The following is a 56,829-nucleotide window of genomic DNA, read 5'->3' as shown; positions in this document are numbered from 1 at the left end:
ATTTTATAAAATGTTCTCAATAAAGAATATCCATGCGGAAATTTGAGTAAAATCTAGATAATGAGAGAAAAGATACTATTTACCCGCCAAAAACTTTAATTATTCAGTTTCCATATCTAATTTCCTAATAGTATAATGAATTTATATTCTATATAAAGAACAAATTAGACTTTTAATAATGAATACTAAAGGAGGTTACTGTGATGGAACCGAGAGGGGTGAGAATTAAAAGAATGAGAAGGAAAAAAAGAAAACAAATCGCAAAGGCCGCTGCATCAAGCTTAGCACTTTCATCCTCCATTGTTGTTGGAGCACACTTTATTTCACCTACATATGCCCAGTTTAATAGCACGGATGAAGCGAACACGACAATCGAAGCATGCTTTATTTTCCCTAGAACAATTGAGCAGGATTTTGTAACCAAGTCAGAAGAGATCTTCAAAAAATTGGATGAGGAAATACAACAGGCACTATCTATAAAAAGCAGTATTACGGAAATAGATGTTGATGCCAAATTAAAGAAAATAAAGCCTTATTCCAACGGGCATACCAATCCCTCCACACCAGCAGCTGATAGCAATGCCTCCATAAAAGGGCTAACAGCTATCCGTTCTTCGTTAAAATCACATATTACCAGTCTAGAAAATAACCTATCTAAGGCTAAACAAGACTTGAATGCGATTAAAACCTTAAGCAGTCAATTATCTGCTTCAATCAATGATCTGGAGAATTACAATACTGCTCTTGAAACAGCAATATCAAATTCACAAACTGGTACTGAAGAATTAACAGACCTTTTAGATACAATAAAGGGATTTAAAGATCAAGCTATCACAGAGTGTACTTATGATGAGGCTTACTTTAAAGAGCAAATTTCTAAAATGGATAGTTTTTCAGAGGATGCTAAAACACTTATAACCCAAGTAAAAGAGGAGCAAACTACTGTCCTTGAAAGAGTCAAAAGCTATAAAGTTAAACTAACTCAGGTAAAAAATATGGAAAGTAATATTCAGGACGCTGTTTCCAAGTTTGAAAGCAGCATTAATCATCTGAATGACCGTATTTCAAATATTGATGCACAAATTAGCAAGCTTGAAACACAACAAAAAGAGGCGGAACAAAAGAAAAAGACTGAGAAGGAAGCTGCTGAAAAGAATAAGAATGAAAATAAGACTCCCGAAGAAAAGCCAGCAACAACGCCTGCAGATGAAAAACAGAATGAAAAACAAACCGATCCAGCAGAAGATCAGAAAGCAGAACAACCTCAAGGTGAAGAAAACAGCATATCTGAGAGTGCCAGTGAAACAACACAACAAAATGACTCTCCTTCTGAAGATGCAGAAACCACCTCAGAAGAATCTAAATGAAAAATTCCTGAAAGTTAAGTGTGATCACACTTGGCTTTCTTTTTTGCTCATCATTCAAGCGCCCTTTTTACTCCACCTTAGACAAACGCCCGTCCCCCATCCAAGAATTTGTACATATCCTTTACTATATGGGTTTCCAGAAGGGACGAATCCTGATGATCAACTTCTTAAGATTTCTATTATATTTAGCCATCATCATCACAGCTATCATTCTATCAATATAAGAAGCCAGACCTTTATAGCCTGGCTTTCCCCTTTACTTACTCAAGCTAACAGCAATCTTCGAGCCTACTTCGGCATTATGCTTCACCAAAGCAATGTTCGCTGTCAAGCTTCTGCCGTCTGTCAATTCCTTCACTTTCCCCAGAAGGAATGGAGTTACTTTTTTCCCTGAGATATTGTTTTCACTTGCCTCTTTTAAGGCTGTTTCAATAACCCCCGTAATAAATGCTTCTTCCAGGGCATCCTTTTCAGGTATCGGGTTGGCAATGACTACACCGCCTTTTAAACCGAGCTCCCATTTAGTGCGGATCATTTCGGCTGCTTCCTCCGCATTGTCCACTCTGTAGTTTACATAAAATGGACTAGTACGAGTATAGAAGGCAGGCAATACATCTGTTTCAAACCCAACGACAGGAACGCCATAGGTTTCTAAGTATTCAAGCGTCAAACCGATATCCAGGATGGATTTCGCTCCTGCACAGATAACGGCCACATTGGTCATCGAAAGCTCCTGTAAGTCCGCTGAGATGTCCATGGTCGTTTCCGCTTCCCGGTGAACGCCGCCGATTCCGCCAGTAACAAACACTTCAATGCCGGCAAGCTCAGCACAGATCATGGTGGCTGCTACCGTTGTGGCGCCATTTTTCTTTTTTGCAATCAAATACGGCAGATCGCGGCGGCTTGCTTTTTCGACGTCCCTGCTTTGCGCCAGGAATTCCAATTCCTCGTCTGATAAGCCAATTTTAATTTTCCCATTTAATATAGCAATAGTTGCAGGAACAGCACCATTTTTGCGGATGACTTCCTCCACTTCTTTTGCTGTCTGAACGTTTTGCGGGTAGGGCATTCCATGTGAAATGATGGTGGATTCGAGGGCCACAATCGGTTTATTTGCTTTCTTTGCTTCTAGCACTTCTTCTGAGTATTCAAGCCATTTTTCTAACATGGTGTCATATCTCCCTTAGTCGAAATATTGTTTGAATGTTTCCTGCAGGCGTTTGTTGTTCAGGTTCGGATTTACTGTTTCCATGGACTGGAGGGCAAGCATCGAGCAGGACATGCCAATTTTGCAGGCATCTTCTGTGTTCAGGCCTTTTAAATGGGCATAAATAATACCCGATACAAGTGAGTCACCTGCGCCTGTCACATCAGAGATTTTCACCTTTGGCGGCAGCTGCACACCTGCATCACCCGTGCTTGTGAAGTAAATCAGCCCTTTATCTCCACGGCTGATCACCACTTTTTCCACTCCTTTGGCGATCAGTTCCTGTGCTGCTTTAAAGAAGTCGCCCTCCTTGCTGATTTCCATCCCAGTCAGGGCTTCTGCCTCTTCTTTATTGGCAATCAGCCAGGTAACACCCTGCAGATTTTTCGGCAGATTCTTTACTTTTGGTGCTGAAACCGGCGTGATGCAGAGCGGAATACTCTCTTCGTTACACCTGGTGATGATTTGCTTTAAAATTCCTGCCGGAAAGTTGGTATCCAAAATCACCATCTCAGATGATGCCAGGTAGCCCCACTTTTTCTCGATAAACTCTGCGGTAACGCTTTCATAAATGGACATATCTGCTAAAGCCACAGCCATTTCCCCTTCCAGATCAAGCACTGCTGTATAGGTTCCGGTGGTGGACCCTCCCAGGGAATGTGAAGGTGTTACGTCCGCAAAGGCTTTTGTATATTCCAGAAGCCATTCTCCTTCCGGATCACCTCCCACAACTGTCAATAACCCAACATCACAGCCCAGCCTGCCAAGGTTTTCAGCAATGTTGCGGGCTACTCCTCCGCAGGATTGAGAGCTCTCGGCGGGATTTGATGTTCCGAATTGGAGCTGTCCGGTTGTCTGGATTTTTCTGTCTATATTGGCCCCTCCCACACAAAGCACTTCTTTCTTTTCCGGCAGGACATAAGCTCTGCCAAGAATTTTCCCCTGCTTCGTCAGTGAAGAGATATAGCCGGCTACAGCCGATCTTGAGAGTCCCGTTTTTTCAGCCAGCTCGTTTTGGGCAATGAATGGATCTTCTTTAATCAGCTGCAAAATCAATAATTCTTTATCATTCATAATGGATCAGCCCTGTCTTTTTTAACTTTTGTTTAAATTATAAACTTCTGTTTATTTATCTCACAAGTGTTATTACTCTGAAAATTTTATAAAATATAAAAAAGGTCTCCCGGCAATAGCAGGAGACCCATTTTTACGCCACTTTATCGTCTTTTTTAATATCCTTTAAATAATATTTTTCTGAAGTAAAGAACTCGTTTTTCAGCTGTTTGACCTCTTTGCTCAGAAGCAGAACCGCCACGATATTTGGTATCAATATCATCGCCAGCGCCAGATCAAGGAACTGCCAGATGGTTTGCGCTGCACCCACTGAGCCAAGAACAATGGCAGCAATATAAACGACTTTGATGGCTTTTCCGGCAAAAGAGCCAAATAGGAACTCAGCCATTTTAGAACCATAAAAGACAACGACAATGATCGTGGAAACCACAAAGAATACGAGTGATACAGCGACAAGAATACCTCCGAAGGAGCCGAAATACTCCGTAAATGCCGCTGCTGTCAGGGCTGAAGGATCCTTCATTGCCCCTTCCCTTGTCCATACACCTGATGAAAGAACCACAAATGCAGTCGCAGTACAGACAATCAGCGTATCCACCACGATGCCGACAATCGCCCAAAAGCCCTGGCGTACCGGGTGGTCAGTCGTCGCAGCCGCATGGGCAATCGGTGCCGTTCCAAGTCCTGCTTCATTGGAATATAATCCTCGAGCAAATCCCCAGCGAATGATTTCCCCAATGGCCGCACCAGCAAATCCGCCTATTGCAGACATCGGCTGAAACGCATAAGTGAAGATTAATTCCAACACTTCAGGAAGCTTGCCCAGATTCATAAATAACACCACTAAGGCTGCACCTACATAGATAAGTGCCATGAACGGAACGAAGATTTCAGTCACCTTTCCAATTCTCTGAATTCCGCCAAAAACAACTAATGATACTACTAGAGCTACCACAATTCCAGTGTAAAGGCCATTAATCTTAAAGGTCTCGCCAACCGCAGATGCTACGGCATTTCCCTGAACCATAATGCTTGGAATTAATTCAATCATCAGTGCGAAGGCAAAAATGACACCAAGCCACTTCATATTAAGCCCTTTCGTCATGTAATACATAGGGCCGCCCACATATTCTCCTTCTTCATTTTTCTCTCTGTATTTTATGGCCAGGACACTTTCCGAGAACTTAATGGACATGCCAATGAAGGCAATGACCCACATCCAGAAAACTGCTCCCGGGCCACCAAACATGATAGCAGCAGGCACACCTACGATGTTTGCCGCTCCAATGGTTGAAGCCAGTGCAGAGGTGAGTGCCTGCAGCGGAGTAATGTTTCCTTTCCCCTTCGGCTTTTTAAAAACACTCCCGAATGTCTGCTTAAATATATATACCGGATAGCGGAACTGAAAGAAACCCAGCAAAAAGGATAGATACAGCCCTGTTCCGGCCAATAATAGGATGATGGGATATCCCCACAGCCATCCTGAAAGATCTCCTACGACTTCTAATAGCTTATCCAAAAATATTTCCCCCTTATTGATATGCACAGTTGCCCATAATACTCCATTCCCTTATATTTGGCAGTTAAACACTTAGTTAGCAAAAGAAAGATGTAAGGTAGACATATTTTTATATTTCATGTATAGTTAGCTAGGTAACTATTTTAAGCAGGTGAAACAATGCACCCTAATCAAAGTGAATTTTTTCATTCCATAAATCAATTTACCCGCCATTTTTCCAAAGTCCTTAACGAAAGTCTGGTGCCGCTTGGTTTATATGCTGCCCAATGGACGATTATCTACCGTCTGAAAACAGGCGGTGCAAGCACACAGAAAGATATTTCGTCTTATTTGGGCGTTGAGGCTCCGACCATGACCAGAACATTGGCGCGCCTCGAGAAATCCGGCTGGATCACCAGAACAGCAGGCAAGGACAAACGAGAAAAATTGATTTCACTGACTGATGCAGCTATTCTGGAATATGACAATTGGCTTGCTGCAGTAAGGTCAAGCGAAAGCAACATCCTGCAAAACATAACCGAAGAAGAAATCAGCACGATGATCAGACTTATGGCAAAAATGAGAGAAAATATGGTACCAGGCACCTAGACCAGTTAACAAAATTGGTATAGGTGCCTGGTACTTCATTGTTAGGAGGACAACATGAAGAAACAGCCTTTATGGACGAAGGATTTTTTGAGTATTTCTATTACGAGTTTTTTCTTATTTATGGGGTTTTATGTGCTGCTGACTACGCTTCCCCTTTATATTTTGGATGATTTAAAAGGGGACGAAACACAGGTTGGCCTGATAATTTCCGTCTTTTTGATTGCGGCCGTGATCAGCAGACCATTTACAGGGAAATGGATTGACGAAGTTGGACGCCGGAAGATTCTCCTGGCTTCCCTGATTGTGTTTGCTGTCTCCTCCCTGCTTTATTTCTGGGCTGACTCTACGCCTGCCCTATTGGCCCTAAGATTCCTGCACGGTGTTGGATTTGGCATGGCCACCACAGCGACTGGTGCGATTGTTGCTGAAATTGTGCCCAACGAGCGCAGGGGCGAAGGACTGGGCTATTATGCCATGTTCATGAATCTGGCCATGGTCATTGGACCATTTGCCGGTTTGACGATTGTTCAATACTCAAGCTTTTCATGGATTTTCGCGTTATGTACTGTTTTGTCATTTATCGCTATAGTGCTGGGTGCCTTTGTAAAAATACCGCAAAAAGCAGAAAGCTCTGTGAAGCATCCGAAATTTACCCTTTCAAGCTTATTCGAAAAAAATGCGGTTCCTGTTGCGATTTCAGCAGGCATCCTTGCTTTCGCGTACTCAGGAATTCTTTCCTTTATTTCGGTTTATGCGAAAGAGCTTGATTTGCTTGAAGCCGCCAGCTTCTTCTTCGTGGTATATGCAGCGTTCATTATTATGTCCCGCCCGTTTACAGGCCGCTGGTTTGATACTTACGGAGAAAATAAGGTAATCTATCCAGCCTTTGTTCTGTTTGCGGCAGGATTGTTTCTGCTCAGCCAGGCCAATAGCACCTTTGTATTTCTGCTGTCAGGTGCGATTATCGGATTGGGGTATGGCACGATTGTTCCAAGTCTTCAGACCGTCGCCATCAAGCAGGCTGATCCAGACAAGCGCGGACTTGCTACTTCAACCTTTTTCACTCTTTTTGATACAGGGATTGGATTAGGGTCCTATGTTCTCGGAATACTTGCAGTCAAAACTGGCTTCGCTTCGCTGTACTTTATGCTTGCCGGGGTAGCACTGTTTGGCTTGCTCGTATACTACCTGCTTCACGGCAAAAAGACAGAGCCAAAGAGAATACCTTCAGAAGCAAATCTTCCATTATAAAGAGCCATTTACGGCTCTTTTTCTTTTACCCCAAATTAATTGAGTGTTTTTTCTGAATATTCATTGTGAAAATTTACATATAATAGACATAAAAACTTATGGGAGGTTCGCTAATGACCATTGTTCATCTATTAAACTTTTCCATTCCCATCGCCTGTGTTTTTTTATTTGGTGTAATGGTCGACCGCATGTGCAAGCCGGATGGCACGGACAGGGAATCAAATGAATAAAATGACTTGCAGTGCCGCCGGATTACAGCATTTTTATGTTCAAAAATAAAAAAGAAACCAGCCTTCTAAGGCTGATTCCCCGTTCTTGGCAATATTAGAATCTCTACCCGCCTGTTCTTCGCTCTGCCTTCTTTCGTATCATTTCCGGCAACCGGCTGGAATTCTCCAAAGCCTTTGGCACTGAACCATTTCGGGTCGAGCTGGTCATTCTTGAGGATGATTTTCATAAAGTTGACAGCCCGCATCACACTGAGTTCCCAGTTGGATTCGAAGTTAGAGGTGCTGATCGGAATATTGTCTGTATGGCCGCTGATGATGATATTTCTTGGCGGGTCCATGATGAGTAACCCGGCAATTTCACCAGCTATTTTTAAATCCTGCTCACGAACCTCTGCACTACCTGAGCTGAACAGGACATTGTCTCTGATAGACACAAGCAGTCCTTCCGTGGTTAATGAGGTTTCAAGTTTGTCAGCCAGGTTCTGATTTTCAATAAAGGCGTTAACTCTTTTCTGCAGCTCTGCGAGTTCTTCCTGGTCGGCAGCCTGCTTCAATTTTTCTTTTTCCAATTCATCAAGCGCTGCCATTTCCTCAAAGTCTTTGTTTGGTTCCTCAGACACTGCATCAGTGGATTGCATCTGTCCTTCAGGCATTGGACTCGGGAATTCGAAAACGCCCGTTCCCCCTGAGAAGACATCATTGAAGGCCTTTGACAGCTTTTGAAATTTCTCGGCATCCACAGAACTCATTGCGAAGAGGACAATGAACAGGGCAAGAAGAAGTGTTAATAAATCTGCATACGGCAAAAGCCAGGATTCATCTACATGTTCTTCATCATGCCCCTTCTTTTTCCGCCTACTCATCCTTTTCCACGCTGCTTTCTTCGAGGAATTTACGGCGTTCTCCTGCAGGAAGGTAGGAAGCAAGCTTTTGCTCGATAACGCGGGGTGCCTCCCCTTCTAAAATAGAAAGAATCCCTTCGATCATCATGCTTTTAATTCTCGCTTCCTGCTTGGATTTTCGCTTTAGCTTATTAGCAAACGGATGCCAGAATACATAACCAGTGAATATCCCCAATAAGGTCGCTACGAATGCGGCACTGATGGCATGACCAAGGCTGGTTGTATCATCCATGTTCCCGAGTGCTGCAATCAGCCCAATAACGGCTCCTAATACGCCAAGGGATGGGGCATATGTGCCTGCCTGGCTGAAAATTTGCGCTCCGGCCTGGTGCCTTTCTTCCATCGCTTCGATTTCTTCACTTAAAACATCCCGTATATAATCGGCACTCTGCCCATCAACAGCCAGAGATAAGCCATTTCTTAAAAAGGAATCTTCCACCTCGCCCGTCTTGACTTCCAGGGCAAGCAATCCTTCTTTTCTTGCCAGCTGCGCCCAATCCGAAAATGTTTTAATCATTTCAGATGGGTTCATCAGCTTCTCTTCTTTAAATAAGATGCCAAAAAGCTTTGGGACCCGTTTGATTTCATTTGTTGGGAATGCAATTGCCACTGCTGCTGCAGTTCCCAGGATAATGATCATAATAGCGGCAGGATTAATTAGTACAGACGGGGAAACCCCTTTAAAAACCATTCCTACTCCCACTGCTATGATTCCTAATATGACTCCTATTATCGTAGTTTTATCCATGCAAGCCACACCTTCTATGTAGTCTGAAAATCTCTAAAACCTTCTATTAGTAATTTCGGATGATTTTTACAGTTCTTTAGGAAAATTTTCATATATAAAAGGCAGAGGTGCTTCCCCTGCCTTCGTTTTCATTATTTTTAGATCCAGCGGCAGCCGCAGAAACCTCTTCTTCTGCGGTCGTCGTCATCCCGGCGGCGTCTGCATCCTCTTCCAGATCCAGCCAGATCTCTGTTGTACCATAGGTCGCCAGCACCCGCTACTTCATCACGGTGATGTCTTCTGCGATCCTCTTCTTCTCCGCCAACACGATCTCTTCCACAGCCGCAATGTCTTCTGCGGTTGTCTTCAATTCCACCTACATCGTCATCCCGGCGGTGCTTTCTGCGGCGGTCTTCCGCTCCACGCACGTCATCGCGGCGGCGATCATCATCTTCTTTTACAATAACTCTATCGGCTCTGATTTCTACTTCATCTGCATTGATCTCAAATCTTCTTCTCCAATCTTTTGACATAGTTCTGCCTCCTTTCTCATGGATACTATAGAATATGTGCTGAGAGAGGTTTTCGCATGGACAAATCCCCAATCAGAAAGAAAATGTGCCTGTATAGTAAAAAAACCCTATCCTATTCAGGAGAGGGTTTTAAGAATTTTTTGAGGATGTGATTTTCAATCAGCAAAGATCAGCCTTTTTGAAAGACTAAGCTGTTTATTTTCATTAAATGCTTTAAAGCAGCCTGGAAGTTAGCATGTGTTTCAGCATTTAATTCAATGCCGGACAATACGATTTCCTTTATAAGCTGCGGGGTCATTCCTACAAAGTAAGGCTTAACTCCCATGAGGTTAATCGAATCAGTCAGATTGCGGATTTGTTCTCCAAGTTCGGAAAGGTTCATCTGCTCGATCCGGTCGGTCGTTATATCGGTGAAATCGATGATGGCAAATTGTATATCATGTTCTTTAATATGATTCAGTATTTTAGCAGTGATTTTTTCGAGTCTTTCCGCCATAAGCAGGCCAGTAATCGGCACTAAAATCGTCTGGGGAATGATCGATGGAATAATCGGTGCGGTCATATCTGCTATGGCTGCCTCGTATTCCTCCACTCTTTTTTCAAGTAACTTTATATAGTCATCTTTATTCATGTGTTCTCCTCAATTCCAATCATCTAATTCATTAGAATAATTTATTGTTAATTTTTTCTTCGTAGTTTTTGAAAAAGGATGAGTTAGTGTTTTGCCTTCTTTTGGACATCATGCTGTTGTAGCGGAGCAGCTTTTCGTTTAATTTTTTCTGCAGGTTCTTTTTTTCATCCTGGTCATCACATTTCTTCATTAAATCTTCGATCGTCAGCATTTCCTTTTTCACTTGGCTTTCTTCATCAGTGAATCCGGCATTCTTCATGATGCGATAGGCCATGCGCAAGTTCTCAGGGACAGAAGACAATTCATCTGGCGGCAGAGGTTTCCCATATCCCGGCAGATTATCAAATTCGCCGTCTTTATAAGCCTTTTTGATCCGATCTTCAGAAAGTATAGAAAAAAAGTCCACTCAAGCTCCCCCTTCACTTCATTTGTACCTATTATTATATATATTAGTTGCTGCTTATTAAAGTAATTATGTATATGAAGGAGAAAGCCCGCGCCTCCTCCTTTAGATTTTCCCTATCAGGTTCGGGTCCATATTAATCCCTTGCTGGCCGGGCTGCCAGTTTGCCGGCACTCCCTTCCCAGTCTGCTGTGCATATTGGATGCCCTGCATGATTCTGACATGTTCATGCAGATTTCTGCCAACTTCCCCGGGGTAAATGAGCTTTGCCGCGATGATGCCATTGGGGTCGATAAAAACGGATGCCCTGATGGCCGCTCCAGACTTTTCATCCAATACTCTGTAAGCTCTGCTGATTTGATGTGTCCGGTCGCTAACCATTGGATAATTGACATTTTTTAATGACGGAGATGTTTCCTTAAAGACTTTATGTGCATAGACACTGTCCGTACTGATGGACATGACTTCACAGTTTAAGGCTTTTAAATATGGGGTCACAGCGGCGACCGCCGCCAATTCAGTCGGTCAGACAAATGTAAAATCACTCGGATAAAAAAACAGCAGCACCCATTTTCCAATATAGTTCTCCAGATTAACTTTTTTTATTTGCTGATCAATGACAGCATCTGCAGCGAAAACTGGCGCACGGTCTCCCCGTCCCGCACAAAACACGGAAGCATATGGATCATTCACGGCTGACTCCCTCCTTTTCTCTTTCATCTTTGCTCTATATACTTATGCGAACAAAGGAAAAGTTGAACGGAAAATATTGAGTGAACCAGCCATACATAGTCCTGATGCCGGAGGGGAAAAATAGTGAAAGAATGCAAATTCAAGAATGAAAGGAGCCTGATTATGTCACGCGGAGTCCACTTTAATCATAAAAGGAAGAATCACCCGGGGGAATTTCCGGAACACACATTGGTTGAGCGTCATACCACTGAGGCACAGGAAGACGAGGAATTAATTGTGACTCAGGAAGCTTTTAAAAACCGTTTTGAAGAAGATGAAGCAAAGGAACTTGAGGAAAGAGCTAAAGATTAAAAAGCAAGGGGCCTGAATACCATTCAGACCCCTGCCGTTTATATTGCGTCTATTTCCACTTTTTTCAGCCAGGCTGCGCATGCTTCAATATCCTTTGAAAACACCCGGTCTTTTGTGATGGAAGGCACCACTTTTCTAGCTTCTTCGTAAAATCTCTTTGTTTTATCAGCCATTTTATCAGAGCCGCGGAATTCTGCTGCCTGCAGTGCGCAAATCAGCTCAATCGCCAGCACCTTATTCACATTCTGTATAATCTGGTATGCATGCCTTGATCCGATGGTTCCCATGCTCACATGGTCTTCCTGGTTTCCTGATGATGGAATTGAATCCACACTTGCCGGATGGGCGAGTGTCTTATTTTCCGAAACAAGGGATGCTGCAACATATTGGAGAATCATTGCACCAGACTGCAGTCCAGGCTCAGGGCTTAAAAATGGCGGCAGGTCACTCAGCTGCGGGTTAACCAGCCTTTCAATCCGGCGCTCTGAAATATTAGCCAGCTCTGCTACAGCAATTTTCATAAAGTCCATTGCAAGTGCAATTGGCTGTCCATGGAAGTTTCCGCCGGAAATGACGCTCTCTCCGTTTTCAAAAATAAGCGGGTTATCTGTAGCTGCATTCATTTCAATTTCAAGCTTTTCCTTTACATAGTCAAGAGCCTGCCAGGATGCTCCATGCACCTGAGGGATGCAGCGGATGGAATAGGCGTCCTGCACCCGGATTTCCCCCTGTCTTGTAATCAGGCTGCTCCCTGACAGATACTCCCTTATTCTTCTGGCTGTATCCACCTGCTGCTGATACCCTCTTGCCTGATGGATGTTCTCATCAAATGCATCAATGATGCCGTTTAAGCCTTCCATGGTAACTGCTGCGATCAGCTCACTTTGATAAGCGAGATTCTCCGCTTCCAGATAGCCAATGACTCCCATTGCTGTCATCGCCTGGGTGCCGTTAATGAGGGCAAGCCCTTCCTTTGCCTGCAAGGTTACAGGTTCTATTCCTTCCTGAACAAGCACTTGAAGGGCAGGCTTTCTTTCCCCCTTATAAAACACTTCCCCTTCTCCCATTAATACTAATGCCAGGTGGGATAGAGGCGCCAAATCCCCGCTTGCCCCAAGAGAGCCCTGCTGCGGGATAACAGGATGGATACGTTTATTCACAAGCGCTAAAAGAGTTTCGATCACGACCGGGCGAACTCCTGAGAATCCTTTCAATAAGGCATTTGCTCTTAAAAGGAGCATCGCTCTCGAAACAGATTCAGGGAACGGTTCCCCCACTCCGCAGGCATGTGAACGGATTAAATTCAGCTGAAGATCCTCGACATCTCCCTGATCAATTCTTACATCACTGAATTTCCCAAAGCCCGTGTTTATTCCGTATATAACTTTTTCTTCGCTTACAATTCTCTTAACGGCTTCATGGCTGTTTTTTACACGAAGCATGCTTTCCTCTGATGCGGCAGCCTTTGCTCCTTTAAAAAGAACTTGTTTGACTTCCGGCAAAGTAAGGGTATTTCCATTTAAAATAACCACCATTTTCTCCTCCCCATAAGTTGCAGTCATCATTGATTCTGTCAATTTTTCCATTTTATATCCTCCCCGGTACGTTAGCGAGATAAAGAAAAGGCTGTATCTCAAACACAGGTTTGAAATACAGCCTTTTTTAGAAGATTATGTGCAGTTTCTGTTGTCAGATGTCTCATCTTTATCACAGCCTATTTTCGTTATATTTTCTGAATATAATTAATTCTATGTTCTCCCATAAAGTATGTCAATGATATTTTCCCATTTTTTAACAAGTTAGATTGTTAGAATGGTAACACAGTAAAGCGTTTTTTATTATTTCCATATAAAAAGCCGGCAGTTCAGCCGGCAGTTCAAGTTTTGTTTCTATTCTATGTTTTCACCTTGTCTTTTTAAAGCATGTTTTAATTTTCCATGCGTTTCAATACCCGTAAAATCCAAGCCGAGCTGAATGGAAGTCTGAGCTACCTCAGGGCTGATTCCGGAGATGGTGGATTTGACCCCTAACAGCTTTAAAGCTGTCGTTAAAGAGAATATTTGATGGGCGACCATTGTATCAATAATGGCTACACCAGATAAATCAATAAACAAGTGCTCAATATTTTCTTTTGCACATTTTTTCGGAATTTCTTCCATCAGGATTTGCGCACGCTCCGTATCAATATTGCCAATAAGCGGCAGGACAGCCGTACCATCCATAACTGGAATGACTGGCGTTCCTAGTTCATTGATCAGAGTTTGCTGGGCAGCAAGCCGGTTAGTCGTTAATTCATAATACTTCTCTGTGAATTTATTGATGAGTTTATCAAAAGCCCTGTTAATGATGGTACTCCATTTCAATACATCGTCTGCTGTGATTTCAGACTTGTTTTCGCTGATGAACTTTTCAACAAAATGCCAATAAGTTTCCCGGACATGACTTAATGCCTCAAGCACTTGATAAATGGGTGTATTCGAATTCACCCTGCTCTCCGCTACTGTAATGGCCCACTCTTCCATATTTTCGTTAAAAGTGTCCTCATCCAGCAAAGCTGCTGAAACAGTGCTGTTCGTAAACGTATTCTGTTCTCTCAGGAGTTTTTCATAAGCAGGTTCTGCATCTGCAGAATAAATGGAGCCTTTCTGCTTTTCCCTTAAGGACAGCCACATATCTGTGATTTTTTTTGAATTCTCCTGAATGTAATCATAAAGTAGCCGATTTTTTGAATTCATTTATTTCACCTTGTTTCTTTCTATTTGTAAACAAACTGGTATGTTCATTGTAGAATGAATTGTGGCTGATGAAAAGCAATACAACTTAGGCAGTTATTTACTTCACTGCCTATCAAAGTTTATCCCATTCCAAATTTCAGCTATACTTAGTTTGTACAGAAATGCCTGATTGTAATTTGAAAGGAGTACTTATGAAATCACTTGTTCTTGCTGAAAAGCCCAGTGTTGCCCGTGAGATCGCCCGGGTGCTGGGATGCCGGCAATCTCATAAAAGCTATATGGAAGGCGATAAATATATCGTCACTTGGGCTCTTGGACACTTAATCGAATTAAAGATGCCGGAGCATTATGACAGCAAATACAAAAACTGGAACCTGGAAGATCTGCCGATTATTCCTGACCAAATGGGCCTGAAGGTGATGAAGCAGACCAGCCACCAGTATAAAGCCATTGAGAACCTGGCTAAGCGGAAGGATATTAAGGAAATTATCATTGCAACAGATGCTGGCCGCGAAGGAGAGCTAGTCGCACGCTGGATACTTGAAAAAATCCGCTGGCGCAAAACAATCAAACGATTATGGATTTCCTCTGTAACCGACCGTGCCATCCGGGACGGCTTTCAAAACCTTAAGCCTGGAAAACAATTTGAAGACCTGTATGAATCCGCCGTGTGCCGGGCTGAAGCGGATTGGCTCATTGGCCTGAATGTCACAAGGGCCCTGACGACTAAATACAAGGATCCCCTTTCCGCGGGCCGTGTGCAGACGCCGACTCTGGCACTCGTGATGGAAAGGGAAAAGCTCATTCAAAAGTTTGTTCCAAAAGAGTACTGGACGATTCGAGCCCACATCGGCCCCCTGCAGGCTGACTGGGAGAAAAATGGGGAGAAGCGCCTCTTTTCCAAAGATGCAGCAGAGGGCGTTCTTTCCAAAGTAAAAGGACAAAAAGCGGTTATCCAGTCCATTAACCGTAAGGAAAAAACAGAGCCGCAGCCGCTTCCCTATGATTTAACGGAGCTGCAGCGTGATGCCAATAAACGTTTTGGCTTCTCTGCAAAGAAAACATCCAATGTGCTCCAGAAACTTTACGAGCAGCATAAACTTGTCACCTATCCGCGCACAGACTCACGCTATTTGACAAAGGATATGGAGGCAACCATGATGGATCGCCTCCATGGCATTGCTGCTTCCTATAAAGATGAAGTGAAGCCCATCCTAGCGAATCAGGGCAGGGTCCTGGCTAAGCGAGTCTTTAATAATGAAAAGGTAACCGACCACCATGCGATTATTCCAACGGAAGAACGTGTGCATCTCGGGGATTTGTCCCCTGATGAGCGTAAGCTGTACGAGTTGATCATGCGCAGATTTTTGGCCATTTTCCATAATCCTTATAAGTATGAAACCGTCCATGCTGTTATCGATGTAAATGGGGAGACATTCACAGCCAGGGAAACGGCCGTTATCGACCCGGGTTATCGCAAGGCTGAACGGAATAGTGAAGAGGAAACAGGAAAACAGAGCCTGAAGAACATTTCGAAAGGGCAGAGCTTTACGATACAAAGTGCCGAGTCCTCTGCGAAGCTTACTGAGCCGCCTCTTCGCTACTCTGAAGCCGACATTTTGACACAGATGGAAAAATACAGCCTCGGAACACCTGCGACAAGAGCGGAAATCATTGAACGGCTTCTTGAGACCGAAGCTCTAGAAAGGCAAAATGGCAGGCTGTTACCGACTAAAAAGGGCAAACAGCTTATGGACCTGGTGAATGAAGATCTGAAATCACCGGAACTGACGGCCAAATGGGAACAGGAGTTAGAAAAAATCGCACGCGGAAAAGCAGATCCCAAAGAGTTTCTGCAGAACATCCGCAAACAGACTCAAACCCTGGTTTCTGAAATTAAAAAGAGCGATAAATCGTACCGTGCCCATAATCTCACCGGCTCAAAATGTCCGGAATGTGATTCCTTCCTGAAAGAAAGGAATACAAAGGATGGGAAAATACTTGTCTGCTCAAGTCTTGATTGTAATTTCCGAAAGCGCAAGGATCCAAAGCTTTCAAACCGCCGCTGCCCTCAGTGCCGCAAAAAAATGGAGATCCATCAGGGCAAAGCAGGAACCTACTTCCAGTGCCGCCCATGCAATGTGGTGGAGAAAGCCCAGGACAAAAAAAAAGCCGTCAACAAACGCGAAGAACGAAAACTTGTTCAGAAATATACCCAAAAGGAAGATTCCTTTGGAACAAGCCTTGGCGATTTGCTGAAGGCTGCCATGGAAGATAAGGATTAATATAGAGCCCCGGCTGACGCCAGGGCTCTTTCTTTTGCACATGCATACACAGCCTGTCCTCTCCATAGCATGTACTAATACTCAAAAGGAGAGTGATAGGATGTTAACCCGAATGGCAGACCGTTTCGCAAAGCTTGTGGAAAGATATCTCCCTGATGCCTTTGTCATTGCTGTACTAATGACTCTGTTTGTATTCATAGCCGGATTTTTCATGAAGCCTTCTGAACCGGTTGAGCTATTTAAATCATTTGGTGACGGATTCTGGGTATATCTGGCTTTTACCATGCAAATGGTGCTCCTCTTAATGACAGGCATGACACTTGCTTCTGTTCCTTCTGTACAGCGTTTACTTGAGAAGCTTTCCTCCAAAGCGAAGACAGCCAACCAGGCCTACGTAATGACTTTTCTCGTATCTTCTGCTGCTTATTATATTAACTGGGGCCTTGCTGTTGTAGTTGGCGCCATTATTGCCCGTGAAGTCGGGAAACGAAATCAGAAAGCACACTTCCCGCTGCTAGTGGCTGCAGCCTATGCACCTACTGCTCTATATACAGCCGGCCTGTCGAGTTCAATTGGTTTGACAGTTGCTACTAAGGGCCATTTTCTGGAGGAAGTGGCTGGGGTCATCCCCACTTCCGAAACCATTTTCCATCCTGGGACGATTGCTATTTTAATTGCTCTTGTTATTACAATGCCCATTTTCATAGTGCTCATGGCACCAAAGAAAGACATCATTTCATACATTCCAAGAAAGACGTCTAAGAAAGAGGCTGAACCCGCAGAGGTTTTAAAGACACCGGCGGGAAAACTTGAAAGAACACCGTTTCTCGGCATCATTACCGGCTTAATTGGATTAATTTATGCAGTATTCGAGTTTGTAAATGGCCGTGATCTGGACTTAAACATTATCAATATTATTTTTCTATCCCTGGGCCTTATCCTTCACAAATCACTTGTACAGTACGCAAATGCTTTTAAAGAAGCGGGAACTGCCATTTCCCCTATCATTCTGCAATTTCCGTTTTACGCCGGCATTATTGCTGTTCTTGGCAGCTCCGGTTTGGCAGAGTCTATCATCAATGGAATGGCGTCGATAGCAAGCAAAGGCACCTTTGACATTTTCACCTATTGGGCCGCTGGCATCGTCAATATTCTTGCTCCTTCAGGCGGCGGACAGTGGGCTTTGCAGGGGCCGCTGCAAGTACCTGCAGGGCTGCAGCTGGGGGTGGAGCCCGCCATTACGGCTATGGCTGTAGGCTGGGGTGATGCCTGGACCAACCTGATCCAGCCTTTCTGGGCCCTTCCTATTTTAAGTGTCGTTGGCCTTCATATTCGGCATATTATGGGCTACTGTGCATTGCTGGCCATATGGGTGGGCATTGTAACAACCATTTTAATGATCTTTGTATATTAATAGAGACAGCCAGGCCTATCTTAGGGCCTGGCTGTTTTATTTTCCTCCGCCTGGAGATGGAGCCCGGAAGTTCTGGAGCATGAATTTAAGTTCAATTTGTTTCTTTTTCCGGAAGGAACAGCTACAATGAAAATGAAGATTCTGACAAAAGGAGAATACATAATGAGTCAATTTCAAACCAATTTAGAGAAATACGCAGAGCTTGCCGTTAAGGTCGGCGTGAATGTGCAAAAAGGTCAGACGCTTGTTATTAATACAACGCTTGATGTAGCTGATCTGGTTCGTACTATTGTGAAAAAGGCTTATGAAGCAGGAGCTCATAACGTTGTGGTGAACTGGAGCGATGATGTTGTCACACGCACAAAGTATGATTTAGCACCGGATGAGTCTTTCTCGGAGTACCCGGAATGGCGTGCAAAGGAAGTCGAAGCTTTAGCTGAAAAGGGTGCTGCCTTCATGTCAATCGTTTCAGCAAGCCCTGATTTGCTGAAAGGCGTAAAATCAGAAAGAATCGCAAGCTTCCAGAAAGCAGCCGGACAGGCGCTTGCAAAATACCGCAAATACATTCAGTCCGATAAAGTAAGCTGGACCGTCATTGCTGCGCCTTCCCAAGCATGGGCAAACATGGTATTCCCTGATGCTCCGGAGGAATCCAGAGTGGAAATGCTTTGGAACGCTATTTTCAAAGCCACTCGCGCTGATCTTGACAACCCTGTTGAAGCCTGGAAAAAGCATGACGAAACACTTCATGAAAAAGTGGATTATTTAAACAGCAAGCGATATCAGAAGCTTCATTACAAAGCTCCAGGTACAGACCTGACAATCGAGCTTCCAAAAGGCCATTTATGGGTCGGGGCAGGCAGTGTGAATGAACAGGGACACGAATTCATGGCCAACATGCCGACTGAAGAAGTATTCACGGTACCATACAAGACAGGTGTGAATGGTACGGTTTCGAGCACAAAGCCTCTAAGCTATGGCGGAAATATCATCGATAATTTCAGCCTGACATTTGAAAACGGCCGTATTATTGATGTAAAGGCTGAAGAAGGAGAAGAGATCCTTAAGCAGCTGGTTGAGACAGACGAAGGCTCCCACTATCTTGGTGAAGTCGCCCTGGTTCCTTTCAACTCGCCAATTTCGCAATCCAATTTGCTTTTCTATAATACTTTATTTGACGAAAATGCTTCAAACCATCTTGCCATCGGCAGTGCGTATGCATTCTGTATCGAAGGCGGCAAGAAAATGTCCAGTGAAGAACTGGCTAATAACGGATTGAACGAAAGCTTAACACATGTTGATTTCATGATTGGCTCCGCTGAAATGGATATCGACGGAATCACGGAAGACGGCAGCGCTGAACCTATATTCAGAAAAGGAGACTGGGCATTTTAAAGTGAAAGTGCCCGGTCATATCTTTAAAAAATCATGCGGTCATTGACCTGCATGATTTTTTGTTTTTCTTAATACGATTTCACTAACATTACCATCTAAATCAGAAATCAACTCAATAGAATATTTATCTGCCGGGTAGGTGGAGATGGTTTCACCCGATAGCTTCTCTTCCCTAACCGCTGCTGGAGTGCCAAACATTGACGTAATTTCGTTCATTGATGTTCTCACCCGCTGCCCAGGAATGGAAATAGCTGTAACGTTCCCGGTTTCACGTTCAAAATAATAGGTAATCTCAGGATACATCACAAAAGGGCTGCCATCTTCAAACCCCTCTTTAACAAAGTTTGGATCTGATTTTTTTATTTCAGATATGTTTGTTCCAATCGGAAATGGACTTCCGAGCGGGATTCCCTGTTTTGCTTTCTCAAGGGCATCCCCACTGAGTGCAAGGTTTTTAAAAGGATAGTAGAGGGCTTCCTTTTTCAGCCACAGATTCATCCAGTCGATATCAGATTGATCTTCGCTGGAAAGCTCGATTCGGTCGTGAAGACTCATTGAATGGGTTTCTTCATTAAAATGCCATGTTGAAATAACCCATACATCATTTTTATTTTGGGCAGTTTGAATAAATTTTTGATTAATCGTTTTTATTTTCGCGTTGGAAGTAGTGGTCATGTCTTTTTCCGTGCTGATTCTTACCACTTCTCCATCTTTAATCGCCAGCAGCTGACCCTTAACTAAATTTTCCCCCTTGGACTGAAAGATTGAGATGATGGTTTTGTTCCTCATTTTCTGAGTGTAAACCTGTTCCTTTGAAAGATTAAATGACATTTCTGCACCGTCACTAAGAGCATCTTGTTTATACGCTTCTTTTGACCCGTTCTCAGCCAGGTAAACTGAATAATGTCCGGTAAAATAAGTATCGCCTTTCTTTCCTTTTGCACTGTCCTCTGCCAGAGTGGTTCTTCTTTCGTCTTCCGAATAAAGAAAAACAGTATATTTCTTTTTGCCGTCTGCAGCTTCAATCTGGTATAGTGAATTGCTTTCCAGCCATACTGTCTCTTTTTTCTCTTTTCCATCCTCTTGCACAGAGGCAGTATCTTCTGATTCGGCTTTATCCTCTTTTTTAAGTTTTATTTCTTCTGTATTTAATGATGCATTTATTTCACTTGAGCAGCCTGCAATAACGGATGAAAGCATGGCAATCATAATCATATTTATAAAATTTTTCATTATATACTCCCTAATGTGATAAGAATATTTCCATTTAAAGTCAAATGTTACAATTACGTTTCAACTTATTAAGTGTAACAAATAGGGATCGTTTCTACAAATCTATCAATATGCTCATTTTTTTACAAAAGCACAGGTTTCCTCCCGTATCCTTTATATATGACTCCTCTCCTGCTTCAATCAAACGTTTTAATAAACCAGCCAGAGCCCTACCTAAAGGCTTTTTGCAGGTTTAATAGAAGAGCCCCGGAATACCATTCCGGGGCCTCTTGCTTAAATTTCTGCAGCTGCAGGTGCTGATTTTTCGGTAATTAGGCTTACGGCTATATAAGATGCCAGTGATAAAGCAATAGGCATTACGACTGTATTCATGCCTAAAGCATTGGGATAAAAAGTATGGAATAAAATATAGGAAACTGTGCCGGTTATCATGGAGGCCACTGCCCCATATTTATTCCCTTTCGCCCAATAAAGGCCCAGCACAACTGGCCATATGAATGCTGCTTCCAACCCTCCGAAAGAAAAGAGATTCAGCCAGATAAGCAAATCGGGCGGACTGAGCGCCATGATGCACACCAGAATCCCCAGCAGGGCTGTGACTGCAAAACTCATTTTCTTAATCGTGCTTTCTTCAGCATCAGGTTTAATATAATTTATATACACATCTTTAACAATCGCCGAGCTGACCAGAAGGAGCAGGGAATCCACGGTAGACATAATCGCAGCCATCGGTGCAGCCAGTACAATTCCCGCAAGCCACGGCGGAAGGACCTCCATGGCAATCAGCGGCATAACTTTATCCCCCACTTCAATTCCGGGAAGAATCGGCCTGGCAAATACACCAATCAAATGCATGCCAAGCATGATAAAGCCAACCACGATTGTTCCAATAATAATTGCCCTATGCATGGCTCTGGCATTTTTATAGGACATGGCCCTTACAGCCACCTGAGGAAGACCAATAACCCCCACTCCCACCAGAATCCAGAAGGATGAAACATATAAAGGAGTCAATCCGCCATCAAACCCAAATGGGGTAATCAAATTCGGATTCTCTGAAGACAGATCGCTGATAATATTCTGGATTCCTCCACCTGCCACAATGACAGCAACCAGAAGGACCAGGGTGCCCAAGAACATAATCCCGCCCTGGACGGCATCCGTTACAGCAACAGCACGGAAGCCGCCGATCACCACGTAAACCATTACAGATGCCGCAAAAATGAATAAAGCAGATAAATAGCTTAATCCTGTCAGTGACTCAATCAATCTTGCTCCGCCAACCCATTGGGCTGCCATAGCTGAAAACAGAAAAATAATGATGCTGAGAGAAGATAGCCACACAACCCATTTGCTGTTATATCTTTCTTTCAAAAAATCAATGAGTGTTACAGCATTATACTTTCTTGCTGTAATCGCAAACTTTTTTCCCAAGACCATAAGGACGAAATAACCAGTAACAACCTGTGACATGGCGAGCAGCACCCAGCCAAGCCCCTGCGTATATGCAACACCAGGGCCCCCAATGAAGCTGCTGGCACTTCCGTAGGTTGCAATCATGGTCATAGCCAATATAAAACCGCCCAGCTGCCTTCCTCCCAGAAAATAATCCTGCAGAAACGAGCTGCCGGCATCCATCTTTCTGCTGGACCATAAACCCACCAGAAAAATAATGATTAAAAAGAAGAGAAGAGGTGCAATAACCTGCCAGTTCATTCGGAATCTCTCCCTTCCCCATTTTCTTCAAACGGAACTTCTTTAAAGAGGAATTTCACAGCCGCGGATACCAGTATCACCATGACAATAAAACCGGCAACACAGCTCCAGAAAAACCATGCCGGCAGCCCCATGATGAATGTATACTCATCGGCAGGTGTTGACCCCAGTCCATAGGCAAACCCATACCACCAAATGAAATTAAAGAGTACGAGACCAATGCCAATCCACGCTTCTTTCTCTGCTACTTTAAAACGAGGATCTTTTTTATGTATGCTTTTCTTCATTTTGTCTCCCTTCAGAGCTTTTTTATAGTATGGCATTCATTGAAGGAATTCTTTACTTGATATTCCACAAACACAGCTTATTCTGCAGCAAAAAAGGCAGATTGCTCTGCCTTTTTGATCATATTTTAAAATTGCCCTTTAAGCAAGATCTTCTATTAGCGATTATCAATCGTCTCCGGATAAAGATCATGGTTCATCAAGCGGTAATCCGCCATTTTCTCATATTTTGTTCCGGGCTTGCCGTAGTTCGTGTACGGGTCAATGGAAATCCCGCCACGAGGCGTGAACTTGCCCCAGACTTCAATGTAGCGCGGGTCCATCAGCTCAATCAGATCATTCATAATGATGTTCATGCAGTCCTCATGGAAATCGCCATGATTTCGGAAGCTGAAAAGATACAGCTTTAATGACTTGCTCTCTACCATTTTTTGATCCGGAATATAGCTGATATAAATAGTCGCAAAGTCCGGCTGGCCCGTTTTCGGGCAAAGGCTCGTAAACTCGGGACAATTAAACTTTACAAAATAGTCGCGGTTTGGATGTTTATTATCAAAAGCCTCCAGAATTTCAGACGAGTATTCAAAAAGGTAGTTAGTCCCCTGATTTCCCAATAATGTAATATCTGTTAATTCCTCATCTTTTCTTCCTGACATAAAAATAGCCTCCCTTTATATGATCCCGCTGATCCAAAAGAGAGGTCCGAAAAGTACAGCTTGAAAAATAAAACCATATCCTCTCTTGGATATGGTTGATTATTATAATCAAAGCCATAGTTTTTTATAGAGGGTGATGCTATGAACCTCTCCCGATAACACGGGAATAATAGAAATATAATTGTCATAGTTACTATAGAGAAAAAGCCTGTTTCTGTCAATAGGTGCTTCCTTATCACCTATTCTTCATAGTATAATAACGGTAATTTTCAAAGAAAGGTGATTGGTTATGTGGAATGAGTTTAAAAAATTCGCCCTAAAGGGAAATGTCCTGGATTTGGCGGTTGGGGTTGTAATCGGAGCTGCCTTCGGAAAGATTGTATCTTCCCTTGTAGATGATATCATCATGCCTCTTGTTGGGTTGCTTATGGGCGGAGTTGACTTTACGGATTTGATGGTGAAAGTCGGCGGAGCACAGGTGAAATATGGTTTATTTATACAGAATATAGTGGACTTCTTCATAGTGGCATTCTCCATTTTCGTCTTTATCAGGATTATCAACAATCGTTTCAAAAAGAAAGAAGAAGCAGCGCCAGAACCCGTAGTGGATCCCAATGTTGAGCTTTTAACTGAAATAAGAGATCTCTTAAAAAATAAATAATAAATGAAACTTAAAGAATAACTTTATCGTATATACATATACAAATGATGTTAGAGGAGAAATGAAAAATGTATGTACAGCACACCGCAAATAACAGTTATTTGCCTTCTGTTTTAAGGGCGTTTGCCTTATCATTGGGGATTGCTTTCGCCGGAACGATGGCGGGGGTTTTTATTCCGCCAGCCTTGTTTTTGCCGCTCATGATTCTTGAACTCGGCATGCTGCTTTTTGCTTTCCTGCTCCGCCGCAAAAAAGCTATCGGGTATACATTCCTTTATGTATTTACATTTATTTCAGGAATGACGACTTATCCGATTGTTGCCCATTACCTGGCTGCTATTGGACCAAATCCTGTTTTAACCGCCCTTGCAACGACAACGGTTGTATTTACAGGTTTAGCCGTGTATGCTTCGACTACGAAGCGGGACTTATCTTTCCTCGGCGGCATGCTGATGGCGGCATTGCTTGCTCTTATTGCGATTGGAATTTTCAGCCTCATCTGGCCGTTAAGCTCTAATGCTATGCTGGCTTTTTCCTTCATCGGAGTGCTTGTATTCAGCGGATATGTGCTATTCGACTTCAACCGCATGAAGCATTACGGAGTGTCTCCGGAAGAAGTGCCTTTGATGGCCCTTAATCTATATCTCGATTTTATTAACCTGTTCATTAATATCCTTCGCATTTTTGGAATATTGGGGAGCCGGGACTAACAGGAGTGAAAACTCCTGTTTTTTTTTATACTCAAGCCGGAATTCTTTATTCCTTTAAAAGAATTAAGTATGATCAGAAGCAAACCCGAAAGGCGGGATATGAATGAACTATATTTTAGAAAACCCAAATTCTGATAAAAATATGACGCTTGAACAGGCCATTAATGGACAATACACAATGGCTGTTTTCGTCCGCCATCTTGGCTGACCGGTCTGCCGGGAATATCTTGCGCAGTTGCGCGAGCGCATAAATGAAGTAGAAGAAAGAGGTTTTCAAGTCATTGTCATTGCTCCTTCGAAAGGAAATTTATTAAACAATTCCTTGAGCAATTCGGTCCGTTTCCTTTTCCATTCCTTGGCGACCCTTCCCGGGAAGCTTATAGAGGAATGGGACATAAAACCATGCCAAAGTGGAAGCTTCTTTCAAAAGCCGCATTAGGATATATTACAGGAAAAGTCGGCGACTTTATCCCTAGGGATGAAAAACAGAAAGAGTTTGTCCTGAAGTCCATGAAAACTCAGGATGTCTACATTCAGGGCGGGACATGGCTTTTTTCTCCTCAGGGAAACATGCTATGGAACCATATTGATGAATCACCTGAAGACCACGCAAAGATTAATGATGTTCTAAAGATAATGAATGAAGTGAAAGCTTAAAAGGCAGCCCATTACTTGGCTGCCTTTCCTTTTGTAATCTCCCATATTTCACGCAAAACCGGCATTTCTTCCATTTCCTTCTCCGTTACAAGATCCCATTGAATCCCGTTTGGTTTTGGATATGGCGAGTTGGTTTTGATCAGCTCTTTTTCAGTGGCAATCCAGTCGACAGTCAAATCAAATGGATCCCTCGGGATATCTGCCTCTGTCACCTGGGCGCTGTTAACCGTTCCAATCACAGGGATTTCAGGATTACCCAATTCTCTGATGATCGCATACTCCCGGTCAGCATAGCCCTCCCCTTTTCCGACCCGCCGGCCATCCCGGTGAAGACCTACTGATCCGGCAAAAAACAAATCAATCTTCGGCAATTCTGTGAGGGGGACTTCTTTTCCGTAAGAATGTATGTGCTTAAGGCTCGCAGCTTTCCGCTCTTCCCCTGGCGGCACCCATCCCGGCTTTACCATAATAAATCCAGCTTTAAGCCGTGGAGTTGGAACCAGCAATGTCTTACCGTCTTTCAAAATTTGTGTGCGAACCGGCAGCTGTGGAGAATCAGGATTTACCTTAATGACCTCAGCCTCTTTATATTCAGGCATAGTAAAAACAAATGCGGCCGCTTTTTCAGCTCCTTTAAAATTGGGAATTCTATTTTTTAAAGGAAACGGAAAGCGTCCAAGCTTGTTCTCTTCAAGAAAACTCCATATGTACTCACGGATTTCTTTTTTCGTATTCATTAGGGGTTCACATCCTTTCTTTCATTTTATCCATTAAAGATAGAAACTCCAATTTTTTAAATAAACAGGTTTTAAGACCAATAGACGGGGTAAACAAATAATGCAAAGCCAATAACAAAACGGAAGGGACTGGTTGACGATGAAAAGCGTAACAGCGACTTCAAGGTTCGTCATTGGCATTGCAAGAAACCAGGGAGGATTTGCAGAGCGTTCGAAAGGCACTCTCGTCTATAACCGATATATTTAAAATCGGTATTGCCCTATGCAAATCATAATCCTCAGGTTGTCCGTCATCGGACTTAAAAAAGGTGCAGACCAATCGGTTTGCATCTTTTTTAATGCTCAAAATACCCCTTATTTCCTCTTTTCACTTCATAATCCAAAAAATAATCCTATCAAAATGTTTAGACATGTATATATTTCTCCATAATGGCAAATAAAAGGAGGTTTCTATTGAAATGTCTGAACATGAACAAAAACAAGAATCAACCATGTCCCGGAGAAGATTCATCCGCAATTCAGGTTTAGTTGCCGGCGGTTTGGTGGGCGGCGGCATTCTTGGCGGCTTAATTGGTGCAAACATGAATAAAGATGGTACAGCAACGGAAGAGAATGCCCATACAAACGGTCATGATCAGGTTGCCTATCAGCAGTCGGCATTATATTTTACTAACCCCGAGACATTCGGAATTCTGCAGGCGGCCGTTGAGAGAATTTATCCAAAGGATGAAAATGGCCCTGGCGCCAATGATTTGGATGTTCCTTTCTTTATCGACCACCAGCTTGCCGGCTCATGGGGCAACAATACAAGGGAATATATGCAGGGTCCGTTCTTTCCAGGCTCAAACTTTCAAGGCTACCAGTCTCCATTAAGACGGCACGAAGTCTTTGATGTCGGACTTGCTGCCCTGCAGACTTACAGCAATGAAAAGTTCAATAAGCCATTTGCTGAACTGGAAGGCGAGCAGCAGGATGAAATTCTTACAGCCTTTGAGGAAGACAAAGTGAAGCTCAGGGGTGTAACGTCCAGGACTTTCTTTAATATTCTCCGGGCCGCCACCATTGAAGGTGTATATGCAGATCCTGCTTATGCCGGAAACAAAAATATGGAAGGCTGGAAAATGAAAGACTTTCCTGGCCATCAAATGAGCTATATCAATCAGATAGAGTCTGAGAAATTCGAAAAAATCAAACCGAACAGTCTCCATTCATATACGAAATAGGATTATCTTTTAAGGAAGTGGTAAACATGGCGAAAACATTGCCAAAAACAGATGCAGTTATTGTAGGAGTCGGCTGGGCCGGCGGTATCATTGCGGCTGAATTAGGAAAACAGGGATTAAAAGTAGTCGGCTTGGAGCGGGGAAAAGAGCGCGGCGTCAAGGATTACTATGTTATCCATGATGAACTTCGCTATGGAATCCGCTATGAATTAATGCAGGATCTTTCTAAAGAAACGATCACGTTCCGTAACCATGGAAAGGAAAGAGCCCTTCCGATGCGCCAGCTTGGCTCCTTTTTGCTTGGCGAAGGCTTAGGGGGATCCGGCGTTCACTGGAATGGACATACCTTCCGCTTTTTGCCCTATGACTTTGAAATAAAATCGCAGACAGTTAAAAAGTATGGAGAAGCCAAGATTAAGGGCCTCCAGGTCCAGGACTGGGGCATTACATACGAAGAACTGGAGCCTTATTTCTATGAATTCGAAAAGGCAGCAGGCATTGGCGGTGAAGAAGGTGAGCTGGGGCCAAAACGGGCAGACCCGTTTCCAAATCCTCCAATGAAGGAAACACCCATAACGGCCAGATTTAAAAAAGCCGCAAAATCATTGGGCATGAAACCATACCATATGCCATCCGGAAATATGAGCGAGGCTTATGAAAACCAATATGGAGCCAAACTGGCTGCATGTCAGTATTGTGCGTTTTGCGAACGCTTTGGCTGTGAATATGGTGCAAAGGCTGATCCAACTGTAGCCGTTATACCATTCGCAAAAGAAACTGGAAATGTGGATATCCGAAACTTTGCGAATGTAACGGAAATTATTCACGACGGCAAAAAGGCAACCGGTGTGCGCTATGTAGACGTCCAGACAAAAGAGGAGTTCATCCAGCCGGCTGAAATGGTTATTGTGACAAGCTATGTCATGAATAACACCCGCCTGCTGCTTACATCCAAGCTGGGACGTCCCTACAATCATGATACAGGCACAGGGGTGATTGGCAAAAATTATTGCTATCAGATTCTTCCGGGTTCAGCAGGCTTTTTTGATGAAGAGCAGTTTAATACATTCATGGGTGCCGGGGCTCTTGGGGCAACTGTCGATGATTACAATGGAGACAATTTCGATCACTCCGATCTTGGATTCATCCATGGCGGCTCCATCTCTATCAACCAGTCAGGATACCGTCCGATTCAATATAATATGGTGCCTACTGATACACCGAAATGGGGCAGCAAGTTCAAGGAAAATTCCATTAAATATTTCACCAGGGCTTTAAGCATCGGCACACAGGGAGCATCCATGCCTGTACAGCACAATTACATGGATCTCGACCCTTCATATAAAGATGCTTACGGGCTTCCTCTGCTTCGTCTGACATACGATTTCACTGAACAGGATAAGAATCTTTATAACTATATTGGAAAAATCACAGACCAGATCATGAAGGAAATGGGCCCATCAAAAATTAACGACCGGCAGCAGCTTGAGCATTATGATATTGTCCCTTATCAGACCACACATAATACAGGCGGTGTCATCATGGGAGCTGAGCCTGAAACATCAGCTGTAAATAACTATCTGCAGATGTGGGATGCAGAAAATGTATTTGTCGTCGGCGCATCCGCCTTCCCTCACAATGGAGGCTATAACCCGACAGGAACCGTCGGAGCACTCGCCTACCGTGCTGCTGAAGGAATCATCAAATACAGCAAAGAAGGCGGCTTGCTTGCATAAAAAATAAGGAGTGAACATCATGGGGATTTCAAATATCGGAATACCAGGATTGATTATCATACTGGTAATTACCTTAATTATCTTTGGTCCGAAAAAACTTCCGGAAATCGGATCGGCTTTTGGAAGGACCTTATCAGAATTCAAAAAATCAGCCAGAGATATTATGAGCGATGACGATGAACCTGAGTCAAAAACACGTTCAATTGAAACGGCTGACCGGAAGGATAAACCGCTTTAACAGGAGGGTTTAGAATGAAATCAGACGAACAAACCCTTGTAGAGCATTTAACAGACCTGAGAAAAGTGCTGATTCGATCCCTAGTTTTCTTTATTGTCAGCTTTGCCCTATGTCTGTTTTTCATCAATCGGCTGATACCGGTGCTGGCAAACGATCATGAGCTTGTTATGCTTGGTCCGCTGGATGTCATAAAGCTGTACACGGGAATTGCCGGAAGCATCAGCCTTGGGCTTTCGCTTCCTTTCATTTCCCATCAGATTTGGCTATTTGTAAAGCCGGCATTAACAGAAAAAGAAAGCCGGGTGTCCTTAATGTTTTTTCCGGCTATTCTGTTCAGCTTTATCGGCGGGCTTGGCTTCGGGTTTTTTATTATATTCCCTGCTATTTATCAGTTTTTATTGCTGTTGGGTGAGTCACACTTTGCGATGATGATCACGGCCAGGGAGTATTTTTCTTTTCTTCTGATGTCGACCATTCCTTTTGGGTTTCTGTTTGAAGTACCCTTGCTGCTATTGTTTCTGACAACTATAGGCGTTGTTACCCCAGTCATGCTCAGTTCGATGCGAAAATACGCTTATTTGATCATGGCTGTTGTATCAGCTCTAATTACACCGCCTGATTTATTTTCACAGATTTTAGTCCTCGTTCCTCTTATCGGGCTATATGAAATGGGTGTTATATTTTCAAAAGTGAAATTCAGAAAACTGAAAGCAGTTCAGGAAACACCATCGAGTGAAATCTAAAAGAGTTTAATTCTCCCTCTGAAAGGATATTTAATAAGAAAACAATCCTTTGGGAGGTCTATAAAAATGAATGAACAAGAACATGTAATCAAACAAGATGGTGAATTGGATACAGAAAATATTAAGAGCGCAATGGACAAGATGTCGAATGAACGGGCAGATGTTATCTTAAGCAGCTTCGATGAATTTAAGAGCTATCTGGCGGAACGGATTGAGCTTGGCAAAAAGCTGGGACTAAATGAGGAACAGCTTGCCGTAACGGCTGAAAAAGTGGCTGGCTACCTGGCTGAAAATGTGGAGCCCAAAAACCGTGAAGAACAGCTGCTGAAGGAATTATGGAAAGTCGGGGATGAGGAAGAAAAACATAAGCTTGCCCATATGCTTGTACGCCTGACAGAGCAGGCATAATAATGAAGCCGGAATTGTTGTTCGTGACAATTCCGGCTTTTACTTTTTGAGATCTTTGTACAGGTTTATAAAATGACTCGGTTCTGACTTTACTTGAAAAGAAAATAACCCCCGGCTGGTATGCAGATAAAGAAAACCAATTTCACAATTGGAGTTTCTGTACGACATATCCCAAACTTCATCAAGGAGAAACTTTTCTGATGGCGAAAGGATATGATCCTCATATAAATAAAGATAAAGTTCCTGTTCAATGTATTGCTGCTGATTCCAATCGATTTTCCGGGTGACTGTTATAAAAGGGTGGGAAGCAATGATCCGCACATGAACCTCCAGGATAAAAAGGATTTGCTTCCATTGAAACATATAGCGGCGTGTGATTCAAATGGCGGCTCTCTTAACCTGTGTATTCCTCACGCAGTATCGCATAGTAAGTCAAATCCACCAGCCTGCCATCTTTCATTGCATGCTGCCGCAAAATTCCTTCATGCTTCATTCCTGACTTCTCCATAATCCTCCAGGATCCGGGATTGTCTGTAAAAGCAAGAGCATAAATACGGTTATGGTTCAGTTCTTCGAATCCAAACTTAATAACTGCCCTTGCAGCCTCTGTACCATATCCTTTGCCCCAGAAGGGCTTGCCGATCCAATAGCCGATTTCTGCCCGTCTATTTGCATTGTTGCCCGTAATATTGATGAGTCCTATTAAGCTTTTATCCTCTTTTCTCGTAATGGCAAAAATCACAATCTTGCCTTTTCTCTCAGCTTCCAGGATGCTTGAAATAAAATCCCTTGCTCCCCCCTCCGGATAGGGATGGGGAATATTTAATGTAGTTTTGGCCACATCATAATCGCTTGCGTACTTTTCTACCATGGGTGCATCGTCAAGGGTAAGGCTGCGAAGAATCAGCCGGTCTGCTTCAAGAGTTTTCATTAGCGGGTCCTCCTACCTAACCTTAAATAACTGTTGTGCCTGCTTTCGCTACCTTCTCCATAAAAATAAATAGGGTTTCTTCTCTTTCCAGCTTTGCTGTCTTAAATCCCGCGTAACCAAGCTTTTCATAAAAACGAATATTTTTTTCGCTTTTGCTTCCGGTAAATAATTCAAATCGTTCTGCATTAAATCTACGTTCGATTTCCTTCATAAGTGCTTTTGCAATTCCTTTATTCTGAAAGTCCGGATGCACCATTAGTTTGCCTATATGACATGTTCCATCTTTTTGAAAGGCTCTGACGGAACCTGCCAGTTCACCATCCTCTATGTATTTTAAAATTAAATAATCTCCAAAAGCCTTTTCAACATCACTGACGGTTTGCTTTAATGGCTCGATATTAAAATCTCCATAAAGTTCCGCTTCACTTCTATATGCCAGCTTTTGAATGGATAATATTTTTCCGCGTCGCCTATTTTTGCTTCGATAACCCTCCCCATAAATATCCCCCTCTATCTGCGATGACTTTTCAAAAAAGCGCACCACATCGTGATGCGCCCTCCGTCTTACTCCACCGTAACAGCCAGCTCCCTGATTAATAGAGATGGCGAACCAATATAGCCTGTAGCCATGAATCCCATCGAGAATTCCAGGTCTGAACCGATTGCTTCAATATTATTCATAAGCTCATAAAAGTTTCCGGCAATCGTCATTTGGTTTACGGCGTTTTGCACTTTTCCGTCTTTGACATAAAAGCCGTTGGCCGCAATCGAGAAATCTCCTGAGACGGTGTTGGCACCGGAATGGAGGCCGGATAATTCGGTTATGAGAATGCCCTCTGGGACCGAAGATACCAGCTCATCATAGCTTTGATCGGATGGATTGACGTAAAGATTGGCTGGAGCTACAGTCAAAGCTCCCTTATATGAAGCTTTATAGGCATTGCCTGTCGATTCCACTCCATCTTTTTGAGCTGTTTTGCGATTATGCATCAAAGTGACAAGCCTGCCGTCTTTCACAATATCTTTCCTGGAAGTGGCCACCCCTTCGCTGTCGAAATTAGAGCTTAGCAGGCCTTCTTCCAAAAATGGATCATCTGTGATATTCAATGACTCTGCAGCAATGATTTCACCTGTTTTACCTTTTAAAGCGGATTGCCCTTTTTGGGTATTTTCAGCTGAGAAAATTGGGATGTATGTCTGCAGCAGAGCGCTGGCAGCATCATTCCTTAATATAACTGGATAATTTTTGCTTTCTGCACTTTTGGCATTAAGCTGTGATAACGCTTCTTCTACAGCATGCCTGGCTATCTCCTCCGGATTAAAAACGGAAAAGTCTCTCGTAAACTTGGAGTATTCACCATTTTTCACCTGATCTCCCTGCTTAACAATGACTGATACATAAATTCCGGCATGATTGGTCTTTTCGCTGAGATTTTGGCCCTTGCTGTTGAGGAGAACCCTTTCCGTTTCACTGCTGCTCAGCATGAAATAATCAGTCCCGGTTACCCGCTCATCATATGCATAGATATGCTTTTCTATTTCCTTAAGCAAATTTATTTTTTCAGGAATCGTTACTTCAGCAAGACTGCTTGAATAAAAGCTTCCTGCCTCATACTTTTCGCTGCAGGCAAAGATTTCTTCCTGTACTTCATCTTCTATGAATTGAGAGTTTTCCTTCGCATTCTCAATCAGAAAAGACAGGGACTCTTCATCCAGTTTTTCCGTGAAAGCATAGCCCATCCTGCCTTCGTAAAGGCCTCGGAAGGAGGTTCCGAACACTTCGGAAGTGTCGTAGGAATCGATATCACCTTTATAGAGCTCACAGGCGAACTTTTCCTCCCTCTCATAATAAAGCTCCATATCTGTAAAACCGTGTTCCTTACCAAGATGAAATAACTTCTCTTTAAATTCCTGCAGATTCATATTATTCGACCCCCTTGGTTCCGCCAACAGTCATTTCACTTACGCGGATCATCGGCTGGCCAACGTTGACTGGGATGCTTCCGCTCTGTGACCCGCACATGCCTGCACCATGATCCAGGTTATTCCCCACCATATCAACCAGCTGGAGAGTTTTCGGGCCATTTCCTATTAAAGTAGCACCTTTTAAAGGCTTGCCGAGTTTTCCGTCTTTTACAAGATACGCCTCCATGACGGCGAAGTTGTAATCGCCCGTTGTGGTATTTACCTGGCCCCCGCCCATGTATTTTGTATAAATTCCATACTCTGTATTTGAAATGATTTCTTCCGGAGTGGATTTGCCGTTGGCAATATACGTATTGGTCATCCTCGAAGTCGGTGCAAACCGGTAGGACTGCCGTCTTCCCGAGCCTGTCGGCTCCATGCCCATTCTGCGGCCCCCGAATTTATCAATCAAGTAACCTTTTAAAATCCCATTTTCAATCAGCACATTTTTACGGGCTTTTTCGCCTTCATCATCTATCGTAATCGATCCCCACTCATTGGCAATTGTGCCGTCATCAATATATGTAACGACATCCGAGGCCACTTTTTCGCCGACCCGGTTTGCAAAAACAGAGTTTTCCTTTGCTACAGATGTAGCTTCAAGACCGTGTCCGCATGCTTCATGGAAAATAACGCCGCCGAATTCATTATCAATGATGACGGGTAACTTCCCGCTTGGACAAGGGTCTGCACCAAGCATTGTAACAGCAATGCGGGATGCCTCATTCGCATAATGCTCCAGGTTCAGGTTTTCCATAAACTCAAAGCCTTTATGGGCTCCAGGTCCATAAAATCCAGGCTGTATTTTATTTCCTTCTGCTGCAATCGATTGGATAGCAAGGCGGCTTCGCACCCTCCGGTCTTCAACAAATTTACCTTCCGAGTTGGCAATCATCACATTCTGTTCTTCATCCAAATACCTGACTGTAACCTGCTGGATGCTGCTGTGATAGTTTTTGGCAATTTCATATGCCTTTTTCATCACATCAACTTTGCGGTGCTTCTCCACTTCGCGCGGATTCAGAGAAATTGGATGTGCTGCCGGGATGATCTCTTTATACAGTTCTGCAGGCTGAATGATTTTATCTCCTTTGATCGCCTGGGCAGCATTACCCGCAGCTTTCAGCAAGCCTTCCTTTGAGCCATCCGTTGTATAAGCATAAACACTCTGCAGCCCCTTAAATACGCGAATGCCGATCCCATAATCCCTGCCAGATAAGCTGCTCTCGATTTTCCCTCCCTGAAGTGCAAGGTTATTAGTGAAACGGTCCTCAACAAATACTTCAGCAAAGTCCCCGCCAGTAGCCAGGGCTGCAGTAATAACATCATGAATAACTGATTGTGAAAGCATAAAGACCCTCCTTTTATCTAACTTTTCAAACTATTCTAATCATACCTTACTGTTTCTAATTTTAGTATGTTTTTTTCCTTTTTTGACCATTAGGGAGGAGGATTATGTATCGGTCTGGAGATGGAAATAGATTTTTGGCTGTACGGGAGTTTGGTCTATTTGCAGATTCTCGGTTCTATTTGCAAGTTGGGCTCGTCTATTTGCAAGCCCACTCACCTATTCGCTGTTTAAAGAACTTTACTGACAAAGCAGTTGCTCCACAAAAAAAGCGCCACATCAATGGCACTTTTTTATAATACCCCGGAAAACAGCCGGGCGAAGGATTCCTTCGACCTTTCCGCCAATCCTCTTTTATAATATTGGACAGGACTTAATTTCACACTTTCCTCGAGATCCTCTTCATAATGGGCGACAAGATCGCGGATCGAGCTTGTACCGTACAAAAAGACATTAACTTCAAAGTTCAAATGGAAGCTGCGCATATCCATGTTCGCAGTTCCTATTGAAGCAAGGATACCGTCCACGATAATGATTTTCTGATGCAGAAAGCCTTTTTTATAGGAATATATTTCGACGCCATATCGCAGAAGCTCCGCAAAGTAGGACCTGCTTGCATATTGTGTCAGAAAGCTGTCATTTATCTCAGGGACGAGAATGCGCACTTCCACTCCTTTTGCCGCCGCCACTCTTAATGCCGTGCGAATCGATTCATCAGGGACAAAATAAGGTGTGGCAATCCAAATGGATCTGGTTGCGCAGGATATCATCGAATAATATAAATCACTCATTATTCCCTGCTGTGTATCGGGACCGCTGGCCACCACCTGGACCGCGCCATCAAGCACATCATCATCGATCGGATACTTTACATCCCGGTATTCCTCCAGCACATCTTCCTTGCTGACATATTCCCAGTCCAGGAGAAAGACCGTATGCAATGTATACACAGCCTCCCCCTTCAAAAGCATATGTGTATCCCGCCAGAAACCGATTTTTTCATCTTCACCCAGGTATTCAACGCCTACATTCAGTCCGCCCACAAAGCCAACTTTCCCATCAATTACAACAATTTTGCGGTGATTTCTAAAGTTGAACTTCTGATTGAAAAAACCGTACTTCAGTGGAGAAAATGGCCGCACTTTAATGCCTGCCTCCTCCATCGACTGCAAATCCTCCAGTGAGATTCCCATGCTGCCTGCTGCATCAAAAATAAACAGTACTTCCACCCCCTGCCTGGCTTTGTCGATCAGGATATTGATGATATCCTTGCCAAGCCTGTCAGAGCGGAAAATATAATACTCAATATGGATAAATTCCTTTGCTTCACGCAGCTTGTTCTTGATTTCATTAAATGTCTCCCCGCCATTTTTAAGGATTTTCGCCCGTGAATTAGTGCTGAGCGGGGTCAATGCCACATTATTGGCGAATTTTGCAAAGCAGTGCTGGCTGTCCTGGAGGAAAGATATATCTGGCGTGTCTTCCCTTTTCATCAGCCTTTTCCATTCATCCCTGTCCCGGCTTCTTTTGCTTTTAAACAGGTAGCCTTTCAAATATAGCTGCCCGGAAAACAGGTAAAACAGATAACCGGCAACTGGAAAAAACACCAGCACATACATCCACAGCAGAGTTTGATTAGGGCTTCGATTCTCGAGCATCAAGGATATAGCGCTGATAATGATAACAGCTGCATAAAGCAGGGCAGCACTGATTTTAATGGGTGAGCTGGCATCCGTGAAAAAGATCATATACACAGATGCAATCAGGATAAACACAAAAATGGATTCCACTCTTCTTTTTTTCATAGGCCACTACTCCTAAAAAGGTTACTACAATATGTATGTTTTCCTTATACCCTTTTTGATGCCATATAGAAACCAGGCAACATTAGCTTTTCCCATTTTCAGGACAAGAAAGCATGATTCGGAAAAAAAGAAGAGCCTTGCGGCTATCGCAAAACTCTATGGCTATTGTCCCCCTCCGGTATAATGCTTGTCACCCATCGTATAATTCGAGCTCTCCCCTGGCCTTTCACTTGGGCTGATGCCTTTTTGCATTGTATTGTTAATCTTCTTCCTCTTGCGGTCAATACAATAAGCGAAAACCAGAGTCGCCAAAATTAAGCCAAACAGCACTCCCATTCTTCTTCCTCCTTTTTATATGTATATTCAATATTCATGAGCGATTGCTTACAAACCGGGGTTTAGAAAGTATCTTTTCAAAGATTTTTTGTCTTTGAATTATGCCCGTTGATTGCAGTGAAAGGCACGCAGCGAACCCGCGGGGAGGAATGCGAGCCTCCTCGGCTTCGCCTGCGGGGATGCCAAAAAAAGAGAGCTATACTTATAGCTCCCTCTCAGTATTACTTCCTCATATTCTCCTGGTCCTTCAGGCGGTTTTGCTGATCCGGCTTACGCTCCTGATCTTTTATTGACTGTTGTTGCTGCTGCCGGGAATCCTGCCCTTTTACAATCTCTTTTAAGTCCTTGCTGTTATTCTCGGCCATGCTGATCCCTCCTGTACTTTTTTTATCCTGTTCCCTTATCAAAGCAAATAAAACAATTTTTCTTCGGTATTTTCATATTAATTGTTGCTTTAGTCTATTGAACCGCGGGGCGGGCGAGGACTCCTCCTGGACGCTGCCTATCCTGCTTCTCCCGCTGGACTTGAATAAGCTTCCATCAGTAATATACATTTTCGAGGACCTCGCATCATCAACTCAGTAAATCATCTGCAAACATCAGCAAACCTTGAGAAACAGCCTTTTTTAAAAGGATTTTTCCCAAGCAAAGAGAATCTTATGGGTAGGTAAAAAAAGGAGTGACCCCGATGGAAATTAGGCTTCTGCACCCGGATGATGCTGAGATGTACAAAGAGTTAAGATTGGAAGGATTAAAAAAGAACCCGGAAGCTTTTGGTTCAAGCTATGAGGAGGAAGCCAGCCGCCCTCCTGAATTGTATGGTGAAAGATTTAAGGCGGAAAATTCCTTCCACTTCGGCGCGTTCGAAAATGGTAAGCTGATTGGTGTTGTCAGTTTAGTAAGGGATACCGGGCTAAAAATGAAGCACCGCTCCAATATTTATGCGATGTATGTGACAGAGTCCGCCCGAGAGAATGGAGTCGGCAAGAGCCTTATCAGCAAGGCTGTGGAAAAGGCACGGTCATGGGACGGGGTGGAACAAATCCACCTGGCTGTTATGTCTGAAAATATGCCTGCTAAAAAGCTTTATGCTTCTTTAGGCTTTGAGGTTTACGGTACGGAGAGGCACGCACTGAAGATGGATGGAAGGTACTATGATGAAGACCTGATGGCACTGTTTTTATAATAAAAGGCAGCTTCCTGTTTGAGGGGGCTGCCTTCTTCTCATTGATATTTGTTTACAATTTCCTGCAGCTTCAGGGCAAGCCCCATTTTCCCGTCTACTTTCAGGCTCCCTGTCATAAATGCCATGGATGTGTTGAGTTCATCTTTTAATAGTTTTGAAAAGTTTTTGTCTGACAGTTTCAGTGTCACTTCAGGATCATGGGAAGCCCCCTCTTCTACTATAACTTTTCCTCCCTTTAATCTAATCTGGATTGGCCCGCTTTCCTCAAGGTCCACCTGAAATACCCGATCTTTCTCATCTTTGATATGTACGGGATCAGCGTTCATTTTATCTGCCAGCTGGTATAATTCATCTTTGACTGCCATGGCATGTTCCTCCTTAATATATGGCTTTATGATTATAGTTCAACACATGAACTTAAATTCCTTCCAAAAAATGAACTACTATTCACTTTTTATCAAAAGAATAGCACCTTAATAAAAGGTGCTATCCCCACAAAACTATTTCCTTTTCCCTTTCAAATCAACACCAATGGCAGCACCATTGCGGCTTGAATCTGCCACACCTTTGAAAATTCCTTTATCACGATCGATCAAAATACTTTGGACATTTCCTATCGTGGTTGGACTAGAACCAAATTTATGTCCCATTCCGTCAAGTCTATTAATAATCTCTGAAGGAATGCCCTCTTCATAGCGGTAGGAATTCAGGTTATTTGTATAGATTCTCGGTTCTTCCACCGCTGCCTTTAGCTCCATATCATAATCAATGGCATAAAGGATCGTCTGCAGCACGGATGTAATGATCGTTGCGCCTCCCGGTGAGCCAACTGTCAGGACAGGCTCTCCATCTTCAAAGACGATCGTCGGGGTCATCGAGCTTAAAGGCCGCTTGTTTGGCTGGACTTCATTTGCCCCGCCCGGTACGGCATCAAAATCTGTCAGCTCATTATTCAGCATCAAGCCGTAGCCCGGAACCATGATTCCTGTTCCAAATACCTGTTCAATGGTTGTCGTATAAGACACAACATTTCCCCATCTGTCGGTTACGGAAAAATGGGTGGTCTCACCGTACTTGCGGTCATTCGGCTGTTCAACTTTATCATAATCGGCTTCACTGTCCTCATATTTCCAAGGATCTCCCGCTTCAGGGCTTGGATTTACTTTATTCAGACTGATCAGTTCCTGGCGCTCCTTAATATAATCAGGGTGAAGGAGCCCATTAACCGGGACATTGACAAACTCCGGATCCCCTGCATATACGGCGCGGTCTGCATAGGCAAGGTGCATCGTCTCAGCAAGCAGGTGATATTTCTCCCAGGACTTTGCATCATATTGTGATAGATTAAAATCATCCAGCATCTTCAGCATCTGCAGTAAAAACACTCCTCCAGAGCTTGGAGGCGGCATGCTCGCAATTTCATATCCCTTATAGTCACCCCAAATAGGTTCATCTATGGTAACTTCATACTTTGCCAGATCTTCCGGTGTCATTGAACCTCCATACCCTTGAACAACACCTGCAAGTGCTTCTGCAATTTTGCCATTATAAAAAGCATCTGTTCCTCCAGCACGGATCATCTTAAAGGTTTTTGCAAGATCCTTCTGTACTAGACGGTCCCCTTCCTGAAGTGGTTTGCCCTTAGGCAAAAAGACTTTGCCTGCAGCCGTTCTGCCTAGCTTGTCCTGATTATCGGCAATCGCATCGGCTAAAACAGAATCAATCGGAAACCCTTTATCTGCCAGCTTAATGGCAGGACCGATCAGCTGCTGCATAGGGCGTGTTCCCCATTTTTCAAGAGCCGTTTCCAAGCCTTTCAATGTACCGGGCACACCCACAGCTGTCCCTCCAGTTGAACGCTCCGCAAATGGAATCGGCTTCCCGTTTTCATCCAGGAACATATCCGGCGTAGCACCGGCAGGAGCGCGCTCACGGCTGTTAATGATGGTGGTTTCTTTCGTTTTGCCATCATAGACCATCATGAATCCTCCGCCGCCGATTCCGGACATCATTGGTTCGACCACATTAAGGGCGAACTGGACTGCGACAGCAGCATCAATGGCATTTCCGCCCTTTTTCAAGACATCAGCCCCAATTTTAGATGCCAGCGGATGGGCTGAAGCCACCATTCCATCCCTGCCGACATCAACCTGGCTATACCCTCCATAGCCATCATCAGGCTTCGGCTTTTTCGCTTGCCCGGTTAAAGGCATGGTTCCTGCAACCAGTAAAATACTCAGAAGCATGAGAATACCAGTTTTCAAAACTCTTCTCATAATCTACCTCCTTCAGTTAGGTTTTACACTTCTAACTTAAGAGGAAGGAAAAGGATAATCAAGGAATTAGAGTTAATATTCTGAAAGTTAAATCTATTTTACTAGACAAAGGCATGTAGAAAGGTTCAATTATTTTTTCCAAATGGGAAAAAATGAGGAGGAAGTTTTTAACAGAGGAAGAACAGTGTTATGTGCTCTCCCCCATCAAAAATGCTTTGTTAATCACCAGGGCAGATTTGTACCATATGTCTTTGCCCTGGCTTCACTGTCCTTCCTGCGTTTTTTGCGGAATTCCGCCCGTTCTTTTGCCGTTTCATAAAGACTCTTTTCTTCTTCTGTTTCAGGCACGACGGCCGGCACAGGAGCCGGCTTTCCATTCTCGTCAACCGCAACCATTGTCAAAAAGGACATTGCACACACATTTCGATCACCTGTCAGAAGGTCTTCTGCGATTACTTTTACGAAAACCTCCATTGATGTCCGGCCTGTATAGGTCACAAATGCCTCCAGACAGACTGAATTGCCTTCATATACCGGATGAAGAAAGTCAACAGAGTCTGTTGATGCGGTTACCACATTTCTCCTTCCATGCCTCATCGCTGCAATAGCTGCCACATCATCAATATAAGCCATCAGCTTGCCGCCAAATAACGTTCCATATGTATTCGTGTCTGGCGGAAGCACGATGCTCGTTTTTACGGTAAAAGATTCTCTGCATGTTTTGGTTTCATTCATGTTGTTCCCTCCTATTTTACTAAAGCATATCAAATACTGATGCCTAATAAAAATTTTTTGGTTAAATATTAATTTGCTATTGCCAAAATTCCCCACTATGTCATATAATCTTATTGACCAGTGTTCAATAACGAAAGGTGATTCCATGAGTCCAAGAAAAGCAGCCCATGAGGAACTTACAAAAGAAGCCATTATTTCTGTAGCACGTGATCTGTTTATTAAGGAAGGATATGCCGCAGCATCCATGAGGAAAATAGCGGATACACTTCAATGCAGCCATGGTGCCATCTATTATCATTTCAAAAATAAAGCTCAATTATTTTATGAAATGGTTGAAGCCGATTTTCAAAAGCTCAGCCAAGTCCTCGACAGTGTGCTGAGAGACTCAGCAGATACTAATGAACAGAAGCTTTTCAGCATTTTTTACCGCTATATCGAGTTTGGCCTGACCAATCAAAAACATTATGAGCTGATGTTTTTAATACGTGATGATGATGTGAAAAGTTATCTAAGTGAAGGACCAAATACCAGCTACATGCATTTTGCGCAAGCGATTAATTCACTGGCTCCAAGGGCTCTTTCCATAAAAGATATTTGGTCTGTATTTTTAAGCCTGCACGGCTTTGTCACGCATTATTGCAGATCCGAAACGACATTTGAAGAAGTGAAGGATCACGCCTCTTCACATGCTAAATTTTTACTAAAGGCAATTTCTTAAAGAAATGTTTCCGGCATTTCTTTCATTTTTACTCTTAATTGAACAGTGGTTAATAAAATACAAAGGATGATTGTATATGATGAAAACAGCTGCAGTGTTAGGAGCAACCGGCGGAATGGGCCATGCATTAACAGAGGCACTATGCCGCAGAAATATAAGAACTATTGCTTTTGCAAGATCTGAAGAAAACCTGCTTAAATTTAAAAAAGACTGGGGAACAAATGCTGTTATTCAATCAGGCGATGCACTGAATCCAGATGATGTTGAAAAGGCAGTAATAGAAGCAGATGCTGTTTTTCATGCCATCAATATCCCTTACCCGGAATGGGATCCAGCACTCTCCATTATTCTGACTAATACCCTGCAGGCTTGCCGCAAACATCATAAGCCCTTTATTTATGCTGATAACATATATTCCTATGGCCTTCAATCCAGCCCTGCTAACGAATTTTCTCCCAAGAATCCGCACACCAAAAAAGGCAAGCTGCGCGAAACCTTAATCGAGATGATAAAAAGCTCAGATGTGCCATACATCATTGCCCACTTCCCTGATTTTTACGGCCCTCAAACAGGAAATACACTTTTACACTATACTCTGAGTCAGGTTCTTGAAAAAAATAAAGGCTTGTTTGTCGGCAAAACCAATATTCCGAGAGAATTCATTTTTATTAAAGATGGTGCAGAAGCGTTAGCCGAACTTTCGTTAAATAGTGACTCATACGGTGAAGTCTGGAATATCCCTGGTACAGGAACCATTACAGGGCAAGAAATAGCCAGTATCGTTTCCAGCCATCTCAAGAGAGAGATTACCTTCCGATCTGTCCACAAATGGATGGTTCGTGCCATCGGTGTGTTTGATCCCATGATGAAAGAATACACTGAATTGATGTACTTGAATCAGACGCCTGTTATTTTGGACGGCAGTAAATATGAAGCGAGAATCGGCAGTCTGCCTAAAACACCATATGAGACTGGGATAAAAATGACATTGGATCATTTATTAAACGAAAAGAATGCCGTACTCTAACGGCATTCCTTTTATTTAAAGAATGAATTTTTCTTTTTACCCCTCAGGATATCACCCATCCAGCCTTTTTTCACCAGCATGAAATAAAGGGCTGCGGTAGACGCAAGGATAATGATCAGGGAAAACAAATACCCATACTTCCACTCTAGCTCAGGCATAATTTTAAAGTTCATGCCCCATAACGCTCCCCAGGTTGCGACCGGTGTCATTAAGGTAGTAATGACGGTAAGAGTCTTCACGATTTCATTTCCCCTGTGCATGGATACCATCTCTTCAAAATTCACAAGGTCGTCAATTTCCTGCTGAAACTCACGCACCAGCGTATAACCTCTTTCAATTCGCTTGCAGGTTCTTTTAAACTCAGTTCCTTCTGTAACACCTTCACCAAAGGTTTCTTCTACACCAAGCCTAATCTCTTTAACTGGAATCATGATATTTTTCCACACTAGGATCTGGTGGCGGAGGTCATAGATTTCTTCCAGGCGATTAATATTATTTTTATCTTTTATTTTCCATAACAGGTCATTTAGCCTTACCTCAAACTTATCAATCTTCTTAATATTATCGCTCAGAATTTCACCCAGAATCACAAAAAATCCATCAATGGCATTGTGCGCATAATCCATTTTTTTTAAAAGCAAGGATTCATCAGACTGAATAACAGACGAATCAAAATCAACAGTCAGGAGAAAATCCCTTGTCAGAAAATAGTGGAACATGCTATGTTCATGCTGCTCCTCCGTTGTCTGCGAATATATGAGGGAGCCGCTGAGAATTTCCTTATTGCGAACTGAGGTATCTATTTCCATTACATTTGTTTTGTTCTCGGAAGTGTTTTTAGCCCATTCCTGCAGAGCTTCTTTATAATCTCCAGCTTCATTAAAGTCTATTTCATCCAAATGATCGTATCGGTGCCATGTCCAATTATCTTCATTATATTCCTTTTCCATCCCCAGCTTCCTCCTAAAAAGATTCCTATATATATCAACATCTTTCCCTGCTAATGGCTCGAATTAAACCACTCTTGGAGAGTAATTATTTCATGTATGGAAACAATGTTAAAAGTTCTTAATGTTTGCTTCTGATTATGCCGGGTAAAGATAGAGCAAGAAAGAAAATCAAATTTATTAAGGAGGAGCATATTCATGAACTCTCGTCCGCTAAATCAATATCTATTAGCCGGTGTTGGCATCACGAGCATCTTATTATTAGCAAGCAAAAACAATCGAAATAAAGTCCAGTCTCTGGCAGTTAAAATGAAAGGCATGCTGCCTGAACGCTTTTTAAACGATACAGTGCCAACGGAAAAACTGGGTCACCCGGACCCGCATAATATTGAAGATAATAAAATGGTTGATGAAGGCGCTATGTATTCAGTAAATTACTATAATGAAACTGTTCAGCAATGACCTAAGGACTGACTCCTTAGGTTTTTTTAATAAAATTTGAGTTTCGGAGGAAGCAAGATGGGAATTCTGTTCATCCTGATTTATTTGGGAATCGTCTTGGCCGTTATTGAAATTAATACTCTAATTTTTACTTATACAGGACTTGATAAGCATGTTTCCAGATTTCAGGTAATCAGCATGCTAACTGGTACAGGATTTACAACTGGAGAATCGGAGCTCATCATTGACCATCCTATCCGCAGAAGGTTCGGAGCTTTTTTAATATTATTTGGCGCCTTTTCATTAGCAGTCATTATTTCGGCAATCAGCAATATCCTTTCCGATGAATTTTATACTGCAAAGATCTCGTTCGTGGCTGTTGCCCTGGTCATCATTATCATTATTTTAAGGCTGCCTAAGGTGCGGGATTATCTTCCCGGTAAGCTGGAGGATGAGCTTGAGGAACATTACGATTTCCGCGATCTTCCGATAAGAGAAGCTCTTCTTACAGATGATTCTGATCATGTACTGGACTACTTTATTGACGAAACATGTGAATTTAAAGATAAAGAGTTAGGTGATGTTATCAATAATGATGAGGATATCAATGTGCTGTATATTCAGCGGGGTGACTTAAAGATTAGAAAAGAGCGGCTTGTGACGGAGCTTCAGGAAGGCGACCATATTATCCTGTACGGGGACGAACAAACGATAGAGAGCAAATTTGGTAAAAATAATGAAGAAAAAGAATAAGCATCTGCCCATGTGGGGAGATGCTTATTTTTTAGTTAAACTGCTTCTCAGGCGATAGATAGAGGGTCAGGCCAATTTTTTTGCATACTGTTACATAATGCATCATCGCCAGGAGAACAGCTCCCATATTCATGCCGATAATAATCCCGTCCATCTGCAGGCTGTGAAGAGAGCCAAGCAAAAACATGGCTGAGAATGAAACAACGGTTGACCAGATGGAATGATAGAACGCCTCCTTCATCAGTCCCAGGCCGATTAAATAGGCCTGCATCGGAATTATGAAAAAGTGGAGCAGAAAAAATGGCCACAGCAGCTGTAAATACACGGCTGCATCTGTGGAGTGGAAAAACACCTCGGTCAGCGGCCGTGCAAAAAAATAGAAAAGCATAACCGATGGAATCCCATATAAAAAGGTTACAAAGAACACCTGCTGAAGAAGTCTCCGAAGCTCCTCCAGATTCTTATCCGCATATTCTTTGGAGACTGTCGGAATCAGTATAATTAAAAATGAATGTGCAATGAAAGAAGGGAAAAAACCGATCGTCATGGCGACACCAGCGAGCATCCCAAAATGTTCTGTTGCAATTTCTCCCGGCACTCCCGCCTTTAAAAGCGCCCCCTTAATCAAAAATGGCTGTATAGCATGTGTCAGGGCATGGAAAACTCTCAAAGCAGTCGTCGGTACAGAAACAGAGATTAAATTCCGCCTCACACTTCTCCCGCTTATAAACTCAGATGGCTCTTTTTTAATGCGCTGATACTGAATAATAAACATGTTCAGCAAATAAAGAAAAACAACAATCTCACTTCCTACAAATGTACAAAAGGCAATAAAGACTGCTGTATCGGCATCAAATTGAAATGCCTGATATAGCACCACGAGCAGCAGGAGCTGAGCGGATTTGCGCAGGAAATTGGAGGCAGCAATTTTCCCCATTTGATGCTTGCCCATAAAAAATCCTCTGGCAATCGAGGAAAAGGACACGATAGGGATAAACCCGATCACAACCCACCTTAAGAGCGGATGATACTCATTAAAGGCACTGACAAACGGGATAATAAGCGCTGCAGCCGGCACTAACACGGCCGTAAAAATAATGGTCAGCTTGATGACATGATTAAGCATGCTGAGATGGTACTTTTTATCCCTTTCGGCAATGAATTTGGAAATCGAAATTGGAAGTTCAAAACTGGCCAGCAGCACGATCAAAAATATGGTCGGCAAGATCGACATGTACATGCCGAGCCCCCTCTCCCCCAGTTCCCGGGCGAGCACCATATTCACCACAAACTCTATACATTCGCTTGCAAAAGCCGCCAGTGCAAGCAAGATGACTCCTTTGAAGAATTTACTCATTGCGCCTCTCCTTATATAATGCAGATTCTATATAAGATATGAGACATGCCCCGATAATATATTGCCTTTAGGAATTTTTAAGAAAATTAATATAATGAAAAGGAGAGCAGCCAGATGCCGCCCTCCTTTCAGTTAAAATACAAAAACATGTGCAATCAGTACAATAACAGGTAATGTAATAATCGTTCTTTCGATAAAAATAACGAATAAATCCATAAAATTCAGCGGAATATTTGAACGCAGAATCAGAATTCCGATTTCAGACATGTATACTAATTGTGTTAATGACAGTCCTGCGACAACAAATCTTGTCAGCTCACTCTCAATCCCGCTTCCGATAACAGCAGGAAGGAACATATCAGCAAAGCCAACAAGCATGGTTTGTGCTGCTGATTCTGCTTCCGGCAATTGCATAAACTCCAAAATCGGAATGAGCGGGGATGCAATAAACGCGAATACAGGAGTATATTCCGCAATGATCAGGGCAGCAGCTCCCAGACTCATAACAAGCGGAATAAGGCCCATCCAAATATCCAGAACCGTTTCAATGCCATCGGTTAAAAGCTTCTTGGGACCCGGGGCATTTTTTGCTTTATTAATCGCCTGCTCCCATCCCCATTTCAAATTGGAAACACCTTCTGGAATTGTTTCATCAATCTGCTGTCCCACAGGCTCATAATAAGTATCAGGCTTCCGGGATAATGGCGGAATTCTTGGCATAATCAATGCTGCCACCACACATGCAGCAGAAACGGTTAAGTAAAAAGGGATGAATAAATGTCCAAGACCAACCACATTCGCTACGACGAGGCTGAAAGCAACGGAGGCAATTGAAAAGGTTGTCGCGATGACCGATGCTTCTCTTTTTGTGTAAAAGCCTTCATCATATTGCTTTGTTGTAACCAATACACCTACTGTTCCAGCTCCCATCCAGGATGCAAGGCAATCAATGGAGGACCTGCCGGGAAGTGTAAAAAATGGTCTCATGAATTTTTGGACAAGTGCACCAATGAACTCCATTAATCCAAATTCCACTAAAAGCGGAAGAAGGATGCCGGCGAACAGGAACCATGTAAGCAAAACGGGCGCCAGATCGTAAAGAACCACACCCCCTGTATTTCGTGACCAGATAAATTCAGGCCCGATCTCAAACATAGTCATAATTCCGACTGCGAAACCGAGGATTCTCATTGTTAACCCGAACTTTCCAGTATCAAACAATCCTTTTAAAAACTTATTATTCAGTATTAGTGCAGGCTTTGCTGTTTTTGTCAGGACGGAAAGAAAAACCGATAATCCTAAAATGAAAATAATGATGGCAGGCATCTGTTCACTGAACACATTACCTAATAGTGATGCTAAAATACCAACGCCTATCGTTACGTCTCCCTGGAATTTAACGGGAACGAGAAATAGAAGCGACCCAATTAAAGATGGAATAATAAATTTCCAGGACTCTCCTGTCACGGCTTGCGGCTTAACCCTTGTCTCAGCTTTCATGCTCTTACCTCCTTATGATTTGGAAACCACTGCTTCATGTTCCATAAGTGCTTCTTCCAAGACTTTCAGTCCCTGGTCAATCTGCTCCTTTGTCACGACAAGCGGCGGAATCATCCGAATCACTTCCCCTGAATTTCCGCAAAGATAAAAGAGGACTCCCTTATCAAGTGAAGAGTTCAGAATATCCATTACCGCATTCCCATCCGGTTTTCCGGTTCGCGGATCGATTATTTCAATGCCGATCATCAGTCCCAGACCTCTGACACTGCCAATAGCAGGATGTTCAGCCTTCAAAGCCTGTAATTTCTGTAATGCATACTCTCCCATTTGCTTTGCGTTTTCCAAAAGATTCTCCGCTTTTAGCACTTCAAGAGAAGCCAAGGCAGCTGAACAGGCAATCGGATTTCCGCCAAATGTTGTTCCGTGGGCCCCCAGCGGCCATTTTTCCATTAGCTCCTTTGATGCTGCAGTCGCACTTAACGGCAATCCTGCCGCGATTCCTTTTGCAATTGCCATGATATCCGGCACAACATCAAAAGCCTGAGCGGCAAACCATTCTCCCGTACGTCCAAAGCCGGTTTGCACCTCATCAAATATTAGAAGAATTCCATGCCGGTCACAGATTTCCCTGATTTTCTGCATCCATACCTTTGGAGGAATAATATATCCTCCTTCCCCAAGAACCGGTTCAATGATCATGCAGGCAACCTCTTCCGGATCTACCTGATGCTTAAAGAGTGTTTCTGCATCCTTTTCCAGTTTCCTAGGGAAGTACTCCTCAGGATCTTCCCCAAAAGGACAATCCCGCATATCCGCATAGGGAAGCTGATAGGTAAGCCAGGACGGCTGCTGAAACTTGCGGTATTTACTCTTTGATGTGGATACACTGAGAGCACCCATCGACCTTCCATGGAAACACCCTGTGAAGGAGACAACATACGGCCTTCTCGTCACATACTTTGCAAGCTTAATAGCTCCTTCGATTGCCTCCGTTCCGCTATTTGCAAAGAAAAAGCAATCCAGATTTCCCGGAGTAATTTTTCCCAGCTCCTCTGCAAGCCGCAAAATAGATTCATAGATGATAACGCCTGACGGTCCGTGCACCAAATGGTCTGCACTGTCTTTAATAGCCTGTACAACTTTTGGGTGGCGATGCCCGACATTTTCCACTGCGATGCCTGACGTAAAATCCAAATACTCTTTTCCATCGACTCCGTAGTAATAGCAGCCCTCCGCCTTTACCACCGGCAAATTCGGATGGTCCTTTGCCATGCTTGGTGCCAATAAATTTGAAATGTTCCCTACAAGATGACTCCAGTTTTCTCCGTTCATACTTTTCCCTCCTGAATTCTGCATTTGATGTTAATGCTATGTTTTCTCTGCTATTCTTTAATGCAATATTCATGCCAAAGTATGTATTAACAATCATATTTTTTTAATTTTCTCACTACTGAAGGCTGACTGATCCCCAGAGCGACCGCTATTTCAGTAGTAGTTCGATAACGCTTCCTTGCATTGATTAATACTTTTTTCTCTACCTCCTCCAAAATTGCCGGAAGAGACTGTCCCTCATAATCTATAAAATCCTCTTTTTTCACCTGTATGTGGTATTCATACGGCAGATCCTCTTTCGTGATCCTCAAATCAGTGCTTGTCACGATAAGCCGCTCCATCAGGTTTTCAAGTTCTCTTACATTCCCCTTCCATTCCAGCTGCAGCAGGTGATCAACCAAGGACCTGTCCAGCTGTCTTTCACGATTATGCCGCCTGGAGATAGTGTGGAGAAAATAATGAATGAGCGCAAATAAATCTTCTTTCCTCTCCCTCAAAGGAGGAATCTTTAATGGCACCACGTTCAGCCGAAAGAATAAGTCCTGCCTGAAATCCCTGGATTCCACTGCTTTTTCGAGATCCTTGTTTGTTGCAGCCAGGAGCCTAAAGTCTGCATGAACCTGCTTTGTCCCTCCTACTCTATAAAACTTCTTGTCTTGTATGAATTTCAGGAGCTTTGCCTGCAGATGAGCTGAGAGTTCGCCAATTTCATCAAGAAATAGCGTGCCTCCTTTTGCCATTTCAGCAAATCCCATTTTGCCTTTATTCTTTGCCCCTGTAAAAGCACCGCCTTCATACCCGAAAAATTCAGCTTCAAAGATGGATTCCGGAATGGCACTGCAGTTCACTTCAATGAATGGCCCGTCTTTTCGCGTACTGTTTTGATGAATCCATTTGGCGAGAGCCGATTTTCCGACACCAGATTCACCCAGAAGCAGGACTGTGACATCTACATCCCTGATTCTTCTGATGGTTTCGGCAATATTTCTCATCGCCAGGCTGTCAGCTATCATGCCATCCACTTTGATGCTCTTATTGCGCAGGAGATCCAGCTCGCTCTTTACCCTGGCCATTTCCTCCTCAACACCATTCAGATATTCTTTAATAACAAGAAGTTCTGAAACATCATAGGAATAGCTGACGATATGATCGATTTTTCCAGCTTCATTAAATACGGGAATCCCAGTAACCAGGATCTTTTTGCCCGAGCCGGCTTTTTGCACCATAATGACTTTTTTCTTTTTCTTTAATACTTCAGGAGTAATTGCAGGCTTAAACACTCCCCGTCTTTCCAGCTCATATACAGATTCACCAAGCAGCGTCTCCGGTTCTATTCCATAATGCATCCCGCTGCCCTTACTGACTTTTAAAATTATGCCGTCTGCATTGGTTACCATAATGTCTTCTTCCATTGAAGATATGACTTCTTTGTCATTATTCCAATCCATGAAAAAGCTGTTCATTTAGGTCCTCCGAAAAAATTATTCAATATTGAATAGCCTTTTTTCTTTTGAAAGATCTTATTATTAAAAGAAACTCTCGTAAAATTATTCAGATTTAAATAATTATTCAATTTTGTATATTACTATACAGGAAATAGATGAAAACTGAAAGGTTTATTTGAAATAAACTTATATTAATTCGATTAAATGCATAAAAAAAGGCTAACCCATTTGTTAGCCCTCATTCGCCTTTATAAAATAGCATCCAATTTCCCGTATAGCTCTTCCCTCTTCTTTTCAAGTTCTTCTTTTTCCTTATAAAGTGTTTGCAGTTTCTCCAGATCCATTTCCGATTCCAGAACCGTTTCTAATTTCATAAGAGTTGTTTCAAGTTGTTCAATTGCGTATTCCAACTCTTCAGTAACCTGCACTTTATCCTTTTTTTCCGGTAAAACAGCTGCAATCTTAGCCTTTTTCACAGCAGGCACATCAATATCCGCTTTCCACTTCTCATCCATTTTCTTTCTGGCCCGATCATAATTCCCTTCATAGTAATGAAGTTCTTTTTGATCAATCCAGTATATTTTGCTGAATATTCGATTGATAAAGTAACGATCATGGGAGACAGCCAAAATGGTTCCATTGAATTCTTCCAATACCTCTTCGAGTACCTCTCTAGATTCGATATCAAGGTGATTGGTCGGTTCATCAAGAATAAGAAAGTTAATGTCCCTGTGCATAAGCTGAGCCAGACGGAGCCTCATTTTTTCACCGCCGCTCAATTGTGAAACTTTACGAAAAACAGTGTAGCCATAAAAGAGGAAACCGGCCAGAATATGGCGTGCCTCTCCTTCCGTTACAGCAAGCCCTTCCCTAAAGGCATCAATCACCGATTGATCATCTTCATTTGTGAAAACATGCTGTGACAAATAGCCGACTTTCAAGTTGCTCCCTATCCGAATTTCCCCTGCATCAGGTTCTAGCTCTCCTAGCATCATTTTGACCAAAGTCGATTTTCCTGTCCCATTATCCCCGACAATAGCGGTCCGGTCGCGGTATTGGATGTGTATGCTGACGTTTTGGAATAAGTGCCTGCTCCCAAAAGACTTGCTTACTTCTTTCATTAAGATCACATCTTTTCCGCTCCTCTCTGATGCTTCGAGATCAATATTCATTTTTTTGCGGTTTAATACAGGCCGGTCCAGCTTCTCCATCCGATGGAGGGCTTTTTCCATGCTGCTTGCCCGTTTATGAAGGCCCGCGTTAGGCGGGGTGCATTGATTGGCCCACTCTCTTAACCTCTTGATGGCTTCCTTCATCTTCTTGATTTTTTTTTGCTGCTCCTCATATTGCTGAAACTCTCTCATCAGCCTTTCTTCTTTCTCTTTTACAAAGCCTGAATAATTTGTCTGGTAAAGGGTGATTTCGCCATCTTCCAAATCCAGAATCCTGCTGGCCGTTTCATCTAGAAAATAGCGATCATGTGAAATGAGCACTACTGTTCCTTCATAATTCTTTACAAAATCAGCCAGCCATTCCACTGCCTTAATATCCAGGTGGTTGGTCGGCTCATCCAGAAGAAGCAGATTCGGGCTTTTCAGAAGCATGTGGGCGAGACATACCTTTGTTTTTTCACCACCGCTTAGAATGCTGAAATCCTTGTTCAGAAGACTGCTGATATCAAGACCATTTGAGATGCGGTCTATCTGGCTATCCATTTCATAGCCATTATTCAGTGCAAACTGATCCTGCAGCTCTCCATACTCTCCAATAAGTTTAGATAATTGATCTGAAACCGTTTCATCTGCCATTTGCTGTTCCATTTTCTTCATCGTTTTTTCCATCTCCAGCAAATAAGTAAAAGCTGTTTTTAAAACATCAATTGCCTTCATTCCTGCCGGATAGTCCGGAATCTGTGCCAGATAGCCAATTTCATACCCCTTTCTCCAATGAATTTTGCCCGCATCCGGGTCTTCTGCTCCAGCGAGCAATTTGAACAAAGTCGTTTTTCCGCTTCCATTTCTTCCTGTCAAACCAACCCTGTCTCTCTCATGAATTTCGAAGGATATATTTTCAAACACGGTATTTCCGCCATAAATTTTTCCGACTTGCTGTGCGCTGCATGCGATCATAGATATTTCCTCCAAATTTTTAAAATATACATAAAAAAGCCATAGGAAACATACTCCTACGGCTAGGTAAAGTCTTGATAAAATGAAGCTTTTTCTGGACGATTTTCCGCTCCCAGTTAGCTGTGCGGCAATGCGCCGGCCACTCAGCTGCTGCCAAAATGCGGCAGCTTAATACTGAGTTCATTTAATCGGACTTTTGTTGGAAGCTTGACGCAGCAGGATTTCTTAATCTTGTTGCGAAGCTTCCAGCAATTAAACGGGATAAAAAAAGAGAGCTTGAAGAAGCTCCCTTCACCGTTCTTGGAATGCGCGTTAAAGAGATGTTCTCACTGTTTTGTTTTCATATGAAATTTGCTAAAAAAGGGCAGACTTGTCCCGTTAACAGCAAAACCATGAAAAATTGCACGGTAAATTGTCAGGAATTCAATCCATTCACCACGTGCCAAAACAGTTCCATTCATCTCTTCTCCACCTCCATTTCAAATAGGTTAGTTTTATTTTAATATTTCTTCAATTTAAAGGCAATGGGTATTTTTCCAGCAAAATGTGCATTTTTTAGAAGCAGGGGTTCCGCGGATAAGAAAAAAATTTATACCCGCTAAAAAAGAAGCCTTAGTGCGGGCTTCCTTTTCAATTTATTTCCAAGTCTGGATTTGATCTGTCTCAAGAATACCAAGAGTTACATCACTAATATCAGGATCATCCAGCAGCTGATTTCTCACACCAATTTTTATATCATCTGCATCGGCAAGTGTTAGTCCTTCTACCAGCTCAATGTATCCTTCCACATGATATCTTCTCCCTTCCTGGATCAGCCGCAGCTGTTTTATATCCACGACCTGAGGATCTCCGAGAATAATTTTGGCGATGCGGTCTTCAATGTCCTTTGGTGCTGCCACTCCAATCAGGCCCAGTGTATTCTCAAATCCAATTTTTACAGCTATGCCCACCAGAAGCAGGCCAATTAAAATCGTTCCGACTCCATCCAGATAATAAAGTCCTGTAAAATGAGCAATTAGAATTGAAACAAGAGCAAGCAGGGCACCAAATGTCGCAATAATATCTTCATAAAAAACCAGGCGTGTCGGAGGTGAGGCAAGCCTGACATTTTTAAAGGCAACCGGCACAATCCCAATTCCTTTGGCGGGATTCCTGGTTTCATGCCCGATTTCTTTCATGGCTTTTAATAGAATAAATCCATCAACCCCCACCGCAAGGAGCATAACCCCAACATTGAGCCAGAGATCGGTGGATTCCTTTGGATGCTGAATCAATTCCCAGCCTTTATGTATCGTTTCATAGGCCATGATGGAAATGACGATAACAGCAATTAAGACAAACAGGTTGATTACCCGGCCAAATCCTGTTGGGAATTTTTTAGTTGGCTCCTTTTCTGCAAGCGCGCTGCCGAAGAACACAAACCCCTGGTTCAGTGCGTCAGCGACAGAATGAAGAGTTGTGGCAAGCATCGCCCCGCTCCCGCTTGAAAGAGCTGCAAGGCCTTTAGCAATTGCCAGAGCTGTATTTCCAATTGCCGCCATTCCGGATGATTTATTTCCTTTTTTCAATAATGCAATCACAGACATTTCCTCACCGCCATTTTTTAGTTTGGTTTTATTGTTACCCTCAGGATCCGATTCTGAATCATTTTTCCTCCATATTTCTTAGGCAAAAATAAAAGAGCTAATATCAAGATTAGCTCTCCAAAAATATTATTTAGCCAGCGAGTGCTTAAAGGCATAGATGACAGCCTGAGTTCTGTCTTGCACCTGCAGTTTGCTTAATATATTGCTCACATGTGTCTTGACTGTTTTTAAGGCAATAAAAAGCTCGTCTGCGATCTCCTGGTTCGTTTTGCCTTGTGTCATTAACAGAAGGATTTCCATCTCGCGGCTGGTCAGCTCTTCATGGGGCAGCTGCTGGTTTTTCTGCCTCATTTTCACCATCATTTTTCCGGTTACTTCCGGTTCAAGCACCGACTGTCCATGATAAGTAGAACGGACTGCCTCAGCAATCTCACTGGCTTTCGAGGTTTTAAGCATATAGCTTGTCGCTCCTGCCTCTAAAGCCGGATACACTTTTTCATCATCCAGGAAGCTTGTCACAATAATGATCTTAGCTTCCGGCCATAGCTCTATGATTCTTCTGGTCGCTTCGATTCCGTCCATTTCTTTCATGACCAGATCCATCAGAATGATATCCGGCCGCAATTCGAGTGCCAGATCAATAGCTGTTTTCCCGTTATCCGCCTCACCTATAACCTCTATATCCGGCTGTGCCGTCAAATAGGAAGACACCCCAATCCGAACCATTTCATGATCGTCCACAAATAAAACTTTAATCATTGGCCTCACCCTCAGAATTTAGTCTTGCCTAAAACAAATTTATTTACATAATCGGAACCTTCACTTCAAGCCGGGTTCCTTTATTTTTCACACTGATTATTTTCATGCTGCCGCCGACTTCTGCTGCCCGTTCATACATATTCTGCAGGCCATAGGAGCCTGCCTTTGTTTCCTCCACATCAAAGCCCACACCATCATCAGCCACCCGAAGTATGGCATAATCATCTCTTTGAATCAGGAGCACTTCAAGATTCTGTGATTTGGAATGGCGGAGTGTGTTGGACACAGCCTCCTGAAGGATGCGAAATAAATGGTCTTCCACCCCTTTATCGAGCGGGAAGTTCTCAACCTTCCATTCAATATCCATGGAAACCTTTTGAAGCAATTCGACTAACAGCTCTTCAATTCCTTCCTGAAGGCTTTTGCCCTTAAGTGCAGCCGGACGAAGGTGCAGCAGCAGGGCACGCATTTCCAGCTGTGACTGATGAATCATTTCCTCCACCATTTTCAGCTGTTTTGCCTGCCTGTCTTCCGGATCCTGCTGGGTTTCAGTAATGGCGGACATCATCATGGACGCAGCAAACAGCTGCTGGCTGACAGAATCGTGAAGCTCACGGGCAAGCCTGTTCCGTTCCTGGGAAACAATCTCCTGCATCCTGTTCTCGATATCTTCCGCTTTTTCATTTGCCAGTTTTTGAGAGATCTTTGCCTGTTCTGCTATATTCTTTTGGATTTTCTCAGCCCTGGCTGCTATAGACTTCAATTCTTTACCTGTTTCCGGTACCTCTAATTGCCTGCCTTCTTCAACCTGGTGGAGCATAGTATCTACGGCAAAAAGCTGCCGGCGCCAGTAAATGCCTGACAGCAAACCAAAGATCAGGCCAATGGCCAAACTTATGCTCGGCACAAAAATAATAAAAGGAATATCAAGTACTTCCGTTTCCCAAAGATCCTTCCAGCCGGGAATGGGAAACATCGTAAAAAAAGAAGCTGTCAGGACAGCAAGAATGAGGAGAGACATGCCCGCTCCCCATGCAATTTGCCGCTGAAGGATATTCATACGCGCTTCACCTCGAGATCCCCGGCTGCAAAGGAAGTGAAAATCTTAACGCGCTGTCCGGATTGATCAAAGCCCGGCGTCTGAAGGTGAAGATGCTGATTAAACATCTTTGATTCTTCGTACTCAAATATTCGGGCCTTTCCTGCTATGGCTGAATGGCTGACACTAACCTCCACGTCATAAGGAACAAGGACCTGTACATTTCCAATGAAGTTCCGGATGAAAATGACGGTCTCTCCCTTTGGAATGACTGTATAGCTCAGGTCAATAACGGTATCACCTATTCCGGTCTGGATATTGATATCGTTCCATTCATACACCTGCTCAGGCGTTTTTTGCTGGCCGACAAATATATTGGAAAAAAGGGGATTCTTTTTTATGACTGTATCTTTCTGGAGATTTACTGCCGGTTCCTTTAAATCCGGATGAATCCGTTTAGGGTCTTTCTTAGACTGCCCAAACTGAATCAGCAGGTGGACCAGAATTGCCAGCAGGAAAAATTTCAGCGTCATCATGCCTAAAATATTGATGAGCAGAATGATTAATCCTAACCAGAAAAGCCATTTACCTGAGCTCTTTGGCATCCACTTTCTTCCGATATATACCATTCCAATTGGCACAAGAAGAGAGAATACCATACCGCTGTTGAAAAAGGCTATTTCTATAAAGAGAAAGACAATGCCCAATATAATGATCCAGTTCATATAGTCCCTTTTGTTGTAAGTGTTCATCTGGCATCCTCCTTTTGTGTAATATGGAATGATTGATTAAAAGGCGCAGTCATTCTACGCCTTTTTAGAATACCATTTTTTGTTCGTTAAGTAGAAAGAGTTTTTATCTTTTGAGAAAAATATCATACAGGCAGGCTTCATTTTTTGTTCAAATA

59 protein-coding genes and 1 riboswitch (1 of these 60 cut by a window edge) are annotated in these 56,829 nt (G+C 43.1%); of the genes, 21 read left to right on the top strand and 38 right to left on the bottom strand.

Features of this window, described 5'->3' with window-relative positions; genetic code table 11:
* Position 1 carries a 1-nt sliver of a class D sortase, LPxTATN-specific gene (srtD, locus tag AC6CHU_RS07015; protein WP_498120918.1) on the top strand. The gene continues 617 nt to the left of window position 1, outside the view, so only 1 of the gene's 618 nt is visible here; its start codon lies off the left edge, out of view; the stop codon is cut by the window's left edge — 1 of its three bases falls inside, at position 1.
* A gap of 202 nt (positions 2-203) precedes the next feature.
* Complete coding sequence (locus AC6CHU_RS07010) at positions 204-1,367, top strand: hypothetical protein (protein WP_498120916.1); 1,164 nt, start codon at positions 204-206, stop codon at positions 1,365-1,367.
* A 256-nt stretch (positions 1,368-1,623) separates the two neighbouring features.
* Here AC6CHU_RS07010 and AC6CHU_RS07005 read toward each other — a convergent pair whose 3' ends face one another.
* From AC6CHU_RS07005 to AC6CHU_RS06995, 3 genes are all read right to left on the bottom strand, one after another.
* Positions 1,624-2,535 carry a pseudouridine-5'-phosphate glycosidase gene (locus AC6CHU_RS07005; protein ID WP_498120914.1) on the bottom strand — a complete coding sequence of 304 codons (912 nt, stop codon included), beginning with the start codon at positions 2,533-2,535 and terminating at the stop codon, positions 1,624-1,626.
* A 15-nt stretch (positions 2,536-2,550) separates the two neighbouring features.
* Positions 2,551-3,648: a carbohydrate kinase gene (locus AC6CHU_RS07000; protein ID WP_159862012.1), complete on the bottom strand. Its 1,098-nt coding sequence runs from the start codon at positions 3,646-3,648 to the stop codon at positions 2,551-2,553.
* A gap of 133 nt (positions 3,649-3,781) precedes the next feature.
* Complete coding sequence (locus AC6CHU_RS06995; RefSeq protein WP_159862013.1) at positions 3,782-5,167, bottom strand: alanine/glycine:cation symporter family protein; 1,386 nt, start codon at positions 5,165-5,167, stop codon at positions 3,782-3,784.
* A 159-nt stretch (positions 5,168-5,326) separates the two neighbouring features.
* Here AC6CHU_RS06995 and AC6CHU_RS06990 point away from each other — a divergent pair, with 159 nt between their 5' ends.
* Positions 5,327-5,755 (top strand): MarR family winged helix-turn-helix transcriptional regulator, encoded by a 429-nt coding sequence (locus tag AC6CHU_RS06990; protein ID WP_159862014.1) that lies wholly within the window; start codon positions 5,327-5,329, stop codon positions 5,753-5,755.
* A 54-nt stretch (positions 5,756-5,809) separates the two neighbouring features.
* Positions 5,810-7,006 carry an MFS transporter gene (locus AC6CHU_RS06985; protein WP_159862015.1) on the top strand — a complete coding sequence of 399 codons (1,197 nt, stop codon included), beginning with the start codon at positions 5,810-5,812 and terminating at the stop codon, positions 7,004-7,006.
* Positions 7,007-7,301: 295 nt separating this feature from the next.
* Here AC6CHU_RS06985 and motB read toward each other — a convergent pair whose 3' ends face one another.
* The 6 genes from motB to AC6CHU_RS06955 all read right to left on the bottom strand — a co-directional run bounded on the left by motB (position 7,302) and on the right by AC6CHU_RS06955 (position 11,152).
* Positions 7,302-8,099 (bottom strand): flagellar motor protein MotB, encoded by a 798-nt coding sequence (motB, locus tag AC6CHU_RS06980; RefSeq protein WP_159862016.1) that lies wholly within the window; start codon positions 8,097-8,099, stop codon positions 7,302-7,304.
* Entirely contained in the window at positions 8,092-8,886 is a 795-nt protein-coding gene (motA, locus tag AC6CHU_RS06975) for a flagellar motor stator protein MotA (protein ID WP_159862017.1), read from the bottom strand. The genes motB and motA overlap by 8 nt, the downstream gene beginning before the upstream one ends.
* 137 nt (positions 8,887-9,023) lie before the next feature.
* On the bottom strand, positions 9,024-9,398 hold the full coding sequence (locus AC6CHU_RS06970; RefSeq protein WP_159862018.1) for a hypothetical protein: 375 nt from the start codon (positions 9,396-9,398) through the stop codon (positions 9,024-9,026).
* A 169-nt stretch (positions 9,399-9,567) separates the two neighbouring features.
* Positions 9,568-10,029, bottom strand: a complete 462-nt coding sequence (locus tag AC6CHU_RS06965; RefSeq protein WP_159862019.1) for an STAS domain-containing protein — start codon at positions 10,027-10,029, stop codon at positions 9,568-9,570.
* 31 nt (positions 10,030-10,060) lie between these two features.
* Positions 10,061-10,435, bottom strand: a complete 375-nt coding sequence (locus AC6CHU_RS06960) for a DnaJ family domain-containing protein (RefSeq protein WP_498120910.1) — start codon at positions 10,433-10,435, stop codon at positions 10,061-10,063.
* Between the two features lie 102 nt (positions 10,436-10,537).
* Positions 10,538-11,152, bottom strand: coding sequence for a peroxiredoxin (locus tag AC6CHU_RS06955; protein WP_498120907.1), 615 nt, complete (start codon positions 11,150-11,152; stop codon positions 10,538-10,540).
* A 96-nt stretch (positions 11,153-11,248) separates the two neighbouring features.
* Between AC6CHU_RS06955 and AC6CHU_RS06950 the strand changes: the two genes are divergently transcribed.
* On the top strand, positions 11,249-11,476 hold the full coding sequence (locus AC6CHU_RS06950; protein WP_311315888.1) for a hypothetical protein: 228 nt from the start codon (positions 11,249-11,251) through the stop codon (positions 11,474-11,476).
* 38 nt (positions 11,477-11,514) lie between these two features.
* On the opposite strand, the gene hutH is transcribed toward AC6CHU_RS06950, so the two are convergent.
* Together hutH and AC6CHU_RS06940 are read right to left on the bottom strand one after the other, a co-directional pair.
* Positions 11,515-13,008, bottom strand: coding sequence for a histidine ammonia-lyase (gene hutH / locus AC6CHU_RS06945; RefSeq protein ID WP_498121012.1), 1,494 nt, complete (start codon positions 13,006-13,008; stop codon positions 11,515-11,517).
* Positions 13,009-13,365: 357 nt separating this feature from the next.
* Complete coding sequence (locus AC6CHU_RS06940; RefSeq protein ID WP_498120905.1) at positions 13,366-14,211, bottom strand: STAS domain-containing protein; 846 nt, start codon at positions 14,209-14,211, stop codon at positions 13,366-13,368.
* A gap of 191 nt (positions 14,212-14,402) precedes the next feature.
* On the opposite strand from AC6CHU_RS06940, the gene AC6CHU_RS06935 reads away from it, so the two are divergent.
* The 3 genes from AC6CHU_RS06935 (at position 14,403) to AC6CHU_RS06925 (ending at position 19,305) form a co-directional block, all read left to right on the top strand.
* The gene (locus AC6CHU_RS06935) at positions 14,403-16,496 is read left to right on the top strand and encodes a DNA topoisomerase III (RefSeq protein WP_498120903.1); all 2,094 of its coding nucleotides are present in this window, start codon (positions 14,403-14,405) and stop codon (positions 16,494-16,496) included.
* Positions 16,497-16,596: 100 nt separating this feature from the next.
* Positions 16,597-17,910 (top strand): short-chain fatty acid transporter, encoded by a 1,314-nt coding sequence (locus AC6CHU_RS06930; RefSeq protein ID WP_498120901.1) that lies wholly within the window; start codon positions 16,597-16,599, stop codon positions 17,908-17,910.
* Positions 17,911-18,072: 162 nt separating this feature from the next.
* On the top strand, positions 18,073-19,305 hold the full coding sequence (locus AC6CHU_RS06925; RefSeq protein ID WP_498120899.1) for an aminopeptidase: 1,233 nt from the start codon (positions 18,073-18,075) through the stop codon (positions 19,303-19,305).
* A gap of 39 nt (positions 19,306-19,344) precedes the next feature.
* Here the strand turns inward: AC6CHU_RS06925 and AC6CHU_RS06920 are convergent, their stop codons facing one another.
* The 4 genes from AC6CHU_RS06920 to queF form a co-directional block, all read right to left on the bottom strand.
* The gene (locus AC6CHU_RS06920) at positions 19,345-20,538 is read right to left on the bottom strand and encodes a hypothetical protein (protein ID WP_159862028.1); all 1,194 of its coding nucleotides are present in this window, start codon (positions 20,536-20,538) and stop codon (positions 19,345-19,347) included.
* Between the two features lie 273 nt (positions 20,539-20,811).
* On the bottom strand, positions 20,812-22,254 hold the full coding sequence (panF, locus tag AC6CHU_RS06915; RefSeq protein WP_498120897.1) for a sodium/pantothenate symporter: 1,443 nt from the start codon (positions 22,252-22,254) through the stop codon (positions 20,812-20,814).
* Positions 22,251-22,541: a YhdT family protein gene (locus AC6CHU_RS06910; RefSeq protein ID WP_498120895.1), complete on the bottom strand. Its 291-nt coding sequence runs from the start codon at positions 22,539-22,541 to the stop codon at positions 22,251-22,253. Before AC6CHU_RS06910 ends, panF begins: the two co-directional genes overlap by 4 nt.
* A 155-nt stretch (positions 22,542-22,696) precedes the next feature.
* Complete coding sequence (queF, locus tag AC6CHU_RS06905; RefSeq protein WP_498120893.1) at positions 22,697-23,194, bottom strand: preQ(1) synthase; 498 nt, start codon at positions 23,192-23,194, stop codon at positions 22,697-22,699.
* Between the two features lie 110 nt (positions 23,195-23,304).
* A riboswitch (PreQ1 riboswitch) is annotated at positions 23,305-23,350 on the bottom strand.
* 133 nt (positions 23,351-23,483) lie between these two features.
* Here queF and mscL point away from each other — a divergent pair.
* The 3 genes from mscL to AC6CHU_RS06890 all read left to right on the top strand — a co-directional run bounded on the left by mscL (position 23,484) and on the right by AC6CHU_RS06890 (position 25,222).
* Positions 23,484-23,855: a large conductance mechanosensitive channel protein MscL gene (mscL, locus tag AC6CHU_RS06900; RefSeq protein ID WP_159862032.1), complete on the top strand. Its 372-nt coding sequence runs from the start codon at positions 23,484-23,486 to the stop codon at positions 23,853-23,855.
* Positions 23,856-23,923: 68 nt separating this feature from the next.
* Entirely contained in the window at positions 23,924-24,565 is a 642-nt protein-coding gene (locus AC6CHU_RS06895) for a Bax inhibitor-1/YccA family protein (protein WP_159862033.1), read from the top strand.
* A 309-nt stretch (positions 24,566-24,874) separates the two neighbouring features.
* A complete protein-coding gene (locus AC6CHU_RS06890) occupies positions 24,875-25,222 on the top strand; it encodes an AhpC/TSA family protein (RefSeq protein ID WP_498121010.1) in 348 nt (115 codons plus the stop codon).
* 11 nt (positions 25,223-25,233) lie between these two features.
* On the opposite strand, the gene AC6CHU_RS06885 is transcribed toward AC6CHU_RS06890, so the two are convergent.
* Complete coding sequence (locus AC6CHU_RS06885; RefSeq protein WP_159862035.1) at positions 25,234-25,959, bottom strand: 5-formyltetrahydrofolate cyclo-ligase; 726 nt, start codon at positions 25,957-25,959, stop codon at positions 25,234-25,236.
* A gap of 458 nt (positions 25,960-26,417) precedes the next feature.
* Here AC6CHU_RS06885 and AC6CHU_RS06880 point away from each other — a divergent pair, with 458 nt between their 5' ends.
* From AC6CHU_RS06880 to AC6CHU_RS06860, 5 genes are all read left to right on the top strand, one after another.
* Positions 26,418-27,182, top strand: coding sequence for a gluconate 2-dehydrogenase subunit 3 family protein (locus AC6CHU_RS06880; RefSeq protein WP_159862036.1), 765 nt, complete (start codon positions 26,418-26,420; stop codon positions 27,180-27,182).
* A 26-nt stretch (positions 27,183-27,208) separates the two neighbouring features.
* Positions 27,209-28,918 carry a GMC family oxidoreductase gene (locus tag AC6CHU_RS06875; RefSeq protein WP_498120889.1) on the top strand — a complete coding sequence of 570 codons (1,710 nt, stop codon included), beginning with the start codon at positions 27,209-27,211 and terminating at the stop codon, positions 28,916-28,918.
* 19 nt (positions 28,919-28,937) lie between these two features.
* Entirely contained in the window at positions 28,938-29,156 is a 219-nt protein-coding gene (tatA, locus tag AC6CHU_RS06870; RefSeq protein ID WP_159862038.1) for a twin-arginine translocase TatA/TatE family subunit, read from the top strand.
* A gap of 14 nt (positions 29,157-29,170) precedes the next feature.
* Positions 29,171-29,899, top strand: coding sequence for a twin-arginine translocase subunit TatC (gene tatC, locus AC6CHU_RS06865; RefSeq protein ID WP_251283246.1), 729 nt, complete (start codon positions 29,171-29,173; stop codon positions 29,897-29,899).
* Positions 29,900-29,965: 66 nt separating this feature from the next.
* Complete coding sequence (locus tag AC6CHU_RS06860) at positions 29,966-30,307, top strand: DUF3243 domain-containing protein (RefSeq protein ID WP_498120886.1); 342 nt, start codon at positions 29,966-29,968, stop codon at positions 30,305-30,307.
* Between the two features lie 39 nt (positions 30,308-30,346).
* On the opposite strand, the gene AC6CHU_RS06855 is transcribed toward AC6CHU_RS06860, so the two are convergent.
* From AC6CHU_RS06855 to AC6CHU_RS06820, 8 genes are all read right to left on the bottom strand, one after another.
* The gene (locus AC6CHU_RS06855; RefSeq protein ID WP_251283248.1) at positions 30,347-30,670 is read right to left on the bottom strand and encodes a hypothetical protein; all 324 of its coding nucleotides are present in this window, start codon (positions 30,668-30,670) and stop codon (positions 30,347-30,349) included.
* Positions 30,671-30,701: 31 nt separating this feature from the next.
* The gene (locus tag AC6CHU_RS06850; RefSeq protein ID WP_159862042.1) at positions 30,702-31,238 is read right to left on the bottom strand and encodes a GNAT family N-acetyltransferase; all 537 of its coding nucleotides are present in this window, start codon (positions 31,236-31,238) and stop codon (positions 30,702-30,704) included.
* A gap of 22 nt (positions 31,239-31,260) precedes the next feature.
* Entirely contained in the window at positions 31,261-31,779 is a 519-nt protein-coding gene (locus tag AC6CHU_RS06845) for a GNAT family N-acetyltransferase (RefSeq protein WP_498120880.1), read from the bottom strand.
* 23 nt (positions 31,780-31,802) lie between these two features.
* Positions 31,803-33,161 carry a TldD/PmbA family protein gene (locus tag AC6CHU_RS06840; protein WP_498120878.1) on the bottom strand — a complete coding sequence of 453 codons (1,359 nt, stop codon included), beginning with the start codon at positions 33,159-33,161 and terminating at the stop codon, positions 31,803-31,805.
* A 1-nt stretch (position 33,162) separates the two neighbouring features.
* Entirely contained in the window at positions 33,163-34,554 is a 1,392-nt protein-coding gene (locus tag AC6CHU_RS06835) for a TldD/PmbA family protein (RefSeq protein WP_498120876.1), read from the bottom strand.
* Between the two features lie 290 nt (positions 34,555-34,844).
* Positions 34,845-36,356 carry a cardiolipin synthase gene (gene cls / locus AC6CHU_RS06830; protein WP_498120874.1) on the bottom strand — a complete coding sequence of 504 codons (1,512 nt, stop codon included), beginning with the start codon at positions 36,354-36,356 and terminating at the stop codon, positions 34,845-34,847.
* Between the two features lie 162 nt (positions 36,357-36,518).
* The gene (locus AC6CHU_RS06825; protein ID WP_201306448.1) at positions 36,519-36,692 is read right to left on the bottom strand and encodes a hypothetical protein; all 174 of its coding nucleotides are present in this window, start codon (positions 36,690-36,692) and stop codon (positions 36,519-36,521) included.
* 221 nt (positions 36,693-36,913) lie between these two features.
* Complete coding sequence (locus tag AC6CHU_RS06820; RefSeq protein ID WP_159862047.1) at positions 36,914-37,057, bottom strand: hypothetical protein; 144 nt, start codon at positions 37,055-37,057, stop codon at positions 36,914-36,916.
* 323 nt (positions 37,058-37,380) lie between these two features.
* Here AC6CHU_RS06820 and AC6CHU_RS06815 point away from each other — a divergent pair, with 323 nt between their 5' ends.
* Positions 37,381-37,878, top strand: coding sequence for a GNAT family N-acetyltransferase (locus tag AC6CHU_RS06815; protein ID WP_159862048.1), 498 nt, complete (start codon positions 37,381-37,383; stop codon positions 37,876-37,878).
* Between the two features lie 38 nt (positions 37,879-37,916).
* Here AC6CHU_RS06815 and AC6CHU_RS06810 read toward each other — a convergent pair whose 3' ends face one another.
* The 3 genes from AC6CHU_RS06810 to AC6CHU_RS06800 form a co-directional block, all read right to left on the bottom strand.
* Positions 37,917-38,243 (bottom strand): SCP2 sterol-binding domain-containing protein, encoded by a 327-nt coding sequence (locus AC6CHU_RS06810; protein ID WP_498120872.1) that lies wholly within the window; start codon positions 38,241-38,243, stop codon positions 37,917-37,919.
* A gap of 135 nt (positions 38,244-38,378) precedes the next feature.
* Complete coding sequence (gene ggt, locus AC6CHU_RS06805; RefSeq protein ID WP_498120870.1) at positions 38,379-40,154, bottom strand: gamma-glutamyltransferase; 1,776 nt, start codon at positions 40,152-40,154, stop codon at positions 38,379-38,381.
* 222 nt (positions 40,155-40,376) lie between these two features.
* Positions 40,377-40,889, bottom strand: coding sequence for an acyl-CoA thioesterase (locus tag AC6CHU_RS06800; RefSeq protein ID WP_159862051.1), 513 nt, complete (start codon positions 40,887-40,889; stop codon positions 40,377-40,379).
* Between the two features lie 145 nt (positions 40,890-41,034).
* On the opposite strand from AC6CHU_RS06800, the gene AC6CHU_RS06795 reads away from it, so the two are divergent.
* Entirely contained in the window at positions 41,035-41,607 is a 573-nt protein-coding gene (locus tag AC6CHU_RS06795; RefSeq protein WP_498120868.1) for a TetR/AcrR family transcriptional regulator, read from the top strand.
* Between the two features lie 76 nt (positions 41,608-41,683).
* Entirely contained in the window at positions 41,684-42,634 is a 951-nt protein-coding gene (locus AC6CHU_RS06790; RefSeq protein WP_498120866.1) for an SDR family NAD(P)-dependent oxidoreductase, read from the top strand.
* 11 nt (positions 42,635-42,645) lie between these two features.
* Here the strand turns inward: AC6CHU_RS06790 and AC6CHU_RS06785 are convergent, their stop codons facing one another.
* Positions 42,646-43,584 carry a magnesium transporter CorA family protein gene (locus AC6CHU_RS06785; RefSeq protein ID WP_251283255.1) on the bottom strand — a complete coding sequence of 313 codons (939 nt, stop codon included), beginning with the start codon at positions 43,582-43,584 and terminating at the stop codon, positions 42,646-42,648.
* A gap of 195 nt (positions 43,585-43,779) precedes the next feature.
* Here AC6CHU_RS06785 and AC6CHU_RS06780 point away from each other — a divergent pair, with 195 nt between their 5' ends.
* Entirely contained in the window at positions 43,780-44,043 is a 264-nt protein-coding gene (locus AC6CHU_RS06780) for a YbyB family protein (protein WP_159862055.1), read from the top strand.
* A gap of 57 nt (positions 44,044-44,100) precedes the next feature.
* Positions 44,101-44,775, top strand: coding sequence for a hypothetical protein (locus AC6CHU_RS06775; RefSeq protein ID WP_159862056.1), 675 nt, complete (start codon positions 44,101-44,103; stop codon positions 44,773-44,775).
* A gap of 31 nt (positions 44,776-44,806) precedes the next feature.
* Here AC6CHU_RS06775 and AC6CHU_RS06770 read toward each other — a convergent pair whose 3' ends face one another.
* The 10 genes from AC6CHU_RS06770 to liaF form a co-directional block, all read right to left on the bottom strand.
* Positions 44,807-46,132: a polysaccharide biosynthesis protein gene (locus AC6CHU_RS06770; RefSeq protein ID WP_159862057.1), complete on the bottom strand. Its 1,326-nt coding sequence runs from the start codon at positions 46,130-46,132 to the stop codon at positions 44,807-44,809.
* Positions 46,133-46,264: 132 nt separating this feature from the next.
* Positions 46,265-47,632, bottom strand: coding sequence for a YjiH family protein (locus AC6CHU_RS06765; protein WP_159862058.1), 1,368 nt, complete (start codon positions 47,630-47,632; stop codon positions 46,265-46,267).
* Positions 47,633-47,644: 12 nt separating this feature from the next.
* Positions 47,645-48,964 (bottom strand): aspartate aminotransferase family protein, encoded by a 1,320-nt coding sequence (locus AC6CHU_RS06760; protein ID WP_498120862.1) that lies wholly within the window; start codon positions 48,962-48,964, stop codon positions 47,645-47,647.
* Positions 48,965-49,050: 86 nt separating this feature from the next.
* Positions 49,051-50,427 carry a sigma-54 interaction domain-containing protein gene (locus tag AC6CHU_RS06755; RefSeq protein ID WP_498120860.1) on the bottom strand — a complete coding sequence of 459 codons (1,377 nt, stop codon included), beginning with the start codon at positions 50,425-50,427 and terminating at the stop codon, positions 49,051-49,053.
* A 230-nt stretch (positions 50,428-50,657) separates the two neighbouring features.
* On the bottom strand, positions 50,658-52,538 hold the full coding sequence (gene abc-f / locus AC6CHU_RS06750) for a ribosomal protection-like ABC-F family protein (RefSeq protein WP_159862061.1): 1,881 nt from the start codon (positions 52,536-52,538) through the stop codon (positions 50,658-50,660).
* A gap of 326 nt (positions 52,539-52,864) precedes the next feature.
* Positions 52,865-52,999 carry an RAxF-45 family protein gene (locus tag AC6CHU_RS06745; RefSeq protein WP_268891629.1) on the bottom strand — a complete coding sequence of 45 codons (135 nt, stop codon included), beginning with the start codon at positions 52,997-52,999 and terminating at the stop codon, positions 52,865-52,867.
* 174 nt (positions 53,000-53,173) lie between these two features.
* Positions 53,174-54,124, bottom strand: a complete 951-nt coding sequence (locus AC6CHU_RS06740) for a cation diffusion facilitator family transporter (RefSeq protein WP_251283260.1) — start codon at positions 54,122-54,124, stop codon at positions 53,174-53,176.
* 126 nt (positions 54,125-54,250) lie between these two features.
* Positions 54,251-54,883: a response regulator transcription factor gene (locus AC6CHU_RS06735; protein WP_159862063.1), complete on the bottom strand. Its 633-nt coding sequence runs from the start codon at positions 54,881-54,883 to the stop codon at positions 54,251-54,253.
* Positions 54,884-54,926: 43 nt separating this feature from the next.
* Positions 54,927-55,943 carry a sensor histidine kinase gene (locus AC6CHU_RS06730; protein ID WP_498120857.1) on the bottom strand — a complete coding sequence of 339 codons (1,017 nt, stop codon included), beginning with the start codon at positions 55,941-55,943 and terminating at the stop codon, positions 54,927-54,929.
* Positions 55,940-56,674 carry a cell wall-active antibiotics response protein LiaF gene (gene liaF, locus AC6CHU_RS06725; protein ID WP_159862065.1) on the bottom strand — a complete coding sequence of 245 codons (735 nt, stop codon included), beginning with the start codon at positions 56,672-56,674 and terminating at the stop codon, positions 55,940-55,942. Before liaF ends, AC6CHU_RS06730 begins: the two co-directional genes overlap by 4 nt.
* Positions 56,675-56,829: the final 155 nt, after the last annotated feature.

It is taken from the genome of Cytobacillus sp. GQ23 (assembly GCF_059758675.1).
The sequence above is the reverse complement of the archived record's forward strand: the minus strand, read 5'-3'. Positions and strand labels throughout refer to the sequence as shown.

What these genes read in the sequence shown, in the direction of transcription:
- AC6CHU_RS07010 (WP_498120916.1), top strand. Translation starts at nt 204, where the DNA reads ATGGAACCGAGAGGGGTGAGAATTAAAAGAATGAGAAGGAAAAAAAGA.
- AC6CHU_RS07005 (WP_498120914.1), bottom strand. Translation starts at nt 2,535, where the DNA reads ATGTTAGAAAAATGGCTTGAATACTCAGAAGAAGTGCTAGAAGCAAAG.
- AC6CHU_RS07000 (WP_159862012.1), bottom strand. Translation starts at nt 3,648, where the DNA reads ATGAATGATAAAGAATTATTGATTTTGCAGCTGATTAAAGAAGATCCA.
- AC6CHU_RS06990 (WP_159862014.1), top strand. Translation starts at nt 5,327, where the DNA reads ATGCACCCTAATCAAAGTGAATTTTTTCATTCCATAAATCAATTTACC.
- AC6CHU_RS06985 (WP_159862015.1), top strand. Translation starts at nt 5,810, where the DNA reads ATGAAGAAACAGCCTTTATGGACGAAGGATTTTTTGAGTATTTCTATT.
- motB (WP_159862016.1), bottom strand. Translation starts at nt 8,099, where the DNA reads ATGAGTAGGCGGAAAAAGAAGGGGCATGATGAAGAACATGTAGATGAA.
- motA (WP_159862017.1), bottom strand. Translation starts at nt 8,886, where the DNA reads ATGGATAAAACTACGATAATAGGAGTCATATTAGGAATCATAGCAGTG.
- AC6CHU_RS06970 (WP_159862018.1), bottom strand. Translation starts at nt 9,398, where the DNA reads ATGTCAAAAGATTGGAGAAGAAGATTTGAGATCAATGCAGATGAAGTA.
- AC6CHU_RS06965 (WP_159862019.1), bottom strand. Translation starts at nt 10,029, where the DNA reads ATGAATAAAGATGACTATATAAAGTTACTTGAAAAAAGAGTGGAGGAA.
- AC6CHU_RS06940 (WP_498120905.1), bottom strand. Translation starts at nt 14,211, where the DNA reads ATGAATTCAAAAAATCGGCTACTTTATGATTACATTCAGGAGAATTCA.
- AC6CHU_RS06935 (WP_498120903.1), top strand. Translation starts at nt 14,403, where the DNA reads ATGAAATCACTTGTTCTTGCTGAAAAGCCCAGTGTTGCCCGTGAGATC.
- AC6CHU_RS06930 (WP_498120901.1), top strand. Translation starts at nt 16,597, where the DNA reads ATGTTAACCCGAATGGCAGACCGTTTCGCAAAGCTTGTGGAAAGATAT.
- AC6CHU_RS06925 (WP_498120899.1), top strand. Translation starts at nt 18,073, where the DNA reads ATGAGTCAATTTCAAACCAATTTAGAGAAATACGCAGAGCTTGCCGTT.
- AC6CHU_RS06920 (WP_159862028.1), bottom strand. Translation starts at nt 20,538, where the DNA reads ATGAAAAATTTTATAAATATGATTATGATTGCCATGCTTTCATCCGTT.
- panF (WP_498120897.1), bottom strand. Translation starts at nt 22,254, where the DNA reads ATGAACTGGCAGGTTATTGCACCTCTTCTCTTCTTTTTAATCATTATT.
- AC6CHU_RS06910 (WP_498120895.1), bottom strand. Translation starts at nt 22,541, where the DNA reads ATGAAGAAAAGCATACATAAAAAAGATCCTCGTTTTAAAGTAGCAGAG.
- queF (WP_498120893.1), bottom strand. Translation starts at nt 23,194, where the DNA reads ATGTCAGGAAGAAAAGATGAGGAATTAACAGATATTACATTATTGGGA.
- mscL (WP_159862032.1), top strand. Translation starts at nt 23,484, where the DNA reads ATGTGGAATGAGTTTAAAAAATTCGCCCTAAAGGGAAATGTCCTGGAT.
- AC6CHU_RS06895 (WP_159862033.1), top strand. Translation starts at nt 23,924, where the DNA reads ATGTATGTACAGCACACCGCAAATAACAGTTATTTGCCTTCTGTTTTA.
- AC6CHU_RS06885 (WP_159862035.1), bottom strand. Translation starts at nt 25,959, where the DNA reads ATGAATACGAAAAAAGAAATCCGTGAGTACATATGGAGTTTTCTTGAA.
- AC6CHU_RS06880 (WP_159862036.1), top strand. Translation starts at nt 26,418, where the DNA reads ATGTCTGAACATGAACAAAAACAAGAATCAACCATGTCCCGGAGAAGA.
- AC6CHU_RS06875 (WP_498120889.1), top strand. Translation starts at nt 27,209, where the DNA reads ATGGCGAAAACATTGCCAAAAACAGATGCAGTTATTGTAGGAGTCGGC.
- tatA (WP_159862038.1), top strand. Translation starts at nt 28,938, where the DNA reads ATGGGGATTTCAAATATCGGAATACCAGGATTGATTATCATACTGGTA.
- tatC (WP_251283246.1), top strand. Translation starts at nt 29,171, where the DNA reads ATGAAATCAGACGAACAAACCCTTGTAGAGCATTTAACAGACCTGAGA.
- AC6CHU_RS06860 (WP_498120886.1), top strand. Translation starts at nt 29,966, where the DNA reads ATGAATGAACAAGAACATGTAATCAAACAAGATGGTGAATTGGATACA.
- AC6CHU_RS06855 (WP_251283248.1), bottom strand. Translation starts at nt 30,670, where the DNA reads ATGTTTCAATGGAAGCAAATCCTTTTTATCCTGGAGGTTCATGTGCGG.
- AC6CHU_RS06850 (WP_159862042.1), bottom strand. Translation starts at nt 31,238, where the DNA reads ATGAAAACTCTTGAAGCAGACCGGCTGATTCTTCGCAGCCTTACCCTT.
- AC6CHU_RS06840 (WP_498120878.1), bottom strand. Translation starts at nt 33,161, where the DNA reads ATGAATCTGCAGGAATTTAAAGAGAAGTTATTTCATCTTGGTAAGGAA.
- AC6CHU_RS06835 (WP_498120876.1), bottom strand. Translation starts at nt 34,554, where the DNA reads ATGCTTTCACAATCAGTTATTCATGATGTTATTACTGCAGCCCTGGCT.
- cls (WP_498120874.1), bottom strand. Translation starts at nt 36,356, where the DNA reads ATGAAAAAAAGAAGAGTGGAATCCATTTTTGTGTTTATCCTGATTGCA.
- AC6CHU_RS06825 (WP_201306448.1), bottom strand. Translation starts at nt 36,692, where the DNA reads ATGGGAGTGCTGTTTGGCTTAATTTTGGCGACTCTGGTTTTCGCTTAT.
- AC6CHU_RS06820 (WP_159862047.1), bottom strand. Translation starts at nt 37,057, where the DNA reads ATGGCCGAGAATAACAGCAAGGACTTAAAAGAGATTGTAAAAGGGCAG.
- AC6CHU_RS06815 (WP_159862048.1), top strand. Translation starts at nt 37,381, where the DNA reads ATGGAAATTAGGCTTCTGCACCCGGATGATGCTGAGATGTACAAAGAG.
- AC6CHU_RS06810 (WP_498120872.1), bottom strand. Translation starts at nt 38,243, where the DNA reads ATGGCAGTCAAAGATGAATTATACCAGCTGGCAGATAAAATGAACGCT.
- ggt (WP_498120870.1), bottom strand. Translation starts at nt 40,154, where the DNA reads ATGAGAAGAGTTTTGAAAACTGGTATTCTCATGCTTCTGAGTATTTTA.
- AC6CHU_RS06800 (WP_159862051.1), bottom strand. Translation starts at nt 40,889, where the DNA reads ATGAATGAAACCAAAACATGCAGAGAATCTTTTACCGTAAAAACGAGC.
- AC6CHU_RS06795 (WP_498120868.1), top strand. Translation starts at nt 41,035, where the DNA reads ATGAGTCCAAGAAAAGCAGCCCATGAGGAACTTACAAAAGAAGCCATT.
- AC6CHU_RS06790 (WP_498120866.1), top strand. Translation starts at nt 41,684, where the DNA reads ATGATGAAAACAGCTGCAGTGTTAGGAGCAACCGGCGGAATGGGCCAT.
- AC6CHU_RS06785 (WP_251283255.1), bottom strand. Translation starts at nt 43,584, where the DNA reads ATGGAAAAGGAATATAATGAAGATAATTGGACATGGCACCGATACGAT.
- AC6CHU_RS06780 (WP_159862055.1), top strand. Translation starts at nt 43,780, where the DNA reads ATGAACTCTCGTCCGCTAAATCAATATCTATTAGCCGGTGTTGGCATC.
- AC6CHU_RS06775 (WP_159862056.1), top strand. Translation starts at nt 44,101, where the DNA reads ATGGGAATTCTGTTCATCCTGATTTATTTGGGAATCGTCTTGGCCGTT.
- AC6CHU_RS06770 (WP_159862057.1), bottom strand. Translation starts at nt 46,132, where the DNA reads ATGAGTAAATTCTTCAAAGGAGTCATCTTGCTTGCACTGGCGGCTTTT.
- AC6CHU_RS06765 (WP_159862058.1), bottom strand. Translation starts at nt 47,632, where the DNA reads ATGAAAGCTGAGACAAGGGTTAAGCCGCAAGCCGTGACAGGAGAGTCC.
- AC6CHU_RS06760 (WP_498120862.1), bottom strand. Translation starts at nt 48,964, where the DNA reads ATGAACGGAGAAAACTGGAGTCATCTTGTAGGGAACATTTCAAATTTA.
- AC6CHU_RS06755 (WP_498120860.1), bottom strand. Translation starts at nt 50,427, where the DNA reads ATGAACAGCTTTTTCATGGATTGGAATAATGACAAAGAAGTCATATCT.
- abc-f (WP_159862061.1), bottom strand. Translation starts at nt 52,538, where the DNA reads ATGATCGCATGCAGCGCACAGCAAGTCGGAAAAATTTATGGCGGAAAT.
- AC6CHU_RS06745 (WP_268891629.1), bottom strand. Translation starts at nt 52,999, where the DNA reads ATGAATGGAACTGTTTTGGCACGTGGTGAATGGATTGAATTCCTGACA.
- AC6CHU_RS06740 (WP_251283260.1), bottom strand. Translation starts at nt 54,124, where the DNA reads ATGTCTGTGATTGCATTATTGAAAAAAGGAAATAAATCATCCGGAATG.
- AC6CHU_RS06735 (WP_159862063.1), bottom strand. Translation starts at nt 54,883, where the DNA reads ATGATTAAAGTTTTATTTGTGGACGATCATGAAATGGTTCGGATTGGG.
- AC6CHU_RS06730 (WP_498120857.1), bottom strand. Translation starts at nt 55,943, where the DNA reads ATGAATATCCTTCAGCGGCAAATTGCATGGGGAGCGGGCATGTCTCTC.
- liaF (WP_159862065.1), bottom strand. Translation starts at nt 56,674, where the DNA reads ATGAACACTTACAACAAAAGGGACTATATGAACTGGATCATTATATTG.